55 protein-coding genes (1 of these 55 cut by a window edge) are annotated in these 55483 nt (G+C 66.6%); 20 read left to right on the top strand and 35 right to left on the bottom strand.

Features of this window, described 5'->3' with window-relative positions; genetic code table 11:
• The 17 genes from ligM to NYR58_RS10605 all read left to right on the top strand — a co-directional run.
• On the top strand, positions 1-25 hold the 3' portion of the coding sequence (ligM, locus tag NYR58_RS10685) for a vanillate/3-O-methylgallate O-demethylase (RefSeq protein ID WP_261520639.1). The gene continues 1388 nt to the left of window position 1, outside the view; the window shows 25 of its 1413 coding nt (coding positions 1389-1413); the start codon falls outside the window, past its left edge; it ends in the stop codon at positions 23-25.
• 246 nt (positions 26-271) lie between these two features.
• Positions 272-1273 (top strand): TRAP transporter substrate-binding protein, encoded by a 1002-nt coding sequence (locus NYR58_RS10680; RefSeq protein WP_261520637.1) that lies wholly within the window; start codon positions 272-274, stop codon positions 1271-1273.
• Between the two features lie 6 nt (positions 1274-1279).
• On the top strand, positions 1280-1783 hold the full coding sequence (locus NYR58_RS10675; protein ID WP_261520636.1) for a TRAP transporter small permease: 504 nt from the start codon (positions 1280-1282) through the stop codon (positions 1781-1783).
• Positions 1780-3084 (top strand): TRAP transporter large permease, encoded by a 1305-nt coding sequence (locus tag NYR58_RS10670; protein WP_261520634.1) that lies wholly within the window; start codon positions 1780-1782, stop codon positions 3082-3084. Before NYR58_RS10675 ends, NYR58_RS10670 begins: the two co-directional genes overlap by 4 nt.
• A gap of 27 nt (positions 3085-3111) precedes the next feature.
• On the top strand, positions 3112-4080 hold the full coding sequence (locus NYR58_RS10665) for a catechol 2,3-dioxygenase (protein ID WP_378074595.1): 969 nt from the start codon (positions 3112-3114) through the stop codon (positions 4078-4080).
• A gap of 9 nt (positions 4081-4089) precedes the next feature.
• A complete protein-coding gene (locus tag NYR58_RS10660) occupies positions 4090-4818 on the top strand; it encodes a PIG-L deacetylase family protein (RefSeq protein WP_261520631.1) in 729 nt (242 codons plus the stop codon).
• On the top strand, positions 4818-5489 hold the full coding sequence (locus tag NYR58_RS10655; protein ID WP_261520630.1) for a 4-carboxy-4-hydroxy-2-oxoadipate aldolase/oxaloacetate decarboxylase: 672 nt from the start codon (positions 4818-4820) through the stop codon (positions 5487-5489). Before NYR58_RS10660 ends, NYR58_RS10655 begins: the two co-directional genes overlap by 1 nt.
• Positions 5482-6537, top strand: a complete 1056-nt coding sequence (locus tag NYR58_RS10650; protein WP_261520629.1) for a 4-oxalomesaconate tautomerase — start codon at positions 5482-5484, stop codon at positions 6535-6537. The genes NYR58_RS10655 and NYR58_RS10650 overlap by 8 nt, the downstream gene beginning before the upstream one ends.
• Positions 6538-6720: 183 nt before the next feature.
• The gene (locus NYR58_RS10645; protein ID WP_261520628.1) at positions 6721-7653 is read left to right on the top strand and encodes an NAD(P)-dependent oxidoreductase; all 933 of its coding nucleotides are present in this window, start codon (positions 6721-6723) and stop codon (positions 7651-7653) included.
• Positions 7650-9026, top strand: coding sequence for an aminomethyl transferase family protein (locus NYR58_RS10640; protein ID WP_261520627.1), 1377 nt, complete (start codon positions 7650-7652; stop codon positions 9024-9026). The genes NYR58_RS10645 and NYR58_RS10640 overlap by 4 nt, the downstream gene beginning before the upstream one ends.
• Before the next feature lie 269 nt (positions 9027-9295).
• Complete coding sequence (locus tag NYR58_RS10635; protein WP_261520626.1) at positions 9296-10225, top strand: methylenetetrahydrofolate reductase; 930 nt, start codon at positions 9296-9298, stop codon at positions 10223-10225.
• 33 nt (positions 10226-10258) lie between these two features.
• The gene (locus tag NYR58_RS10630; RefSeq protein WP_261520624.1) at positions 10259-11500 is read left to right on the top strand and encodes a LysR family transcriptional regulator; all 1242 of its coding nucleotides are present in this window, start codon (positions 10259-10261) and stop codon (positions 11498-11500) included.
• Positions 11501-11733: 233 nt separating this feature from the next.
• Entirely contained in the window at positions 11734-12555 is an 822-nt protein-coding gene (phnC, locus tag NYR58_RS10625; RefSeq protein WP_261520623.1) for a phosphonate ABC transporter ATP-binding protein, read from the top strand.
• A 53-nt stretch (positions 12556-12608) separates the two neighbouring features.
• Positions 12609-13526 (top strand): phosphonate ABC transporter substrate-binding protein, encoded by a 918-nt coding sequence (gene phnD, locus NYR58_RS10620; RefSeq protein ID WP_261520622.1) that lies wholly within the window; start codon positions 12609-12611, stop codon positions 13524-13526.
• 79 nt (positions 13527-13605) lie between these two features.
• On the top strand, positions 13606-14526 hold the full coding sequence (gene phnE / locus NYR58_RS10615) for a phosphonate ABC transporter, permease protein PhnE (protein ID WP_261520619.1): 921 nt from the start codon (positions 13606-13608) through the stop codon (positions 14524-14526).
• A 1-nt stretch (position 14527) separates the two neighbouring features.
• On the top strand, positions 14528-15388 hold the full coding sequence (phnE, locus tag NYR58_RS10610; RefSeq protein WP_261520618.1) for a phosphonate ABC transporter, permease protein PhnE: 861 nt from the start codon (positions 14528-14530) through the stop codon (positions 15386-15388).
• A complete protein-coding gene (locus NYR58_RS10605) occupies positions 15385-16026 on the top strand; it encodes a DapH/DapD/GlmU-related protein (RefSeq protein ID WP_261520614.1) in 642 nt (213 codons plus the stop codon). Before phnE (NYR58_RS10610) ends, NYR58_RS10605 begins: the two co-directional genes overlap by 4 nt.
• Before the next feature lie 162 nt (positions 16027-16188).
• On the opposite strand, the gene NYR58_RS10600 is transcribed toward NYR58_RS10605, so the two are convergent.
• From NYR58_RS10600 to phnG, 7 genes are read right to left on the bottom strand one after another with little or no spacing between them, the layout of a single operon-like run.
• Positions 16189-17337, bottom strand: a complete 1149-nt coding sequence (locus tag NYR58_RS10600) for an alpha-D-ribose 1-methylphosphonate 5-triphosphate diphosphatase (RefSeq protein WP_261520613.1) — start codon at positions 17335-17337, stop codon at positions 16189-16191.
• Positions 17334-18029, bottom strand: coding sequence for a phosphonate C-P lyase system protein PhnL (gene phnL, locus NYR58_RS10595; protein ID WP_261520611.1), 696 nt, complete (start codon positions 18027-18029; stop codon positions 17334-17336). The genes NYR58_RS10600 and phnL overlap by 4 nt, the downstream gene beginning before the upstream one ends.
• A gap of 2 nt (positions 18030-18031) precedes the next feature.
• Positions 18032-18841 (bottom strand): phosphonate C-P lyase system protein PhnK, encoded by an 810-nt coding sequence (gene phnK / locus NYR58_RS10590; protein WP_261520610.1) that lies wholly within the window; start codon positions 18839-18841, stop codon positions 18032-18034.
• Entirely contained in the window at positions 18828-19766 is a 939-nt protein-coding gene (locus tag NYR58_RS10585) for an alpha-D-ribose 1-methylphosphonate 5-phosphate C-P-lyase PhnJ (RefSeq protein WP_261520609.1), read from the bottom strand. The genes phnK and NYR58_RS10585 overlap by 14 nt, the downstream gene beginning before the upstream one ends.
• Entirely contained in the window at positions 19766-20866 is a 1101-nt protein-coding gene (locus tag NYR58_RS10580; protein WP_261520608.1) for a carbon-phosphorus lyase complex subunit PhnI, read from the bottom strand. Before NYR58_RS10580 ends, NYR58_RS10585 begins: the two co-directional genes overlap by 1 nt.
• A gap of 3 nt (positions 20867-20869) precedes the next feature.
• Positions 20870-21484, bottom strand: coding sequence for a phosphonate C-P lyase system protein PhnH (phnH, locus tag NYR58_RS10575; RefSeq protein WP_261520607.1), 615 nt, complete (start codon positions 21482-21484; stop codon positions 20870-20872).
• A complete protein-coding gene (phnG, locus tag NYR58_RS10570; protein WP_261520605.1) occupies positions 21481-21954 on the bottom strand; it encodes a phosphonate C-P lyase system protein PhnG in 474 nt (157 codons plus the stop codon). Before phnG ends, phnH begins: the two co-directional genes overlap by 4 nt.
• 137 nt (positions 21955-22091) lie before the next feature.
• Between phnG and phnF the strand changes: the two genes are divergently transcribed.
• Positions 22092-22820: a phosphonate metabolism transcriptional regulator PhnF gene (gene phnF, locus NYR58_RS10565; protein WP_261520602.1), complete on the top strand. Its 729-nt coding sequence runs from the start codon at positions 22092-22094 to the stop codon at positions 22818-22820.
• Positions 22821-23038: 218 nt separating this feature from the next.
• On the opposite strand, the gene NYR58_RS10560 is transcribed toward phnF, so the two are convergent.
• From NYR58_RS10560 to NYR58_RS10550, 3 genes are read right to left on the bottom strand one after another with little or no spacing between them, the layout of a single operon-like run.
• Positions 23039-24799, bottom strand: a complete 1761-nt coding sequence (locus NYR58_RS10560; protein ID WP_261520600.1) for a hypothetical protein — start codon at positions 24797-24799, stop codon at positions 23039-23041.
• Complete coding sequence (locus NYR58_RS10555) at positions 24796-25443, bottom strand: GNAT family N-acetyltransferase (protein WP_261520599.1); 648 nt, start codon at positions 25441-25443, stop codon at positions 24796-24798. Before NYR58_RS10555 ends, NYR58_RS10560 begins: the two co-directional genes overlap by 4 nt.
• Before the next feature lie 17 nt (positions 25444-25460).
• Positions 25461-26405: a homocysteine S-methyltransferase family protein gene (locus tag NYR58_RS10550; protein ID WP_261520598.1), complete on the bottom strand. Its 945-nt coding sequence runs from the start codon at positions 26403-26405 to the stop codon at positions 25461-25463.
• Positions 26406-26555: 150 nt separating this feature from the next.
• Between NYR58_RS10550 and NYR58_RS10545 the strand changes: the two genes are divergently transcribed.
• Positions 26556-28364 carry a tetratricopeptide repeat protein gene (locus tag NYR58_RS10545; protein WP_261520597.1) on the top strand — a complete coding sequence of 603 codons (1809 nt, stop codon included), beginning with the start codon at positions 26556-26558 and terminating at the stop codon, positions 28362-28364.
• 21 nt (positions 28365-28385) lie between these two features.
• On the opposite strand, the gene NYR58_RS10540 is transcribed toward NYR58_RS10545, so the two are convergent.
• The 9 genes from NYR58_RS10540 to NYR58_RS10500 all read right to left on the bottom strand — a co-directional run bounded on the left by NYR58_RS10540 (position 28386) and on the right by NYR58_RS10500 (position 37908).
• Positions 28386-29480, bottom strand: coding sequence for an ABC transporter ATP-binding protein (locus tag NYR58_RS10540; protein WP_261520596.1), 1095 nt, complete (start codon positions 29478-29480; stop codon positions 28386-28388).
• 1 nt (position 29481) lies between these two features.
• On the bottom strand, positions 29482-30267 hold the full coding sequence (locus NYR58_RS10535) for an ABC transporter permease (protein WP_261520595.1): 786 nt from the start codon (positions 30265-30267) through the stop codon (positions 29482-29484).
• Positions 30264-31247 (bottom strand): ABC transporter permease, encoded by a 984-nt coding sequence (locus NYR58_RS10530; RefSeq protein ID WP_261520594.1) that lies wholly within the window; start codon positions 31245-31247, stop codon positions 30264-30266. The genes NYR58_RS10535 and NYR58_RS10530 overlap by 4 nt, the downstream gene beginning before the upstream one ends.
• A 137-nt stretch (positions 31248-31384) precedes the next feature.
• The gene (locus tag NYR58_RS10525) at positions 31385-32494 is read right to left on the bottom strand and encodes an ABC transporter substrate-binding protein (protein WP_261520593.1); all 1110 of its coding nucleotides are present in this window, start codon (positions 32492-32494) and stop codon (positions 31385-31387) included.
• A gap of 106 nt (positions 32495-32600) precedes the next feature.
• The gene (locus tag NYR58_RS10520; RefSeq protein ID WP_261520592.1) at positions 32601-33701 is read right to left on the bottom strand and encodes an NAD/NADP octopine/nopaline dehydrogenase family protein; all 1101 of its coding nucleotides are present in this window, start codon (positions 33699-33701) and stop codon (positions 32601-32603) included.
• A gap of 26 nt (positions 33702-33727) precedes the next feature.
• On the bottom strand, positions 33728-34315 hold the full coding sequence (locus tag NYR58_RS10515; protein ID WP_261520591.1) for a peroxidase-related enzyme: 588 nt from the start codon (positions 34313-34315) through the stop codon (positions 33728-33730).
• On the bottom strand, positions 34312-34806 hold the full coding sequence (locus tag NYR58_RS10510; protein WP_261520589.1) for a CMD domain-containing protein: 495 nt from the start codon (positions 34804-34806) through the stop codon (positions 34312-34314). The genes NYR58_RS10515 and NYR58_RS10510 overlap by 4 nt, the downstream gene beginning before the upstream one ends.
• Positions 34803-36299, bottom strand: coding sequence for an NAD(P)-binding domain-containing protein (locus NYR58_RS10505; protein ID WP_261520588.1), 1497 nt, complete (start codon positions 36297-36299; stop codon positions 34803-34805). Before NYR58_RS10505 ends, NYR58_RS10510 begins: the two co-directional genes overlap by 4 nt.
• A 139-nt stretch (positions 36300-36438) precedes the next feature.
• Positions 36439-37908 carry an aminotransferase class V-fold PLP-dependent enzyme gene (locus NYR58_RS10500; protein ID WP_261520586.1) on the bottom strand — a complete coding sequence of 490 codons (1470 nt, stop codon included), beginning with the start codon at positions 37906-37908 and terminating at the stop codon, positions 36439-36441.
• Positions 37909-38025: 117 nt separating this feature from the next.
• On the opposite strand from NYR58_RS10500, the gene NYR58_RS10495 reads away from it, so the two are divergent.
• Positions 38026-38490 carry an Lrp/AsnC family transcriptional regulator gene (locus NYR58_RS10495; protein ID WP_261520584.1) on the top strand — a complete coding sequence of 155 codons (465 nt, stop codon included), beginning with the start codon at positions 38026-38028 and terminating at the stop codon, positions 38488-38490.
• Positions 38491-38503: 13 nt separating this feature from the next.
• Here NYR58_RS10495 and NYR58_RS10490 read toward each other — a convergent pair whose 3' ends face one another.
• From NYR58_RS10490 to NYR58_RS10415, 16 genes are all read right to left on the bottom strand, one after another.
• Positions 38504-39301: an ABC transporter ATP-binding protein gene (locus NYR58_RS10490; RefSeq protein WP_261520583.1), complete on the bottom strand. Its 798-nt coding sequence runs from the start codon at positions 39299-39301 to the stop codon at positions 38504-38506.
• 10 nt (positions 39302-39311) lie between these two features.
• Positions 39312-40238, bottom strand: a complete 927-nt coding sequence (locus NYR58_RS10485; protein ID WP_261520581.1) for an ABC transporter permease — start codon at positions 40236-40238, stop codon at positions 39312-39314.
• Positions 40201-41187: an ABC transporter substrate-binding protein gene (locus NYR58_RS10480; RefSeq protein ID WP_261520580.1), complete on the bottom strand. Its 987-nt coding sequence runs from the start codon at positions 41185-41187 to the stop codon at positions 40201-40203. The genes NYR58_RS10485 and NYR58_RS10480 overlap by 38 nt, the downstream gene beginning before the upstream one ends.
• A 182-nt stretch (positions 41188-41369) precedes the next feature.
• Positions 41370-42317 (bottom strand): LysR family transcriptional regulator, encoded by a 948-nt coding sequence (locus tag NYR58_RS10475; RefSeq protein WP_261520579.1) that lies wholly within the window; start codon positions 42315-42317, stop codon positions 41370-41372.
• Between the two features lie 29 nt (positions 42318-42346).
• On the bottom strand, positions 42347-43843 hold the full coding sequence (locus tag NYR58_RS10470; protein ID WP_378074591.1) for an aldehyde dehydrogenase: 1497 nt from the start codon (positions 43841-43843) through the stop codon (positions 42347-42349).
• Positions 43844-43852: 9 nt separating this feature from the next.
• A complete protein-coding gene (locus tag NYR58_RS10465) occupies positions 43853-44527 on the bottom strand; it encodes a DUF1028 domain-containing protein (protein WP_261520578.1) in 675 nt (224 codons plus the stop codon).
• A 3-nt stretch (positions 44528-44530) separates the two neighbouring features.
• Positions 44531-44950 carry a RidA family protein gene (locus NYR58_RS10460; RefSeq protein WP_261520575.1) on the bottom strand — a complete coding sequence of 140 codons (420 nt, stop codon included), beginning with the start codon at positions 44948-44950 and terminating at the stop codon, positions 44531-44533.
• A 109-nt stretch (positions 44951-45059) separates the two neighbouring features.
• Complete coding sequence (locus tag NYR58_RS10455) at positions 45060-46331, bottom strand: flavin-containing monooxygenase (RefSeq protein WP_261520573.1); 1272 nt, start codon at positions 46329-46331, stop codon at positions 45060-45062.
• A 219-nt stretch (positions 46332-46550) separates the two neighbouring features.
• Positions 46551-47720: an acetylornithine deacetylase gene (gene argE, locus NYR58_RS10450; RefSeq protein ID WP_261520572.1), complete on the bottom strand. Its 1170-nt coding sequence runs from the start codon at positions 47718-47720 to the stop codon at positions 46551-46553.
• 13 nt (positions 47721-47733) lie between these two features.
• Positions 47734-48102 (bottom strand): cupin domain-containing protein, encoded by a 369-nt coding sequence (locus NYR58_RS10445; RefSeq protein ID WP_261520571.1) that lies wholly within the window; start codon positions 48100-48102, stop codon positions 47734-47736.
• 14 nt (positions 48103-48116) lie between these two features.
• Positions 48117-50231, bottom strand: coding sequence for an oxidoreductase (locus NYR58_RS10440; protein ID WP_261520570.1), 2115 nt, complete (start codon positions 50229-50231; stop codon positions 48117-48119).
• Between the two features lie 104 nt (positions 50232-50335).
• The gene (locus tag NYR58_RS10435; protein WP_261520568.1) at positions 50336-51892 is read right to left on the bottom strand and encodes a tryptophan halogenase family protein; all 1557 of its coding nucleotides are present in this window, start codon (positions 51890-51892) and stop codon (positions 50336-50338) included.
• A 54-nt stretch (positions 51893-51946) separates the two neighbouring features.
• Complete coding sequence (locus tag NYR58_RS10430) at positions 51947-52507, bottom strand: invasion associated locus B family protein (RefSeq protein ID WP_261520567.1); 561 nt, start codon at positions 52505-52507, stop codon at positions 51947-51949.
• A 63-nt stretch (positions 52508-52570) separates the two neighbouring features.
• A complete protein-coding gene (locus NYR58_RS10425) occupies positions 52571-53155 on the bottom strand; it encodes a hypothetical protein (RefSeq protein WP_261520566.1) in 585 nt (194 codons plus the stop codon).
• Positions 53156-53286: 131 nt separating this feature from the next.
• Positions 53287-53703 carry an invasion associated locus B family protein gene (locus NYR58_RS10420; protein WP_315903333.1) on the bottom strand — a complete coding sequence of 139 codons (417 nt, stop codon included), beginning with the start codon at positions 53701-53703 and terminating at the stop codon, positions 53287-53289.
• A gap of 170 nt (positions 53704-53873) precedes the next feature.
• The coding region (locus NYR58_RS10415; protein ID WP_261520564.1) for a YadA-like family protein at positions 53874-55483 on the bottom strand (1610 nt) is incomplete at its 5' end.

The raw sequence follows: 55483 nt of genomic DNA, 5'->3' as shown, positions 1-55483 counted from the left end.
CTGGCGCACCAGGCAGCACGGCTGACAGAGGCCCGCCGCCTCACGGCGGGCAGAACAGCGCACCATATATACCCATTCCTTCTTCTGAAGGAGCCCGTATCTTTTGCGTGAAGGGGCATGAAGGTATTTTTCTCATCACGTCTATAGGTAAATCTTATGGTCTGAATGCAGAACCAATTCGCTCCTCGCGCTGCGATGCACTAGTCTTCCCGTCCGGCCCTTGGGCCTATCGGTATCGGGGCCGGCAAGAAGCAATGAGGGAGGAGCAGCGATGTTGAACACACCCCTATCCGGCGCCGTGACGCGCCTTGCCGCCGCCGGGCTTGCCACCGTGCTGACTACGGGTCCGCTGGTGGCAGAGACCCTGAAGCTGGCGCATTTCGTCTCGCCCACCCATGTCGTCAATTCCTCGGTGGTCGATCCGCTGGTCAAGGGCGTGGCCGAGGATACCGACGGCGCCCTGACCATCGAGGTCTATCCGGGCGGCGAGCTCGGTGCCGGGCCGATGGAGCAGTATGTGCGGGCACTGCAGGGCGTGGCGGACATCACATGGGGCCTGCAGGGATACACCTCCTCGCAGTTTCCCAAGACCATGATCGTGGAGATGCCAGGTGCGATCCCCGAGGGCATGAGCGGCTATGAGATGCTTTGGAATGCCTACGAGACGCATCTGAAGGACGAATATCCGGGCACCAAGCCGCTCGCCCTTTGGGTTTCCGAGCCGAATATCATCATCACCAAGGGCCGCGAGATCCGCACGCCCGCCGACATCAAGGGCCTGAAGATCCGCGTGTCGGGCGCCATCGCCGGCGCGGTGGTCGAGGCGCTGGGCGCCACGCCGGTGCAGATGCCGGCGGGGGAGATCTACAACTCGCTGCAGACCGGGCTGATCGACGGGCTGATCACCGGCGCCAGTGCGGTCGCCGATTTCAAGCTCGACGAGGTGGCCGACAGCTACACCATCGGGCCGCCGCTCGGCCACATCTCTTTCTATCTCGTGATGAACCAGGCGCGATACGACGCCTTGCCCGAGGAGTTCCGGTCGGCGATCGACGCGCACAGCGGCATCGGCCTGTCGAGGAGCGGGGAGGAGGCGTGGAATGCGCGCGCCACCGAGACGGTAGAGAAGCTGCGCGAGACCGGCGACAACACGGTCATCGAGTTGACGGAGGAGGAGGTCCAGGCATTCGCCGAGCTGACCCTTCCGGTCACCGACCGGCTCATTGCCGAGATGGGCGCCGAAGAGGTGCTGGCTGCCATGCGCGGAGAGTAGTGCGCCATGCTCGCGAGGCTGCGCTGGCTTGCCGACAGGCTGATCGGACTGGCCGCCACCATCGGCGCGCTGGGGCTTGTCGTCGAGGTCGCGGTGATCCTGGCAGACGTCACCGGCCGTTATTTCGGACGGCCGCTGGCGGGCGCACGCGACGTTTCTGAAATGGCCATGGTCGTCCTCGTCTTCGGCGCCATGGCGCTGTGCGACCGGCTGGGCGGCCACATCGCCGTGGACATCTTCGAGACGCGCTTTCCCCTCTGGCTCAGGCGGGCCGGCGATGTCGCCAGCGCCATTCTCGGCATGTGCCTCTTCCTGGGCATTGCCTGGACCGTCTACGAGTCCTCGAAGCTGTCGCAGTTGCTCAACCTGTCGACCAACGTCATCAACCTTCCCAAGGTCTACTTCCAGTGGGCGTTGTCCGGGTTCAGCGTCATCGCTGCCCTCGGCATGGCGCTGCGCGCCGTGGAACTGCTGGTGGCCGGGCGTGACATTCGCGAGGAACCCGCATGAGCCCCATGGCAATCGGCGGGCTGGGCATGCTCGTCCTGCTCGCGCTGCTCATGCTGCGCGTGCCGGTGGCCTTTGCGATGTTTGCGGTCGGCTTCGTCGGTATCGCCATCCTCAATGGCCTGCCGGCGGCCATGAGCCTGCTCGCATCGGAGACCTTCACCCTTTCCTCCTCGGCGGAGCTGGTGGTGGTGCCACTGTTCATCCTGATGGGCAATGTCGCCTCTGCGACGGGCATGAGCAGCCGGCTCTACGACGCGGCCTATGCCGTCATCGGCCCGATCCGCGGCGGGCTGGCCTCGGCTACGGTCATCGGCTGTGGCGGCTTCGCCGCGCTTTCCGGCTCCTCGGTCGCCTCGGCGCTCACCATGGGCAAGGTCTCGCTGGCCGAGATGAAGCGCTTCGGCTACGATCCGCGCCTGTCCACCGGCGCCGTCGCGGCGGGCGGCACGCTCGGCATCCTGATCCCGCCATCCACGGGCTTCGTCATCTATGCCATCCTGACCGACCAGTCGATCGGGCGTCTCTTCCTTGCGGGGGTCCTGCCGGGCCTGCTGCTGCTCAGCCTGTTCGTGCTTCTCATCAGCTTCCTGTGCTGGCTGCGCCCGCAGCTCGGCCCGGCTGGCCCGCGCACGTCGCTCCGGGCCAAATTCGCGGCGCTGGCAGGGGCAGCGCCGGTGCTGGGCGTCATCCTGCTCACCATCGGCGGCATCTATGGCGGCATCTTCTCGCCCGTCGAGGCGGCTGCCGTCGGCGCCGGGCTGATGATCTTCCTGGGGGCGCTGATGCGAAGGCTCACCGCCGCGCTCCTGTGGCAGGCGCTCAAGGACTCCGTGGTCACGACGGCGACCGTCATGCTGATCCTGATCGCCGCGCACCTGCTCAACCCCTTTCTGGCGCTCAGCCAGATTCCGCAGGCCGTCGGAGCGCTGCTGACGGGCCTGGAGATCTCCAACCTGTCGATTCTGGCAATCATCCTCGCCAGCTATCTCTTCCTCGGCTGCTTCATCGAGGGGTTTGCGATGCTGGTGCTGACGATGCCGATCTTCTTTCCGCTCGTCACGTCGCTTGGCTTCGACCCGATCTGGTTCGGCGTGCTCGTGGTCGTGACGCTGGAGATGGGGCTCATCTCGCCGCCGGTGGGCGTCAATGTCTTCATCGTGAAGCTGGTGGCACAGGACGTTCCGCTCGCCAAGATCTTCCAGGGCGTGCTGCCCTTCTGGGGAGCCATGCTGGTGGCGCTCATCCTGCTCGTCAGCTTTCCGCAAATCGCCCTCTTCCTGCCCGACACGATGATCCGCTGAGGCGAGGCATTGCAAAGGAGAATGAAAGTGAAGGAACCCTGCTTCGATGTCGCGCATCTCGGCCATGTCGAGCTCCTGACGAACCGCTTCGAGGAAAGCCTCGACTTCTTCGTGCGCGTCTACGGGCTCACAGAAAGCGGGCGCGACGAAAACTCCGTCTATCTGCGCGCCTGGGACGACTACGAATTCCATACGCTGAAGCTGACGCGCTCGCAGACGACCGGCATGGGGCACTGCGCATACCGTACCTCGTCGCAGGCCGCGCTCGATCGGCGCGTGAAGGTGATCGAGGAGATGGGGCTCGGCATCGGCTGGACGGATGGCGATCTCGGCCACGGGCCGTCCTATCGCTTCAGGAGCCCGGACGGACACGTCTTCGAGCTCTATTGGGAGACGAGAAAATATGTCGCGCCGGAAGGCGAGAAGCCAGCGCTCAAGAACATCGCCCAGCGCTTTCACGGGCGCGGAGCGGCGCCGCGACGGATCGACCACTTCAACCTGCTGGCCTCGGACGTGTCGAAGATGCGCGACTTCATGGTCGAAGCCCTGGGCAGCCGCGTCACCGAGATGATCCGGCTCGACAACGGGCGCCTTGGCGGCTGCTGGTTCACCGTCAACAACAAGGGCTATGACATGGCCTGCACGGAGGACCATTCCGGCGCCCGAGGCCGCTTCCATCACGTCACCTACGCCGCCGATCACCGCGACGAGATTCTGCGGGCGGCCGACATCTTCCTCGAAAACGGAGTCTTCATCGAGACCGGCCCCCACAAGCACGCCATTCAGGGCACGTTCTTCCTCTATGTCTACGAACCGGCCGGGAACCGGGTGGAGGTCGCCAATGCCGGGGCGCGGCTGGTGCTCGATCCCGACTGGCAACCCGTCGTCTGGACGGAGGCCGAACGCAGACGCGGCCAGGCCTGGGGGCTGAAGACCATCGAATCCTTCCACACACACGGCACACCGCCGATCGAGACCCCGGCGGGAAAGGACTAGGAGCTTGACATGAGAAATACTGCATTGGTCGTGAGCGCCCATTCGGCGGATTTTGTTTGGCGTTGCGGGGGTGCGATCGCGCTTCATGGGCGTCGCGGTTTTGATGTGACGATTGTTTGCCTTTCGTATGGGGAGCGTGGAGAGAGCGCGCGCCTTTGGAAGGAGGAGGGGATGACGCTGGATCGCGTGAAGGCGTCGCGTCGTCGGGAGGCGGAGAAGGCGGCGGCGGCGCTTGCGGCGCACGACATTCGGTTTTTCGACCTTGGCGACTATCCGCTGGAGCTGGATCGGGAGGCGAAGTACCGGCTTGTCGAGGTGATCCGCCAGGTGCAGCCTGCCTTCATGCTTTCGCACTCGCTGGAGGACCCCTACAACACCGACCACCCCTATGCGACGCGGGTGGCGCTGGAGTGCCGGATGATCGCCCAGGCCTGGGGTCACAATCCGGGCGAGACGGTTCTGGGGGCGCCGCAGCTTTACCTCTTCGAGCCGCACCAGAGCGAGCAATGCGGCTGGAAGCCGGACACCCTGCTCGACATCACCGAGGTGTGGGAGCAGAAGCGTGCGGCCATTGAGTGCATGGAGGGCCAGCAGCACCTTTGGGACTACTACACCCGCGTGGCGGAGAACCGGGCCAACCAGTTCCGCCGCAATTCCGGCGGCCAGGCGGGGGGACGGGAGGCGCGCTATGCGGAGGCCTTCCAGGCGGTGTTTCCCAGAACGGTGGATGGGCTGTGATGGGCGTGGTGGTGCAGAAGATCGCGCGCGCCGACCCGCAAGTGGTGGCGGGCCTGGGCGAATGCGGGGTGGCCACGGTGCACGAGGCGCAGGGGCGCAAGGGGCTTCTTGCCGCCCACATGCGGCCGATCTTCGCCGGCGCGCGGCTGGCCGGCTCGGCGGTCACCATCTCCGCGCCGCCGGGCGACAACTGGATGCTGCATGTGGCCATCGAGCAGGTGCGGCCGGGCGACGTGCTGGTGCTGGCGCCCACCAGCCCCTGCCAGGACGGCTATTTCGGGGACCTGCTGGCCACCTCGGCCATGGCGCGCGGCTGCCGCGGCCTCGTCATCGAGGCGGGGGTGCGCGACGTGGCCGCGCTGACGCGGATGGGCTTTCCCGTCTGGGCAAAGGCGATCTTCGCGCAGGGCACGGTGAAGGAGACCTTGGGCTCGGTCAATGTGCCGGTGGTGTGCGCCGGCGCGCTCGTCCATCCGGGCGACGTCATCGTCGCCGACGACGACGGCGTGTGCGTGGTGCCCCGCCAGGACGCCGAAACCGTGCTCGATGCCGCCCGACGCCGAAACGCCGCAGAAGAGCAAAAACGCCAAAGGCTCGCAAACGGCGAACTCGGCCTCGACATCTACGACATGCGACAGAAACTCAAAAACAAAGGCCTCACATATGTCTGAAAAAATCCCGGCCTTCTGGATGCGGGGCGGCACCTCAAAGGGCGGCTATTTCCTGGCTTCGGACCTGCCCTCCGACCCGGCAGCGCGCGATGCGCTTCTGCTGCGCATCATGGGCTCACCCGATCCGCGCCAGATCGATGGTCTTGGCGGGGCCGACCCGCTCACCTCCAAGGTGGCAGTGGTCAGGCCCTCGCGACGCCCCGGCGTGGACGTGGACTACCTCTTCCTGCAGGTCTTCGTCGATCAGGCCATCGTCACCGACGCGCAGAACTGTGGCAATATCCTGGCCGGCGTCGGCCCCTTCGCCATCGAGCGCGGCCTCGTGGAGGCGCGGGAGGGGACCACGGACGTGCGCATCCACATGGAGAACACGGGCCAGACGGCGGTGGCGACGGTCTGCACGCCGGGCCGCCGGGTCACCTATGAAGGGGCAGCCCGCATCGACGGCGTGCCGGGCACGGCCGCTCCCATCCCCATCGCGTTCGAGGACACCGCCGGCTCCTCCTGCGGCGCGCTCCTGCCCACCGGCAACGCGGTGGACGTGATCGACGGGGTGGAGGCCACCCTGATCGACAACGGCATGCCCTGCGTTATCCTGCGCGCGGCCGACCTCGGCATAACCGGCGAGGAGACGCGGGAGGCGCTGGATGCCGACGAAGGCCTGCGCGGCAGGCTGGAGGCGATCCGCCTCAAGGCCGGGCCGATGATGAATCTCGGCGACGTTTCGCGCAAGTCGGTACCAAAGATGACGATGATCGCCCCACCACGCCATGGCGGTGCCATCGCCACGCGCACCTTCATCCCGCATCGCTGTCACGCCTCGATCGGCGTGCTCGGTGCGGTCAGCGTGGCGACCGCCTGCCTTATCGAAGGCAGTCCCGCCGCGGCCATGGCCAGCACCGGTCAGGGCCGCGAACGCACCCTCTCCATCGAGCATCCCAGCGGCGAGATGACGGTGATTGCCACGCTCGACGCGCAGGGCGCCATCAAGCGCGCCGCCGTCCTGCGCACCGCACGAAAGCTGTTCGAGGGGCATGTCTTCGCCTGAGAGCATGACGAACCGCGTCCTCCCCCTCCGCTGTACGAACCGGCCAGGCGTTGCCGCGGTGCATCCGGTCGAGGACGACCGCACGGGCGGTGTCCTGCGGTGCTGCGCCCTCCCGGCGGGCCGTCCAGCCCGTGGGGAATGCCGTGCACAGGCCAATCGCCGCAGGAGAATGGTGTTTTCCCGATGAACGTCCTTCCTTCGCAAAAACCGCAGAGCATCGCCTTCCTTGGCTTCGGAGAGGCTGCGCGCGCCTTTCAGGAAAGCCTCGCCACGCACGATCCAGCCCTTTCCTTCCGTGCCTATGACATTCTGCTCGACGAGCCCGGCAGCGCCGGCGAGATGCGCTCGGCGATGCACCGGCGCGGGGTCGAGGTGGCCGAGAATCCGGCGGCGCTGGCAAAGGCGGATTGGATCATCAGCGCGGTAACGGCGGACCAGAGCCTGGCAGCGGTGCAGCGGCTTGCCCCGTACCTGCGCCCAGCGCGGCTGCTCATCGACGTCAACTCGGTCTCGCCGGGGCGCAAGCGCGCGGCAGCGGCGCTCGTCGAGGCGCAGGGGGCGCACTATCTCGACATGGCGATCATGGCGCCGGTGCACCCGCGCAAGCATCGCACGCCCGTGCTCATCGCCGGCCCTGCGGCAGAACGGCTCGTCCCGGCGCTCGACAATCTCGGCTTCAGCCACGAGGTGGCGGGGGCGGAGACCGGGGCGGCGACGGCCGTCAAGATGGCACGCTCGCTGTTCGTGAAGGGGCTGGAGGCGATCACCATCGAGGCACTTCTGGCTGCCGAAGCGTCGGGTTGCCTTGAAAGCGTGACGCACTCGCTGGCGCGCGATTTCGCGGGCCTCGGCTGGCCAGACTTCGCGGCCTACGAGTTCGAGCGCGCACTGCGCCACGGGCGGCGGCGCGCTGCGGAAATGCGCGAGTGTGCCGCCACAGTGCGCGAACTGGGCCTGCACGGCAGGCTCGCTGAGGAAATCGCCGAGGTGGAGGAGCGGATGGGCCGCGCACAGGTGCCGCCGCCGCGGGCGCAGGCGCTTGCCGAGGATCTCGGCGCCGTGCTGCGCGCACGGCTGGCGCAGCGGGAACCAGGAAACGGAGGAGGTTCGCAATGAGCTACAGCTCGCTCGAAGAGAAGCTGCAGGCACTCGGCAACCCGGCACTGATGCTGCAGAACGCGCCAGCGGGGCGCTATGTCTATCCCATTGCGCCCGAGTTCACCAACTGGATCGAGGAGCAGCGTGCCTGGCGCGAGACGGCCGTGCTCTTCGACCAGTCCTTTCACATGACGGATCTGTACGTAAAAGGGCCGGATGTGGTGCGCCTGCTGTCGCATCTTGGCATCAACAGCTTCCAGAATTTCGGCCGCAACAAGGCCAAGCAGTTCGTCTGCTGCAATCATGACGGCTATGTTATCGGCGATGTGATCCTGTTCGGCCTGGAAGACGACCTGGTCAGCCTTGTCGGCCGCCCGCCCGTGCCAAACTGGGTGCAGTTCCATGCCGAGACCGGCGGCTACGATGTGACCGTGGAGCGCGACGAGCGCACCGCCGACGAGCCTGGCAAGCCCCGCAAGACCTACCGCTACGAGGTTCAGGGGCCGAATGCGATGAAGATACTGGAAGCGGTGAACGAGGGCGGGCCGCTGACCACCCGGTTCTTCCACATGGGCGAGATCACGATTGCCGGCTGCCGGGCGCGCACGCTGGCCCACGGCATGGGTGGCGCGCCAGGGCTGGAGTTGTGGGGACCGGCCGAGGAGGGGCCGAAGGTCAAGGCCGCCCTCATCGAGGCGGGCCAGGAACACGGCCTGCGGCAGGCCGGCGCCCGGGCCTACTCGACAGTGGCCATGGAGTCGGGTTGGATCCCCTCCCCTCTGCCGGCCATCTATACGGGCGAGAAGATGAGACCCTATCGCGAATGGCTGCCGGCAACCAGCTTCGAGGCCGTGTGTTCCATTGGCGGCAGCTTCCAGTCCGAGAACGTGGAAGACTATTACCTGACGCCGTGGGACCTAGACTATGGCCGAATGATCCGCTTCGACCACGATTTCATCGGCCGCGAGGCGCTGGAGAGAATGGCCGGCGGGCCGCATCGCCGCAAGGTCACCCTCGTGTGGGACAAGCAGGACGTGCTGAAGGTTTATGCCGGGCTGATGGAGGAGGGCGAGATGATGCCCAAGCTGATGGAGATGCCCGCCGCCCACTACGCCGCCCACCCCTATGACAGGGTGGTGCGCGACGGACGCACCGTGGGCATCTCGACCTATCCTGTATACACCGCCAACGAACGCGCCTGGATTTCGCTTGCCACGGTCGAGGAGAAGCTTTCGCAGCCCGGAACACATCTCACCGTGATCTGGGGAGAGGCGGAGGGTGGCACCCGCAAGCCCGCCGTCGAACGGCACCGGCAGACGGAGATCGGCGCCACCGTGCATCCCTGGCCCATTCACGAGGCTTCGCGCCGCACCTACCGCGCGCGGAAGTAACAAAGCCGGGGGGCGGCCGGCGCCGGCGGGATCGCAGCGCGAAAGCCCGCCGGCGCCGGTCATGTGCCGCCTCCTGCCCGGCACCCCTTTACCCTGCAAGCCATCCTCTCGCCGCCCTGCAGCAGCGGGGACGCTGGTGGCGCGCCGATCCTTCCAGGCCCCCTCCCCGCACGGTCTTCGCCGGTGGGGCGCAGCCTTTCGTCGGCAAGTGGGTTTTCCGTCACGTGCTCATAATGTATACATTAATGAATGCAAGGAGGAGAACCACCGTGACCCTGCTGAACTTCCCGAACCGACGTGCCGGCAACGAAAACCCCATCCATTCCGGGCTTTGCGAGCTTCTTTCCGGATATTCGATCGAGGTCGTACCCCGCACTGCCGCAAAGGTGAAGTCCTTTTCTACCCTGCTTCCCAGAGGCACTCTCGTATACATAGCGCATATTGAGGGCACGCCGATCGACGCGATGGTGACGACAGCGCGACGGCTGGCAGAAGAGGGCTTCGCGGTCATGCCGCATTTCCCGGCCCGCCTCATCGAGGACCGGCGCATGCTGGAAACCTGGATCGGCCGCTACAGGGAGGAGGCCGGCGTCGAAAGGGCGCTGGTGCTGGCGGGCGGCAGAAGGCGCCCGGTGGGTGCGTTCGACAGCTCGATGGCGCTTCTGGAGACCGGGCTGTTCGACAGGTTCGGCTTCTCCCACCTGCATGTGGCCGGCCATCCTGAAGGCAGCCGTGACATCGACCCCGACGGCTCGACCCGGCGGGCCGACGAGGCACTGCGCTGGAAACAGCACTTTGCGCAGCGGCACAGCGACGCCAGGATGGCCATCGTCACGCAGTTTCTCTTCGATGCCGCACCGCTGATCGCCTGGAGCGAGAGGCTCGCGCGCATGGGGATCACCCTGCCCATCCACGTGGGCGTTGCGGGCCCGGCCAAGCTGCAGACGCTTATGAAATACGCCCTGGCCTGTGGCGTGGGGCCGTCGCTTAGGGTACTTCAGAAGCGGGCCATGGATGTCCGCAAACTGATGCTTCCCTATGAACCGACCGTCATGCTTTCCGAGCTTGCAGCATACCGGGCCACCCGGCCGGACAGCCTTTTCGAGCAGGTTCACATCTTCCCCCTCGGGGGTGTGCGCGCGGCGGCGGAATGGGCCAATGCCTACGCCGCGCGCCAGCGCGAACCGGGTGCCGCATAGGCGCATGCGCCGGCGGCGGCGGGAGGTGGCGCGGTGAGCTATCCCAATCTGCGCCACATAAGGCTGTTCTGTGCCTGCGTTCAGCTCGGCTCGATGAGCCGCGCTGCCGAGCAGATCGGCGTCACGCAACCGGCAGCCTCGCAGGGGCTTGCGCGGATGGAGGCCATCTTCGGCGCACCGCTCATCGACACGAGGAGCGGCACTGCCCGCGCCACGCCCGAAGGCCGGATCGTGCATGCCCGTGCCCAGCGGGCGCTGGAGCTGATCCGCACGGGAGTTGCGCGCCTGCGCGGCCCGGGAGGCGGACAGGCGGCGGAGACGCGGCTGACCCTGCCGCATCTGCGCGCTCTCGCCGCCTTTGCCGAAGGCGGCAGCTTCAGCGCGGCTGCCCGCATCCTCAGGCAATCCGAACCTGCCGTGCACCGTACGGCGCGCGATGCCGAAGCCACCTTGCGCACACCGCTCTTCGAGGGTTCGGGCCGGGCCATCCGGCTTTCCAGTGCCGGGCTTTCAGCGGCGCGCTGGTCACGCCTGGCACTCAACGAACTGGACAACGCCGCAGCCGAGATCCGCGAGCTGCGCGGCCGCTTCGAGGGCCATGTGGCGCTCGGCACCCTGCCGCTGGCGCGTACCGGCATCGTGCCACGGGCGATCACGGCCGTCGGTGCGCGCCACGCACTCGCCAGTTTCTCGATCGCCGAGGGCCGCTACGAGGCGCTGCTGCGCGACCTGGAGATGGGTCGCATCGACATTCTGGTGGGGGCGCTGCGCCCCCATCTGGCATCGAGCACGCTGGAACAGGAGGAGCTGTTCACCTATCGCCTGTCGGTGGTGGCGCGGGCCGGCCACCCGCTCGCCGGGCGCCGCAATCTGGATGTTTCCGACCTTGCGGAGTACCCGTGGGTCATGGCGCGGGAGGGCACGCCCTCGCGCGCGGTCTTCACCGCGCTTGCCAGCCGCTTTCCACCGGGAAAGCCCGCCTTGCGCAGCGTGGAGACAGGTTCCCTCGGCGTGGCGCGCGGCATCCTGATGGAATCGGATCATCTGGCGCTCTTCTCCCCCCTCCAGATCGACTATGAGATGCAGGCCGGCTTCCTCTCGCCGCTCGACTTCGAGGTGGACGATCCGGGCCTCGCGATCGGCATCACCACCCGCAAGCGCTGGCTTCCGACCGCCCTGCAGCGCGAGTTTATCGACACCCTGCGCACGGTGGCGCGGGCGGCCGCACACCCGCAGACCCCCCAAGGGCCTGCCAACACCACCCCAGACCTCTGACGACCGCGCGCCTTCGCCACGCCCTCCTCACGCCCGCTCGACGACCGCAACGAACGCATAGACAAATATAGTATTTGTCTAGTTTTTACTTCTGAAAATCACCGCATAGAGTGAAATAATGGTGTCACACAAGCAGTGTATTATTCGTATCACTGCCAGTGATAACTATAAATATAAAAAATGAGAATAATAAACTCCGAAGAATGAAGATAGACGCACCGGGAGAGATGTCTATGCTTGAGATACGGGGGATAACGAAGAAGTTCGGCGACATATTGGCGGTCGATGACGTCTCTCTTCGCATTGAGCCGGGGCAGATGGTGGGCATCATCGGCCGCTCTGGGGCCGGCAAGTCCACCCTGCTGCGCCTCATCAACCGGCTGATCGACCCCTCGGCGGGCAAGATCAGCTTCTGCGGCTGCGAGATCACCCATCTGAGGGGCCGCGAGCTGCGCCTGTGGCGCGCTTCCTGCGCCATGATCTTCCAGCAATTCAACCTCGTGGAGCGCATGGATGTGCTGACCAACGTCCTGATCGGGCGGGTTGCCCATCAGGGGTTCCTGTCGTCCATGGTGCTTCATTTCAGCGAGCTGGACCGAGCGCGCGCCGTTCGCGCACTCGAACGGGTCGATCTCCTCCCCCAGGCCCTGCAGCGGGCGGGCACGCTCTCCGGCGGCCAGCAGCAACGCGTGGCCATTGCCAAGGCACTGGTGCAGAACCCGAAGATTCTCCTGGCGGACGAGCCCATCGCCTCGCTCGATCCGGCCAATGCCGCGCGGGTGATGGAAACGCTCAAGGCGATCAACCGGGAGGACGGGATCACCGTTCTGGTCAACCTGCACACACTCGACACAGCCCGCTCCTATTGCGAGCGCATCGTGGCCATGCGTGAAGGCAAGGTCCATTTCGACGGGGCTGCCGAAGAACTCACCCAAGCGCGGGTACGCGAGATCTACGGCACGGATGGCCTTGAGGCCGAGGTGGATGAACGCGTCACCTCCACCGCCATCCCCCTCAGCCGCCCGCGGCAACCGGCCCGCACCGAGGCGGCCTGAGCGCACTCGTCCCGTTTCAAGTGCCCGGTCCGGGCCGAACACAGGAGAGAGAGATGAAACGCAAACACATTGCCATCGCCGCTGGTCTTGTGGCTGGTCTTGCCTGCACGGGCGCGGTCGCGCAGGAATGGAAGGAAAGCTACAAGGTTCTGCGGTTCGGCGTGCTGTCGGGCGAGAACGAGAAGGACCGCATCGCGCGCTACACCGCGTTCGAGACCTATCTGGAGAAGGAGCTCGGCGTGGAGATCGAGATCTTCACCGCAGGCTCCTATGACGGCGTCATTCAGGCGCTGGCGGCCGACCAGATCGAATTCGCCTTCCTCGGCTCCTCCTCTTATGCCGCCGCCTATACGGAGACGAATGGCGGTGTCGTGCCGCTCGTCACGAAGCAACAGCAGGACGGCTCCACCGGCTACTACTCGATCATCGTGGTGCGCTGCGATTCCGGTTACGAAACGCTCGACGACCTCCGGGGCAAGGTGCTCGCCTTCGCCGATCCCGACTCTACCTCCGGCTATGCGGTGCCGTTCTTCAACCTTGTCAAGCAGGGCTATGATCCGCAGACCCACTTCAGCGCCGTACCCTTCTCCGGCGCCCATGAAAGCGGCGTTCTGGGGGTGGTCAACGGGCAATACGACGCCGCCGCCACCTATCAGAACAACGAGGTCAACGGCATTCCCCAGCGCATGGTGGCCAAGGGCATGATCGAGGAGGGTGCCGTCTGCCCCATCTGGCAGTCGCCGGAGATCACCTCCGGCCCCTTCACCGCGCGGGCCAACCTGCCCGAGGCGCTGATCGAGGATATGAAGAAGGCGGTGCTTGCCGTGCCGGAGAAGGACCCGGAAGCCTTCCGCCAGATGGATGGCGGCGAGACGTCGACCGGCAGAGGCTATGTCGAGGTGGACCATCCGCGCTACGAATGGATCATCGAGATGCGCGACTGGCTGAAGCAGCAGCGCCGTTCGGGCTGAGCCGTTTCGGCCACCGATGGCTGCCGGGCAGCGGCCTGGCGGCCATCTTCCAAGCGCACTGCCCCAGTCGAGCGATGCCATGTCGAGCACCGACATATCCCCAGCCAGCCATCAGTTCGAGGCCGACTATGCCGCCCACCGCCGCCGCGCGCGCCGCGTGCAGGCAGTCTCGGTGCTTGCCTTCGCCGTCGCCTTCCTGGCAACGGCCCGTATGGGCGGCTTCTTCGACGTGAGCGAGGTGACGCTGCCCTCCGGCGAGCGCGTGACCGCCTGGCGCCTGTGGGCCGGCCTGCCGCGCCTCGGCGAATATCTGTACAAAACGCTGCCCGTGCTGCGCTGGGACAGCCTGGGCACCGATCTGGCCGACTGGTTCTGGCGCTGGCAGACCTGGCTGCGGCTGCTTCTCGAAACCATCCTCATTGCCTACATGGCCACGGCTCTGGGCGTCGTCGGGGCCTTCATCCTCAGCTTTCCCGCCTCACGCAACCTGGCGCCCAGCCGTCTGGTGCTCAATCTTACGCGGCGCTATCTGGAAATCGTGCGCACAGTGCCGGAGCTGGTGTGGGCGCTCATCTTCGTCTTCTGCTTCGGCGTGGGGCCGCTTGCCGGCGTTCTGGCCATCGGCCTGCACACCACCGGCGCGCTCGGCAAGCTCTACTCGGAGGCCAACGAGAACATCGACATGCGCCCCGTGGAGGGCGTGAAGGCCAGCGGTGGCGACTGGTTCCGGCAGATCCGCTACGGCGTGGTGCCGCAGGTCATTCCCAATGTCATCAGCTACACGCTGCTGCGTTTCGAGATCAATGTGCGCGCCTCCTCCATCATCGGTTTCGTCGGCGCCGGCGGGCTGGGCCAGGAGATCCGGGTGGCCATGTCCCTGCAGGAATACACCGATCTCTCGGCGCTCTTCCTCATCATCTTCGCCACGGTCATCGTCATGGATTTTCTGAGCGAGAAGCTGCGCCACCGTATCATCGGCATCAGCGGAAAGGGCCTGTGACATGGGCCGGACGCACGAGGCTATCATCGCCCGGGCGCGCAGTCAGGTTCCGGCAGCCTTCGCCACGCCACCCGGCGTGCGCATCAGGCGCGGCGGGCTGATCCTGCTTCTGGCGGGTCTCACGGGCTGGTGCCTGTTCGCCTTCGACTTCTCGCCAGGGCGCATCGTCGAGGGGCTTGCCCGGCTCGGACGCATTCTCGCCTTCATGTTCCCGCCGCATCTGTGGCAGAGCTGGCAGGAGTGGGCGGAAATCCTCAAAGGTCTCGGCGAGACCGTTTCCATGGCCTTCCTGGGCACGGTGCTGGGCGCGACGGTGGCCCTTCCGCTGGCATTTCTAGGTGCCAGGAACATCATGCCCTTCGGCTGGCTGCGGCATGGCGTGCGCCGCGGCTTCGACGCGTTGCGGGCGGTGGAGCAGATCATCCTGGCGCTGATCTTCATCCGCGCATTCGGACTGGGGCCGCTTGCGGGCATCCTTGCCATCGCCGTCTCGGAGGTCGGCACCTGCGCGAAGCTTTTCTCCGAGGCCATCGAGAACACATCGAAGAAGCCGGTGGAGGGCGTGCGCGCCTCCGGCAGCGGGCCGCTGCAGACTATCCGCTACGCGATCATGCCGCAGGCCATGCCAGTGATCCTGTCGATCATTCTCTACAATTTCGAATCGAATACCCGTTCCGGCACCATCCTCGGCATCGTCGGGGCGGGTGGCATCGGCTTTCTGCTGGCCGACCGCATCAACGCCTATCGCTGGCCGGAAGCCTGGTCCATCATCATTCTCATCATCCTCACCGTCTACGTGATCGACGGCATATCCGCGCGGCTGCGCATGAGGATCATCGGCAGGATGGAGAACGTGCAGTGAGCAGGACCGTGAACGGCAGCCCGGAAGCAACGGCGAGGCTGGGCGAAAGTCCGAGCATCCACGAAAGCGCCCACGTCATCGACTGCACGCTCGGCGCATGGACGGAGGTGGGCGCCGGCACCACGATGCTGCACTCCTCGATGGGCGACTATTCCTACATCGTCGAGGACTGCCACGTTGTGTGGACCAGCATCGGCAAGTTCTGCTCCATCGCCCGGGGCGCGCGCATCAATCCGGGCAATCACCCCACCTGGCGGGCCAGCCAGCACCACTGGACCTACCGCGCCGCCGCCTATGGCCTGGGCGAGGACGATGCCGCCTTCTTCGACTGGCGCCGCGACCACCGGGTGACCATCGGCCACGATGTGTGGATCGGCCATGGCGTCACCATCCTTCCGGGCGTCACCATCGGCACGGGTGCTGTGGTCGGCGCCGGCGCCGTCGTCTCGCGGGACGTGGCCAACTACACGATCGTCGCCGGCGTGCCGGCGCGGCCGATCCGCCGGCGCTTCACGCAGTCCCAGGAGCAGGCGCTGCTCGACATCGCCTATTGGGACTGGCCGCGCGACAGGCTGGCGGCGGCTCTTTGCGATTTCAGGACGCTCGACGTGGCGGCGTTCATCGAGAAATATCGCTAGACGGTTCGTCGTTTCATTGAAACGCCGATCCGGTCCATCTATTTGTTTTCGCTGCATTTGTGCGGCGCCAGATGATTCCATCTGGTTGCAAAATGCCCCAGGGCCGCAGCCATAACCGTGGCTCCGGGCACAGCGGGTGCGGCGCTCAGGCCCGAAACAGCATCAGTGCACGCGCCGGCCACCGCGCCACACCGAGCGGACGACGGGAAAGCCGCCGACCAGACGCACCTGCACGAGATCGGCCCTCAGCCCGGCCAGGATCCGTCCCCTGTCTTCGAGGCCGCAAGCGCGGGCCGGCGCCTGCGTGACCATCCGCACCGCCTGCGGCAGGCTGATGCCCGGCACCCGACCCGAGGCAAGCAGGAACACGCAGTCGAGCAGCGAACGCGGCACATAGTCGGAGGCGAGAATGTCAACCAGCCCTTCGGCCAGAAGATCGCGCACGGCGACATTGCCCGATTGCGATCCCCCGCGCAGCATGTTGGGCGCGCCGGCCACGATGCGCATGCCCGCCGCCCGCGCTTCGCGCGCCGCCTCCAGGCTGACCGGAAACTCGGCCACGCCGACTCCTTCCCTCAGCGCCAGGTGAATGTGCGCGCGCGTCGCATCGTCATGGCTGAACAGCGGCAGCCTGCGGCCTTGCGCAAGAGCCACCACGGCGCGGCGCACCTCTGGCGAGGCGGCCTCCAGCTCTTCGACCAGCGCCTGCGTCTCGCGCTCCACGACGGCGCGGGCCTTGCCGGTTTCCGCCATGCGGCGCAGCACATAGTTGTTCAGGTCGCGGCTCTGGCGCTTGCCCGGCACATGCTCCATGACCGAGACCACGCGCACGATGTCGCGCCCGACATTGGCGCCGAGCAGGGCCGGCGTTTCCGGGTCGGTGATCTCGCAGCGCAGATGCACCAGATGCTCGGCCCTGAGCATGGCGTTGGCGCCGGCCACCTCCAGCGCGTCGAGCATCGGCGCCAGGACCTCGCGGCGTTCGGGATTGCGCACCGTCGCCCCGACGCACAGCGAATCGAACACCGTCGTGACGCCGCCGCCAATGACCTGCGCATCGTGCGCCATGACCGCCCGCATTACGTCCCAGCGCACATGGGCGCGCGGGAAGACGTGCTTTTCCAGGTGATCGGTATGCACGTCGATCAGGCCGGGGAGGAGATAGTCGCCTTCGAGGTCGATGGCGCCGGGCACGTTCGTGCGGCCCTCGTCCACGCTGCGGATGCAGCCGGCGGCGACCTGCACCGCGCCGGCGATCACCGCATGGTCGAGCACGATCCGCCCGCCGGCCAGAACCATCTCCCCGTTCACGCCGCGTTTCTCCGAAAGCTTGCGACCTCGAACAGCCGGTCCGCCACCTGGCCGCGCACCTGCTCGTCGTGGAAGATACCGACGACAGCCGCGCCGCGCGCCTTGGCCTGGAGGATAAGCTCCACCACCACCTGCCGGTTCGCGGCATCGAGGGAGGCCGTGGGCTCGTCGAGTAGCAGGATCGGATAGTCGAGCACGAAGCCGCGGGCGACGTTCACCCGCTGCTGCTCGCCGCCGGAGAAGGTGGCCGGCGCCAGGCTCCAGAGCCTTTCTGGAATGTTGAGCCGGGCAAGCAGGGCGCGCGCCCGCGCCTCGGCATCCGGCAGGCCGGCCGTCCTTGCGGGCTCGGCCACCACATCCAGCGCCGGCACGCGCGGAATGACGCGCAGGAACTGGCTTACATAGCCCACGCTGCGGCGCCGCACCTCCACGATCTCGCGCGGTTCGGCGCGTGTGAGGTCGACATGGCGGCCGTCGTGCAGCACCCGCACATGGCCGGCGGAGGGCTTGTAATTGGCGTAGAGCGCGCGCAGCAGCGTCGACTTGCCGGCGCCGGAAGGCCCGTGCAGGCACACGCATTCCCCGCCCCTCACCTCAAGGTCGAGCCCCTCGAAGACGGCAATGCGCGCGCCGCCTTGGGTGTGCAGCACGAATTCCTTGGAAAGGCCGGAAACGGCAATGAGCGCTGTCATGGCTAGACCTGCAGAACCGAGGAGACGAGAAGCTGGGTGTAGGGGTGGTGCGGATCGTCCAGAACCTGGTCCGTCAGCCCCTCTTCCACCACCCGGCCGCGGCGCATGACCATCAGCCGGTCGGCAAGAAGGCGCACCACCGCCAGGTCGTGCGTCACGACGACGGCGGCGATGCCCATCTCGCGCACCAGCCCGCGCAGCAGATCGAGCAGACGCGCCTGCACCGAGACGTCGAGGCCGCCCGTCGGTTCGTCCATGAAGACCAGTCGCGGCCGCGTCACCAGGTTGCGCGCGATCTGCAGGCGCTGCTGCATGCCGCCAGAGAAGTGCTTCGGCCGGTCGTCGATGCGCCCGCCGTCGAGTTCGACCCTGGACAGCCAGTCGAGCGCCTCGCCGCGGATGGCCCCATAGTGGCGGGCACCGACGGCCATCAGCCGCTCGCCGACATTGCCGCCGGCCGAGACATCCATGCGCAGGCCGTCGCGCGGGTTCTGGTGCACGAGGCCCCAGTCCGTACGCATCAGCCGGCGCCGCTGCGGCTCGGGGAGGCAGAAGACATCGCGCAGTCCCTCGCCACCGACATCGTATTCCACCGTGCCGGCATCCGGTTCGAGCTGCGCGCACAGCAGGTTGAGGAGCGTCGACTTGCCGGAGCCCGACTCGCCGACGATGCCGATCACCTCGCCCGGATAAAGCGTGAAGGAGACATCCACGCATCCCACCGTCTCGCCATAGGATTTCGACAGGCCGCAGACCCGCAGCAGCGGGCGCACAGCGGCCCGTGGCGCGGTGACCGCCTCAAGCGCGCTCATGGCTGTCCTCCTGCTTGCCGGCGGAGGGGGCCAGGGCGCGCGCGACGGAGCCCTCCGCCATGGCGCCCGAATGGCCCGCCGCGCGCCGCGTGGCGCAATAGTGGGTGTCGGAGCAGACGAACATGCGCCCGCCGCTATCGTCCAGCACCACCTCGTCGAGATAGCTTTCGCGCGACCCGCACAGCGCGCAGGCATGCGGCCAGCGCTGCACCTCGAAGGGATGATCCTCGAAATCGAGGCTCTCGACGCGCGTATAGGGCGGAATGGCGTAGATGCGCTTCTCCCGCCCGGCGCCGAACAGCTGGATGGCCGGGTTGTTCCGCATCTTCGGATTGTCGAACTTGGGAATCGGCGTGGGCGACATCAGGTAACGGCCATTGACCATCACCGGATAGCTGTAGGTGGTGGCGATGTGGCCGAAGCGGGCAATATCCTCGTAGAGGCGCACATGCATCAGGCCGTATTCGCCGAAGCCGTGCATCTTGCGCGTCTCCGTCTCGCGCGGCTCCAGCTTGCGCAGGGGTTCGGGCTGCGGCACCTGATAGACGAGAATCTGCCCCTCCCTGAGCGGCACCTCGGGAATGCGGTGGCGGGTCTGGATGATGTCAGCCTGTTCGGTCGCCTCCGTGGTGTTCACGCCCGTCACGCGCTGGAAGAAGCGGCGGATGGAGACCGCGTTGGTGGTGTCGTCCGCCCCCTGGTCGATCACCTTCAGCGTGTCGGAAGGGCCGATGACGCTTGCCGTCACCTGCATGCCGCCGGTGCCCCAGCCGTAGGCGAGCGGCATCTCGCGGCCGCCGAAGGGCACCTGATAGCCGGGCACGGCCAGCGCCTTGAGAAGGGCGCGGCGGATCATGCGCTTGGTCTGCTCGTCGAGATAGGCGAAATTATAGGCCTCGTCCCAGGCCGGGCGTGCGGCGCTCATCACTCGGCTGCCTCCTTCCTGTGGCGTTCTTCATGCTCGCGCCGCAGCTTGCGGATCAGGTTCAGTTCGGCCTGGAAATCGACATAGTGCGGCAGCTTCAGATGCGAGACGAAGCCCGATGCCTCCACATTGTCGGCGTGGTAGAGCACGAACTCCTCGTCCTGCGCGGGATAGGCCGCCGTCTCGCCGAGCTCGCGCGCCCTCAGCGCCCGGTCGACCAGCGCCATGGCCATCACCTTGCGCTCGTTGTGGCCGAAGGCGAGGCCATAGCCGCGGGTGAACTGCGGCGGGGTGTCCTTCGAGCCCGTGAACTGGTTGATCATCTGGCACTCGGTGACCACCACATCGCCGATGTCGATGGCAAAACCCAGCTCCTCCGGCACGATCTCGACGCTCACCTCGCCCATGCGGATCTCGCCCGCAAAGGGATGGTTGCCACCATAGCCGCGCTGCACCGAGTAGCCGAGCGCCAGGAGGAAGCCCTCGTCGCCGCGCGCCAGGTTCTGCAGTCGCTGGTCGCGCCCGGCGGGAAAGGACATGGGCTCGCGCGTCAGGTCGAACACGGCTGCTTCCTGTCCATCGGTGTGCTCCCTCTCGACGAGCCCCTCCTCGTCCAGAATCTCGGCCACCCGCGGCATGTGCGGGTCCAGCGGCTCCTCCGCCTCCGCCGCCTCCGGCGTGCCGACGCCCGTCTCGGCGGCCAGCGCGAAATCGAGCAGGCGATGCGTATAATCATAGGTGGGACCGAGAACCTGCCCGCCGGGAATGTCCTTGTAGGCGGCGGAGATGCGCCGGCGAACCAGCATCCTGGCCGTGTCCACCGGCTGCGCATTGGCAAAGCGGGGCAATGTGGTGCGATAGGCGCGCAGGAGGAAGATCGCCTCCACCAGGTCGCCCTGCGCCTGCTTGATTGCCAGCGCGGCAAGCCCCCGGTCGTAGATGGAGCCTTCGGCCATCACCCGGTCCACGGCAAGCCCGAGCTGCTCGGCGATCTGCTCAGCGGAGATCTCCGGCACGTCGGGGTTGCCGCGCCGGGTCTCGGCGATCAGCCTGTGGGAATTGAGAATGGCTTTCTCGCCGCCCTTGACCGCGACATACATGGCTCAGCCCTCCGCCTCGATGCCGCGCGGCAGGCCGATCAGCGCCTGCCCGGCGGTGAAGATGATGTCGACGCCGAGCGGATAGAGCGCATGATTGTCCGCCCATTGCGTCCAGAACCCCTCCGGCAGCCCGGCGATGGAGACGGCGCGCGCTCCGTCGATCCCCGGCCCGCGCCATGTCACCGCCGGTCCCGCGGCGAGCGAAGGCACCTGCACGATGAGGGTGGCGGAGCGGTCTGGATAGCGGTCCTCTCCGATGGCGAAGCGGTCGAGCGGGGGCATCTGCATGGCATCGGCAATCAGCGCGAAACGCGCCCTGCCCTCCTCCGCCACCAGCGGCGCGCCAGTGTGAAAACGCAGATAGTCCGGCACGCCCCCGGCCGCCGCCGCCGCATCGAGCCATACCGGCGTCTCGAAGTCGAACAGCGTCAACGCCACGGCAGCACTTGCCGGGCCGAGGGGGTGCGGCGGGTCGAGCCGCGTGCTCAGCATTCCGGGGCGCCCGGCATAGGCAAGCGCGTTGAGCAGAGTGCGAAAGGTTGTCTGCGCCTCGAAGACGGGATCGGCAAAGCCGGGCTTCAGGCCCGCCGCCTCCATGGTGGTGGCGTGCTCGCTCATTGCGGATTGTCTCCCCTTACCAGGGTGAAGAAATCGACCTTGGTGGCCGCCGCCTTGCGGCTGACGCGCCGGCGCTGCTCGGCCACCCGCCGGGCGATCGGGGCGATCACCGTCTCCTGTAGTCGGGCGGCCTCGCCACCCTGCATCAACGCGTCGAACAGGGCGGCCAGTTCCGCCTTGCGCTTGTCGCGGCCCGCTGCATAGCAGTGGCCCACGCGCCCGTCCTCAAGCCGCACCGTGCAGCGCGTCACCGTCATTTCGCCGAAGTTGAAGGGGCTGCCGGTGCCGCCGGCCCGGCCACGCACCATCACCAGCCCGATCTCGGGCTGCCGTAGGAACGCATAGGGAGGGCGGGCTCCGAGCCCCTGCCATGCCGCCTCCAGTTCGTGCCTGGTGGCGCGGGCGAGAACGGCCATCCAGCGCGCCCGCTCGGCATTCGGATCGGCTGGCCCCTTGGGTTGCGCGGTCATCGTGTCAACCTATTCATATAAACGTCTAGACCTTTTTTGCCGCAGAGCTTATAGTCTGCTGCCGAACGCGTTCCTTATGCCTTCGCTTCGTGACGCGGATGTGACGGACAGGCAGCCCCGGCCGCAGGAGCAGTGAGATGACAGCACGCCCCGAAGGTTCACCCCTCTGGCGGTTCATTGCCGATTCCGTCGGCCGCGAAATCGCGCAGCGGGTCTATGCGCCGGGCGACCGGCTGCCCACGGAGACGGAACTTGCGCAACGTTTCGGCGTCAACCGCCACACGGTGCGCCGCGCCGTCGCCTCGCTGCAGGACCAGGGGTTGGTTCGCATCGAGCAGGGGCGCGGCACCTTCGTTCAGGAGGATGTGGTCGACTATCCCTTGAGTCGGCGCACGCGCTTTTCCGAGATCGTCCAGCGCCAGGCGAAGAGTCCTTCCGGCCACTGCCTGCGCATCGCCACGGTGCCCGCCGACGCGCAGATGGCCGAGGCGCTCTCCCTCGCGCCGGGTGCGCCGGTGGCACTGATCGAGACGGTGGGCATGGTCGACGACCATCCCGTCAGCCTCGCCGCCCACCACTTCCCGCTCGAACGCTTTCCCCACCTTTTCGAGGCCTACGAGGCGGAGCGCAAGATCACGCCGATGTTCCGCCGGTTGGGCGTGGAGGACTATTTGCGCAGGTCCACCAAGATCACCGCCCGCATGCCCGATGCCTATGAGGTGCGCCACCTGCGGCTGGCCCGCACGGCACCGGTGCTGTGCCTGGAAGCGGTGAATGTGGACGGAAAGGGCATGCCCATCGAATACGGGCTGACGCGCTTTGCCGCCAGCCGGGTGCAGGTCCTCGTCGACACACTGCCGGCCTGAGCGCTGAAGGCGCCCAGGCCGGTTTGCGCGGGCGGCAGGCGCCCGGCGCCGCGGATTGCCATTGCCTGTGCGGCTCCGGGTCCTAGACCGGCTCATCGTTTCAATGAAACGCTGATCCGGTCCATCTATTTGTTTTTGCCGCATTTGTGCGACGCCAGATGGAATCATCTGGCTGCAAAATGCTGTAGTGTGTTGCGGCGTGCAAGCCGCCTCCCGCCCTAGAGACGATCGAGCGCTAGCAGGCTCTCATCGCCGAGCCAGGCTTCCTCGAAGGCCTGTCTGGCCAGCGGCGCTGCCTCGGGACGCGCGGCGGTGTAGGCCCTCCAAAGCCCCCACAGCGCCCAGCCATTGCGGGGAAGCTGCTCCAGTGCCTGCTCGAAGGCGGCGATGGCCTCGAGCCCGCGTCCCTGCTGGAGAAGCACGGCGCCGAGCGTCTGGCGCACCGGGTAGTACCAGTACGGCGGTTCCATGTAGGGTATCCCGTCCTCGAGCGCGATCGCTTCGCGCAGATGGTGCTCGGCGGCGGCAAGGTCTCCCCGCGCCTGCTCGATCCGGGCCTCGACCACATGCTTGGCAATGGCCAGAACGTCGCGCGCCGGCAGGTACTGTGCCTCCAGGTCGCTCATGTCGGCCTCCGCGATCAGCCGCTCGATGGCCTCGACCTCGCCGGCGGCATGTTCGAGCTCGCCCCGTCGGGCGAAGGCGACGCCGCGCGCATAGTGCCAGAAGCCCCTGACGAAGGGGAAACGCCCGCCCGGGTCGTCGATGGCCAGGATGGTCTCGGCATCGCTGAACTGCGCATGGGCGGTGTAGGGCGCGGTCTTGATGGCCTGCACCCACGCCAAATCCTGCGAGACGCGATCGGAGGTGATGTCGGCCAGCTTCCCGGCGGCCGAAATCACATCCTCCTTCACACCCGCCATCTGGGCCGAAACCATGAGATAGTGGACATTGTGCGGGTAGTAGGCGAAGCGATAGAGGTCGCTGGCCGCTTCTCCCGCCTGTTCGAGAAACGCCTCGTCGGCGGCGATGGCCTCGCGGTTGACCACGATGGAATCGTGGAAACGGCCGATCCGGGCGTAGATGTGCGCTGGCATGTGAACCAGATGGCCCGCCGCCGGCGCCGCGCCGCGAAGACGATCGGCCACCGCCTCTGCCATGCCGGGCTGCGCCGACGCCTCCATCGCATGGATGTAGAGATGGGCCGCGCCGGCGTGTTCCGGGTCGAGCGCCAGCGCCTTTTCCAGCGTTGCCACGATGGCCGCGCCATGGCCATTCGGCGTCTTGCCGTCCGCCTCCCAGTAGTCCCACGGCTGCAGGTTCATGAGCGCGTCCGCATAAAGGGTGAGAACGTTCGCATCGTCGGGATAGGCCTGCGCGACAGCGTGCATCGCCTCCGCCCAGGCCTGGTCGAGGGCGCTGCGGTCATCCGTCGCCTCGGCGGCATAGCGCTCGGCCAGGGCGTCGATCAGTGCCCGTTCCTTTGCCGAGACCCCCGCCTTCAGCGCCGCCGCGCGGCGGATCGCCTCGTGGGCCGGGCGCACGGCTTCGGCGCGCATCGCATCGTTGATGTTGGGGCCCAGCACGAAAGCCTCGCCCCAGAAGCACATGGCGCAATCGGGATCGAGCCGCTGGGCTTCACGGAAGGAACGCCGCGCCTCGGCATGGTTGAAGGCCCAGGCCAGCCGCCAGCCCTGGTCGAAATAGGCTTGCGCCTGCCGGCTCGCCGTCGTGACCGGCAGCGACAGGGTGCCCAGCCCCTCATAGAGCGGCGGCCTGCCCCGTGCCGCGTCGACGGCCAGCGTGGTGGCGTGGTCGAGGCCGGGCCGGAACAGCTCCTTGCCGCGCTCGTCATCGCCATGGGCCATTGCGCCCGTGGCCAGCAGGGTCCCCGCCAGCAGCGCGGCGGCCAGGCGGCCGGCACGCCTTCCATGGCGGCTGCCTGCCTTCTTTCGGCTTTCGATGTTTTCATCCGTCATGTCTTTTCCTTTCCTTTCCCGTTCGGCGAACCGTTTGCCGGTCCGCAAATGTCGCGCACCAGGAGAAGCGCATCTCCCTGTGCGTAGTGCAGCGTGGGGTGGGGGACGACCGCCCGCCGGGCGATCTCGCGGAAGCCGCGCCTGCGATAGAAGGACAGCGCGCCCTCATTGCGCTCGAAGCAGATGAGCGACACGCGCGGCAGGGCCCGGGCAAGCGCCAGCGCCTCGGCGCAATCCATCAGCGCGCTGCCCACCCCCTGCGAGCGGTAGCGGGCATAGACGGCGAGCCCGGAGATATAGAGCGAACCGGGATCCTCGAGCTTCGCATAGGGCCTGAGAACCGGATCCTCCTCCACCTCCCCCGCCGGGCGGGCGGACATGGGGAAGGCATGGACCATGCCGGCGATCCTGCCGTCCAGCGTGGCCAGCAGGCAGTTCTCGTAGGAGAAGTCGACACCCGTGCGGGCATAGCGCGCCGCGCCCACATCCTCCAGCGACTGTCCGGGCCCGGCCATGCGCCCCCAGATATAGGCGGCCAGTCCGTCCGAGGAGATCAGGAACAGACGGGCGATCTCGCCCGCCTCCTCCCGCCGTGCCCAGCGGATGTCGAGGGCGGTGCCGTCCGGCCTTTTCACGCAGGACATTTTCCCGTTTCCGCTTTTCACGCCGCTGCCTTGCAGGCGTGGCAGATCTGCTCGATGTGCCGGTGATCGGTGCCGCAGCACCCGCCGAGCACGTTGATGTGCGGGAAGCGGGCGCGCAGCGCGCGATAATCGGCCCCCAGCGCGACCGGATCGCCGTCGTCGAGCTCCTCCGCCTCGTCCAGCTCGGCATGGCTGAGTCTGGAGGCGTTGCAGCGCAGCCCCTTCAGCCGCTGGATCCATGCCTCGCTTTCGAGCACGCCCTCGAAATGCGAAGGGTGGGCGCAGTTGATCATGTAGTAGGCCGGCCCCTTGCCCGTGGCTTCGTCCACGGCACCGATGGCCTCCTTCAGGCTCTGCCCGGTGGGCAGGTTGCCGTCCGTCTCCACGGTGAAGGAGATGACCACCGGCATGCCCTCCGCCTGGGCGGCGCGCGTGATACCGATGGCCTCGGGCACGTTGGTCATGGTTATGGCCGTGACCAGATCGGCTTCGGTTTCGGCAAAGATGCGTGCCTGGCGGCTGTGGTAGTCCTGCGCCTCCTCGGCGCTCATCACCCGGCCGGGATCGTAGCCGTCTCCGCGCGGGCCAATGCAGCCGCTGATCACCATGGGCGAGCGGGCGGTCTCGAACTCCTCGCGCAGCGCATGCATGAGGCCGATGGCCCTGCGGTTGACGTCGTCGAGCTGTGCCGGCGAATAGCCGAGTTTTTCGCCCCAGTCGGGGCTCGACCGCCAGGTGGCGCTTTCCAGGATGAAGCCCATGCCGTTGTCGCGGGCGATCCTGGCATGGCGCGTGAAATAGCGGCGCAGAGCCTCGGTGCCCTCGGCATCCCTCAGAAGGTGGAAAGCGGCAAAATGGGGCAACTCCTGCCCGTCATGGAAAATGAGCGTGGTTTCGATGCCCGCATCGGTGAGAAAGACACCGCCGTCAAGTTGCGGTAGTCTGTGTCTGTACTTGGCCATTTTGCGTCTCCTCTGCTATGAAGCAGGCAGGCCGCTGGCGGGAAGCGAAACGTTCGGAAAAAGCCCGCGCAACCGGCTGCCCTTCACGCTTCGAGGCGTAAGGAGACGCCTCACGATGTGAGGCGGGAGGTTTTTGCTTAGGAAAAGGCGATGCGCAGCTCCGGGCCGGTGATTGCCGTTCTGCCGTTCAAGGTCGATGCCGGAACGCAGGCCGACGGCATCATCGCACATGGCATCGTGGAGGATCTGTCGGGCGAGCTTTCACGCTTCCCCGCGCTTGAGGTCATCGCGCCCATGTCGGGCCTTGCGGTGGGCGACCTCGCCGAGACCGAGGCCGCCGGGCGGCTCGGCGCAACGCATGTGCTGCGCGGGCGCCTCGGCGTGGATGGCGAGCGGCTGCGCCTGTCCGCCACCCTGGTGGACGGACACAGCGGCGCGCAGCTGTGGAACGAGCGCATGGAGGCGACGGGCGGCGCTGTCTTCGACCTGCAGGAGGAGCTGGTGGCGCGCGTGGCGGCGACGCTCTCTGCACGGCTGGAGGGCGACCTGCTGCGCCGGGCGCGCGCCAAGCCCACCGAGTCGCTGACCGCCTACGAATTGACGCTCAGGGGGCTGGCGATGCTGCGCCAGGGCACCTTCGAGGCCGATGAGGCGGCGCGCGCGCTGTTCGCCCGTGCATTGGAGATCGACCCCCACTATGCGCGCGCCCATGGCGGGCTGTCCCTCTCGTGGTTCAACGAATGGAGCTGCCAGTTCTGGGACCGCTTCGAGGAGAACGGCAGGCTCGCCTTCGAACACGCGCACCGTGCGCTCGAGCTCGACGACAGCGATGCAATGCTGCATCTGATCATCGGGCGGATCCTGCTCTACCGGCGCGAGTTCGAGCGCGCGGCCTGGTATCTCGACCGCGCGCTGGCGCTGTGCCCGAACGATGCGGAGCTTCTGATCCAGCTCGTCCTGTCGGAGGTCTATCTCGGGCGGGCGGAGACGGCCATCGCGCATGCGCAGAAGGCCATGCGCCTCAACCCCTACCATCCCAACCACTATTTCGCCTATGCCGCCTTCCCGCACTTCGTGCGCCGCGATTTCGCAAGGGCGCTGGAAACCGCCGACAAGGCGGCGGGCGTGCCCATCATCGACATCCCTGCCTACTCGGCCATCGCCTGCGCCCATACCGGCCGCTGGGATGAGGCGCGCCATCTCTTCGCGCTCTTCAACGAGGAATTCCGCAAGCGGATCACCCGTGGCCGCGCACCCGCCCCCGGCGAAGGCTGCCGCTGGGTGCTCGACGTCAACCCGTTCCGCCGCCAGCAGGACATCGACCTTGTCGTCGAGGGCTTCCGCATGCTGGGCGATGAAGGGGTCGTCTCCGCCCCGGGCGCGACCGTGCATGCGGCGCCCGCCGCAGCGGCGGATGCCTCGCCCGCAGCACAGGTGCTGCGGCGCGACGGCCATGGCTGGAGGGTCTGCTTTGGCGGCGAGTGGAAGACCATCGCCGACCTGAAGGGAGTTCGGGACATACTGCGTCTTCTGGCGCGGCCCGGAGAGGCCTTTCACTGCCTCGATCTGGCCGCGAGGCAGGAGGGTGCGTCCACGGGTGAGGCCGTGCTTGACGAGCGCGCGCGCCATGCCGTCAAGACGCGCATACGCGACCTGCAGGAGGAGCTGGCGGAGGCGGAGGAGAGGAACGATACAGGCCGCGCGGAAACGCTGCGCGCGGAGCTGGACCGTCTCGTCGAGGAACTTTCAAGAGCGCTGGGGCTCGGAGGGCGGGGGCGCCGGATGGGCGACCTCGCCGAACGGGCGCGCTCGGCTGTCACCTGGCGCATTCGCCATGCCATCCGCATCATCGCTAAGGCACATCCCAGCCTCGGCCGCCACCTTGCCAACTCGATCAGGACAGGCACCTTCTGCAGCTACCAGCCGGAAAGGCCGTGCCGCTGGGAGATCGTCGAATGAGCGGCCGACGCGAAGGCGCTCTCAGGCACCGTCCTTGAGGACGTTGAGCCGCTTCTCGTCCCAGCTGATCCAGAGCTGCTCCTGCGACAGGCTCTCCCGGTCCGCCCCATCGACATAGGCCTTGATGAGCGCGTCGTCGCGCTCGCCGACGCGGATGTCGAGCGCCGTTCGGCTGCCCTTGAAGAGCCGGCTGACGATGCGCCCGGGGATTGCGTTGGCGGCGGCTGGCCGTTCGGCATGGCATTGCACGCTCTCCAGTCGCAGCGAGGCCATCACCGGCTCGCCGGGCGCCGGGCGATGGCCGGTGGCGCAGCCGCGCAGCTCCATGCCGTTCCAGTCGATGACGATGGCATCGGCATCCGCGCCGCGCACGGTGCCGCGCAGCAGATTCGTCTCGCCGATGAACTCGGCCACGAAACGGCTGACGGGGCGGAAGTAGAGATCCTCCGGCGTGCCCGCCTGCTCCACCCTGCCGGCATTCATCACCACGATGCGGTCGGACATGGTCAGCGCCTCGTCCTGATCGTGGGTGACGAAGAAGAAGGTCTTGCCGGTGCGCTTCTGGATCTCCTTCAGCTCCACCTGCACCTGCGCACGCAGCTTGGCGTCGAGCGCACCCAGCGGCTCGTCGAGCAGCAGAAGCTTGGGATCGGGCGCCAGCGCACGGGCCAGGGCCACGCGCTGGCGCTGGCCGCCGGAAAGCTGCTCGGGCGTGCGGTCACCGAAGCCTGAAAGCTGCAGAAAGTCGAGCAGCTCGCCGGTGCGCCGGTCGATCTCGGCGCGCGTCTTTCCCTTCAGCTCCAGCCCGAAGGCGATGTTCTGGCTCACCGTCATGTGCGGAAACAGCGCATAGTCCTGGAAGACCATGTTCACGTCCCGCCGGTTGGGCGGGCGCCCGGTCACGTCCTCCCCGGCCAGCACGATGCGCCCTTCGTCCGGCGTCTCGAAGCCGCCCAGCATGCGCAGCGTCGTCGACTTGCCGCAGCCGGAAGGGCCCAGAAAGGTGACGAACTCGCCGGCCATGATCTCCATGTCCAGCCGGTCCACGGCAACCGTCTTTCCGAAACGCTTGGTAATCTTGTCGAGGTGAACGATGGTATCCCTTTGGCCGGTCATGTCAGACACCCTTGTTGAGCCGCCGCATGGAACGCTCGGCCCATAGGCCCAGCACCGCGGTCAGGATGAGAACGATGGTGGAGATGGCATTGATCTCCGGCGACATGCCCGAGCGCAGCATGGCGAAGATGAGGACCGGCAGTGTCGGCTGGTAGCCGCCGAGGAAGAAGGCGCGCACGAAGTCGTCGAAGGACAACAGCATGCAGAAGATGCCCGCGCCGATGAGCGCCGGTTTCAGATAGGGCAGCGTGACGCGGAAGAAGGCGACAAGGGCGTCGGCCCCGAGGTCGCGCGCCGCCTCCACATGGCTCCTGGGCTGCGTGGAAAGCCGCGCCATGACCACCAGCGCCACGAAGGGCACGTTGTGCACCGTGTGGCCCAGAATGATGGCCAGCATGCCGGGCTCGATGGAAAGGAGCCGCGCGAAGATGCGCAGCGAGATGGCCGAGATGATGCCGGGAATCACCGCCGGCAGACAGGTAAGCGCGAAGACGATCAGCTTGCCGCGGAACCTGGCTGGCCCCAGGAAGACGGCGACCCAGGTGCCGATGACCAGCGACAGCAGCGTCGAGGAGATGGCGATCGCCATGGAATAGGCGAAGACGGTGAGCACCTGCGCATTCTGGAAGACGCCGAGATACCATTCCGTCGTCCAGGCATTGATGGGAAAGCCGATGAAGCGCGAATCCTTGAAGCCCATCATCACCATGAGGACAAGCGGCACGAACAGATAGACCACGAACGCCCAGTAGAGGACCGACATCAGGATGCGGGTGTGCCGGGTCATTGCATCATTCCCTTTCCGTCGCGGCCCATCAGCTTCAGGAACAGGCCGGTAATGGCGAGCGTGGCAATCAGCATGATCGAGGAGAAGGCGGCGCCCGTCGGCCACTCGTCGCCGGCGACATGGAAGAAGCCCGCGATGGTCTCGGCAAAGACGGTGGTGTTCGGCCCCCCGAGAAGCACCGGGGTGGCGTAGTAGCCGGTGGATATGAGAAAGACCAGGGTGCAGCCGGAGGCGATGCCCTCTCTGGAAAGCGGCAGCGTGATGCGCCAGAACCGCGTCCAGGCGCCGGCGCCGAGATCGGCAGCCGCCTCCAGATAGTTGCGCGGGATCTTCTCCAGCGCCGAGTAGAGCGGCAGAAGCATGTAGAGCGCGGTGAGGTAGATGATGCCCATGCCGAGCGAGAAGCTGGTGTACATGAAAGGGACCGGCCGCTCGATGAGCCCCAGCCACTTGAGGATGAGGTTCACCGCGCCATTGTTGCCGAGCAGGATCATGATCGCATAGGTGCGCACGATCTCGCCCACCCAGAAGGGAATGAGCAGGAGAAGCAGGAGCAGGAGCTGGTTCCTGCGGCTGACATGCTTGGCCAGGAAATAGGCCACCGGATAGGTGATGAGCAGCGTCGACAGGGTGAGCACCGTGGCAAAGGCCAGTGTGCGGAAGAAGGGGATGATGAAGATTCGCTCGCGGAAGAAAATCGCCCAGTTGTCGAGCGTGAATTGCGGCTCCTGGCCGACCGAGGGCGGATAGGAGTCGAGGAAGCTGATCCAGAACATCTGCAGGATCGGCCCGAGATGGGCGAAGAAGACCCAGAAGAGCGGGAAGCTCGCCAACAGCACGAACTGCCGGCGCGGCGTCTTGAACAGCGTCTCGGTAACCGTCCCGTAAAGGCCGTTGGTCATGAGCGCGCCCCAGAGGCTGCGCTTGCCGGCGCTGCGTGCCGTGCCGAACTTGGCCTTGTCTGCATCCACGTGGGTCATGTCCTGCCGATCATCCGTCTGCCGCGCCATGCCTCATGGCCACTGGCCGGCCCCTGAAACTGCCAGAATGGAAATCCGGCGCCTGCGCCCGGAGCCCCGGGCGCAGGACAAGCGGACGCTGCCGCTGGCCTCGCCGGTCAGGCCGCCTTGATCTCCTCGACCGCCGGATCGACGAGCTTGTACTTCATCTCGTTCGCCTCGGCGCGGAAGAACTGCAGGCCCTGCAGCTCCTCCTCGGTGAAGGAGGCCGCCTTGCGCTCCAGCTCCGTCAGGTGCTGATCGGCACCCTTGAAGGTGGAGATGAAGCCGGAGGAACGGGTCATCTCCGCGCCCACCTCCGCATTCGCCAGCAGCGCGTCGAGCAGCATGTAGGCGTTGTCGGGATTGGGGCCGTTGTTGGTGACGTTGAAGGTATAGACGAAGCCGTAGCTGCCCTCTCTGGGAATCGTCATGTCCACGGGGAAGCCGTCCATGATGAGCCGGGAGATCGGCCCGTTCCAGGCATGGGCCAGCACCACGTCCTGATTCACGAACATCTGCTGGATCTCGGCACCCGAGTCGTAGAACTTCCGCACCATAGACTTGTGCTCGATCAGGAAGTCGCGCACCTCCTTGACGATCGCCGCAGCCTTCTCTGGATCGTCCATATAGGCGATCATGTTTCCGTCATAGCCCTTGTAGAGCATCATGACGGACATCATGTCCTGGATGATGTAGGCGGTCTGACCCTCGTATTTCGGGTCGAACATCACATCCCAGCTCTTGACTTCGTCCTCGCCCACGACCTCGGTGTTGTAGGCCATCACCTCGGCGCCGGAGAGGATGGGCGCGCCCCATTTGTTGCCGTTGATGGTGGCCCAGTCGCTCTCCGAGTAGACGGGGTTGATGTTGCCCCAGTTCTTCAGGCGATCCGTATCGAGCGGCGCGAGGAGCTGCGAATCGATGAACTGCAGGAAGCGGTGGCCGGCAACGGTGACGATGTCGGCGGTCGGATTGGGCGCCTCGGCGGCGAGCAGGTTGAACTGCTTGCCCTGATCGTCGACCAGGCGGATGTTGACCTGGATGCCCGTCTCCTTTTCGAACTCCGCCTTGAAGTCGTCCGGGATGAAGTTGGCGTAGGTCCACACGTTCACGGCGCCGGAGGCGCGCGCGGCGGTGGAACGCAGATAGGCCGGCAAGGCGAGCGCTGCAGCGCCGGCGGCCCCCGTCTTGATGAAACCTCTGCGGCTGGTGGTGAGCTTGCTCATGACAAGATTCCCTCTTCTGGTTGGTGTCGGTTCTCCCACGGCGTCATCCGTGCTTTTGTGACAGGGCTCTTTCCGGCCCCTTTCATCGCATTCCCGACGGCGCGTGTCATGGGGCCGAAGCCTTCTGCCCCGCCGGCGCAAAGCCTGTCCGCGACAGCGCCTGAAGCTCGGACAGCGTCATCCCGTCGAGCGCCAGGGCGTCCAGAAGGCTGTTCTCCTTCGCGAAGTCGCGGCCGTAAAGGGCGGAAAAGAGGTCCACCCCGGCGCGGTGCAGTCTCGCTTCGCGGCCGGTCATCTCGCCGAGCTTCACCGTCACGAGCAGGCCATAGGGCACATCCTCGGTCACGTAGCGGCTGTCGGCGGTCGCCGGTCCCGTGCCGCCGCGGCCCTGCCGGTGCATCTCCTGGTTCATGTTGGACACGGTGTCCTGGGGCACATGGAAGGACAGGTGGAAATGCTCGAAGATGGTGCGCACGGACAGGCCCAGTGCCTCGGCTATGGCCAGGCGCTCGCGGTCGAGCGCTTCGAGAAGCCGCCCGACATTGGGCGTAACGTTGTAGCCCTGGCTCCAGGTCTCGCCATGCTCCATGCGGGTCATGTTGCACAGGGCGATGCCCATGTGGTTCTGCGGGTTCAGATTGCTGAGCGAGATGGCCAGCAGGCCCTCGCGCTGCACGAAGCGGTCGCCGAACAGGCGCCGGCACAGATCCAGCCCCTCGCCGGCACGCGCCTCGGGCAGGGTGCACATGTCGATCTTGCTGCGCACGGTGTTGACATTCACCGCGACATGGCTCGGCTGCCGCCCCGTCACCGCCGTCGTGCCCCAGGCGACGATGGGCGTGGCAACGCCGCGACCGGCGAGCAGACGCGAGAGATAGAGCGCGCCGAAGGAAGCGTGGGAGGAGATGATGACGGGCTGGTCGGAGCGGATGTGCGGCGCGATGGCGTCGAACACCGCCTTGTGCCCATAGCCGGGAACGGCAACCAGCAGAACGTCGGCCGCCTGCACCAGTGCTTCGGCGCTCTCGGCAACGTCCGGGCGGAACGCGCCTTCCACGGCGCCGGTGGCCGTCAGCGGCTCGCCCGCCGCCAGCCGCCGGGTGCGCGCGCCCGAGGGGGACCACAGCATGGGCCTGTGGCCTGCCGCTTCCAGAAAGGCCGCCGTGCCGAAGGCAATGGCGCCGGCGCCCGCTATTCCCACTTTCAACTGAGCCCCCGCCAATCCGCCGTCTCCTATTCAGGGTCTTCCCTGGCGACCGGGTCGCCCAGCACATGCATCAGCCGGTTCGCCCATCCGAAAAGCGCTGCCGACAGGATGAGATCGAGGATCTCGCCATCGTCCAACCCGGCATCGCGCAGGGCCTGCATGTCCGCCTCATCCGCCTCGCTCGGCGCCTTCGACAGCTTCACCGCGAAACGGAAGATGGCAGCCTGCCGCGCGTCGAGCCTTGCCGCCTCGCCGTCGCGGAAGATGCGCTCCATCACGCGCTCGTCCTTGGTGAGCTGGTTGAAGCGGCTGGCGTGCACCGCCGCGCAGTAGACGCAGCGATTGACCACCGAGGCGCCGACCGCCCCCAGCTCCCGCTCGGCCCGGCTCAGTCCGCCGCGATTATACATGATCGCGTTGAAGAGCGGGGTGCGAACCTTCAGCGTCTCGACGTCATTGGCGAGCACCAGCACGTAGTCCGACACCTTGGTGTTGGACGGCGTGACCTTCAACGCGTCGAGCTGCTCGGGCGTGGCCTCGGCCAGATCGACCGGCCTGACGCGCGGCCGCCAATCGGGAATCTGCGTGGTGAATGCATGGATGATGCCGCTCATGCGCTCGCCCTCATCAGTCTCAGTCCTGCGATGACGCGGATCTGATAGGCCAGAAACGCGTTGAGCTCGGCCAGGCGCACGATGTCTGGATCGGACAGCCCCGCCGCCTGCAGCGCCTCGATGTCCGCCGCCACCGTGTCGCGCGGCCTCATGGAAACCAGGTCCGTAAAGGCGAGGATGGCGGCGATGCGCCCCGCATCATCCCCCTTGAAGGCAGGGTCGGCCACCGCCACCTCCGCCTCGCTGCCTTCCGCCTCCGCCATGAGGGCCAGATAGTGGGCGGCGAGCGCCTCTTCGCCATTCAAGCGGGCGACGCGCGCGGCAAGAGCCGCGCGCAGGGCGTGGGACAGGCCCCCGGGATCGGCGGGCTTGAGCGCGGCATCATGGGTGGCCTCGGTCATCGCCATCACGTCGGCGCGGCCCTGCAGCGCCGCGCCCAACGGCCCCGAAGGGGCGATGCCGGCCAGCCGTTCCACGATGTTCTCGCTCATTTCGCGTTCAAGCTCCCGTTGGTGAGGGCGGGCGCGGACGGCACCTGCGCCTCGTCCTCGATGTCGGATTCCGTCCACTCGTCGCCCAGAAGCTCGGGCTTGGCATAGTCGAGCATGCCCTGCCAATGGGTTTCAACGTCCTCGCGGTAGAGCGTGGCGGCAATCTCGCGCGCCAGCCACGAAGCGCCTTCGCTGATGCCGGGAATGTCGCCGGAAACCTTGCCGAGGCTCGCCGAGGCCCCGTAGTTGAAGCAATAGACGTTGGAAAGCCACGGCGCACGCCCGGGCGTGCGCTCCTGAAACGTGAAATCGGGGTTGAGATAGGGAAAATTGCCCAGGTCGCGGTTCTCCTCGCCGGGCGGCGGGGTATAGCGGTCGCGCCACAGCAGGATCTCGCCAGCCGCATCGCCAAGCTCGGTGCGCGCCGCAGGCTCCACCGTGAAGCCCGTGCCGAGAATGACGAAATCCGTGCGCAGCCGCTTGCCCGCCGTGGTTTCGATCCTCACCTCGCCATCCTCGAAGGCCATCCGGCGGATGCCCTGGCCGAAATGGAAATAGGCATTGCGGTGGCGGCTGACACGCAGTGTGGAGCCGCGCGGCGCCGGCGTCTGGGTAGCGAAGGAATATTGCATGAAGCGCCAGCGCCACTCGTCGGGCAGGCGCGCATAGCCGGCGGTGAAACCGAAGGAGCCGATGCCCATCATCTTGTTGATGGTCGGCATTTCCTTGCGGCGGATGAGATGGCGCACCTCCCTGGCACCCGCCTCCAGCGCCTCGGCGGCATTGTCGACGGCGGAAGCGCCCACCCCGATGACGGCGACGCGCTTGCCCTTCAGCACCGCAAAGTCGATGTCGTCGGAAGAATGCGCCCAGACATGGCGCGGCAGCCCCTCCACGAATCCCGGAATGTTGGGCTGGCCCAGCCCGTCGCGCCCGGTGGCCATGACGAACTTGCGGGTCAGGATCGAGCTTTCCCTGGCGCCGCAGCCGGCGAGCGCGAGCCGCAGATAGGGGCCCTCGGGCCGCACCTGCCTGACCTCGACCTCGTTCTCGACCGGGATGTCGAGCACCTTGCGATACCAGACGAGATATTCCATCCACATGGGCCGCGGGATCTTGTCCAGCGCCTCCCATGCCGCCTCGCCATAGAGCGCGGTGAACCAGGCGCGGAAGGTGAGCGAGGCATGGCCATAGGCAGGCCCGGTGAGCTGCTTGGGCGAGCGCAGCGTCTCCATGCGCGCATAGGTCAGCCACGGCCCTTCGCGGCCGACGGGGCTGCGGTCGAGAATGCGCATGTTGCGCATGCCGCCGCTCCACAGGGCGAAATAGGCGAGAAGCCCCACCATGCCGCCGCCGATGATGACGACGTCATGGACATGCTCGCCCTCATGCTCGCGCGGCGGCACCCAGTTTGCCGGCGGCAGGCAGAGATAGGCCAGATCCTGCCGGACACGCTCTTCCAGTTCGGCAAGCCGCCGGCGGCCCGTCTCCATATCTATCTTCCCGGATATATGCATCTGCGTCTATCTTCGCCTTCTAGCCCGTCCTGAAAAGGAATTTCCAACCCTTTCTGCCGCCCTCCCTCACATTATCCTTCTCATCCGCCCGCCTCGCGGTGGTGTGGCCTGCCTTTCAGCCGGCCATTCGCCTGCCCGGCCCTTGGGCCGAGGCTTCGTGTTTAAACCGTGCCGTCGCCGCGTCAAAGGTGTAGGCATCGCAATGGTGTTCCGCCTCGCGCGCCAGGCGGTCCACGGCGGCGATCACCCTTTGCGCCTTATCGTCGCTCATCAGATAGCTCAGATTGAGCCGCACCCAACCCGGCTTCTCGATCTCGCGGCCGGCGCGGATTGCCGCCAGCAGGGCGTTTGAACGCCCCTCCCCGATGTCCAGCAGGCGATGGGCGTAGGGTCCGGCGCAGGCGCAGCCGCCGCGGGCCTGGATTCCTTCCATGTCGCTCAGCATGCGGGTGAAGAGCTGGTGGTGCAGGTGCGTGCCGTCGGTCCGCCGCACGCGGAAGGAAAAGATCGGCAGCGCCGGCGCGTGACGGTTTCCCAGAAGCTCGATATGCGGGTTGTGCGCCCACACCGAGAGCGCCCGCGCGCGAAGCTCGCCATTGCGCCGGTCGATGAAGTCCTGGCCCAGCGCTTCCTTCACGAGAAGCACCAGCGCGGCGCGGATGTCGCCCAGGACGTTGGGCGTTCCCGCTTCCTCCCGCGCCGACAGCGAGCGCGTGTAGTCGTGCGTCCACGGGGAAACGAAGGTGACGGTGCCGCCTCCGGGCATGGTGGGCCGGCGGGCGCGCGCGATGGCATCGCGCATCACCAGCACGCCGGAGGCGCCCGGCCCGCCGGGAAACTTGTGCGGCGAGAAGACGATGGCATCCTTCGCGCAGTCCATGCCCGGGCGCATGTCCATCGCCAGATAGGGCGCGCCGCCGGCATAGTCCCAGATGGCGAGCGCGCCGTGGGCCCTCAGCAGCCGCGTGACGCGATCGGTGTCGGTCAGGATGCCCGTCACGTTCGAGGCGGCGGAAAAGGCGCCCACCTTCAACCCCGCATCGGCGTGACGCGCGAGCGCATCGGCCAGCGCATCGAGATCGGGGCCGCCCTCCGCGGCTTCCGGTATCTCCACGACCTCCGCGCCGCTTTCGCGCCACGGCAGGATGTTGGAATGGTGCTCGTAGGGTCCGGTGAAGACCACGGGGCGCCGGCCGGCAGCCGCAAGCTCGGGAAGCTCCAGCAGCCGCACCAGCCTGTTGATGCCGGCGGTAGCACCCGAGCCCGTGAAGACGACGCTGGTCCCGGCGTCCGCGTTCACCAGGCGGTGGATGGCGCGACGCGCCTCCTCGCGCAGGCGCGTCGAGAAGGCGCCGCAATAGGATGCCTCAGTGTGGCTGTTGGCATAGTAGGGCAGAACCTCGTCGCGCACGAAATCCTCGATCTGGGCGAGCGCGCGGCCCGAGGCCACATAGTCGGCATAGATGAGAGGCTTGGGGCCGAACGGACCCTCGATGTGCGCGCTTTCGCCGATCAGCCCGGCGCGCAGACGGGCCGGCAGATCGTCGCCCCGCAGATTCTCGACAAAACGCTCAAGCCCCGACATGCTCCCCCTTTCCGCATGGCCTGCCGTGGTCGGCTTGCTGAAAGTCTTGCACGATGCGGAGCGATCATTTTCACAAATGACATTGCAGAATGAACGGATTTTCGATCATATGATCGCATGAAGGGCAAGGAAGTAGATCAGATTGACAGACGCATCCTGCGCGCGCTGCAACGCGACGCCGGCCTCTCCCAGCGCGACCTGGCGGAGAAGGTGGGCCTGTCGCAGAATGCCTGCTGGCGCCGGCTGCGGGCGCTGGAAGATCACGGCATCATCCGCGGGCGCACGCTGCAGCTCGACCGCGGCAAGCTCGGCCTCGGGCTCGTCGTCTTCGTGCTGGTCAAGACACGCCACCACTCGGCGGCCTGGTTGCAGACCTTCCGCCAGCACGTTTCCGGCATTCCCGAGGTGGTGGACTTCTTCCGCATCGGCGGCGATTACGACTACATGCTGCGCATCGTCACCACCGACATGGCCAGCTACGACTCGGTCTATCAGCGCCTCATCCAGAAGGTGGAGCTGGAATCGGTGACCTCCTATTTCGCCATGGAGGCGATAGAGGAGCGCCGCCCGCTGCCCATCTGACGGCCGTGTGCCGTCAGCGAGCGTCGCCGTCGCCCCTCAGGAGCTCCAGGATCTCGCGCTTCATGGCGATGAAGGCGGGCTCCATGACGAGGTCCATCGCGCGCGGCCGCTCGAAATCGACGGAAATCTCCTTGCGGATGAGGCCCGGCCGTCCCGACATGACGAACACGCGATCGGCCAGCAGGATCGCTTCGTCAATGTCGTGGGTGACGAACAGCACCGTCTTCTTCTGGTGGTCCCAGACGCGCAGCAGAAGCTGCTGCATGGCATGGCGCGTCTGGCTGTCGAGGGCGCCGAAGGGCTCGTCCATCAACAAGACGTCGGGGTCGTTGGCCAGTGCGCGCGCGATGGCGACACGCTGTTTCATGCCACCCGAGAGCTGCGCGGGGTAGTGGTCGCGAAAGGCCGTAAGCCCCACCTCCTCCAGATAGTGATCGACGATGCGCCGCCGCTCGGCTGCCGCGATGCCCTTGCGCTTCGGCCCGTATTCGACGTTCTGCGCCACTGTCAGCCAGGGAAACAGCGTGTAGGCCTGGAACACCATGCCGCGATCGGCGCCCGGCTCGCTGACCGCGCGCCCGGCGACGCGGATGGTGCCGCCGGTGCGCTCCTGCAAGCCGGCGATCAGGTAAAGCAGGCTGGACTTGCCGCACCCCGAAGGCCCGACGATGACGCAGAATTCCTTGGGCCTGACGGCGAGCGACAGGTCGCTCAGCGCCAGCACCGCATTCTGGCCGCGGCCGTAGCGCAGGCTCACATCCTCCACGGCGATGTCGGAATCGGGGGTGGCGACGGACGGGGTGTTCTGCATCGACACTGCCTCAGCTCGCCCATGGTGCCGCGAGGCGGCGCAGCACGCGGAATGACTGGTCGGTCAACAGGCCCAGAACGCCGATCATGGCGATGGCCATGAAGATTACGTCCACCTGGAAGCCGCGCATCGCCTTCAGCGAGATGTAGCCGAGGCCGGAGCGTGCCGCCACCAGCTCGGCGACCACGAGATAGGTCCAGGCCCAGCCCATCGTCACGCGCAGGATGTCGAGCACGTTGGGCAGGGTGGCGGGAAAGACGATGTGGCGCACGGTTTCCACGCGCCGCGTGCCCAGCGTATAGGCGGCGTTGACCAGGTCGCGCGGCACCGAGCGCGCAGCGTCGGCGATCATCACGAGCTGCTGGAAAAAGATGCCGAAGATGATGACGGCCACGCGCTGCTCGATGCCGATGCCGATCCAGAGGATGAACAGAGGCACGAAGGACGTGACCGGCAGGTAGCGGATGAAATTGACCAGTGGATCGAGGAATGCCTGGACGATGCGGTAGGTGCCCATGGTCAGCCCCAGTGGAACGGCGACCAGGGAGGAAACGACGAAACCAATCAGCACAACCTTCACGCTGGCCAGCGTGTGCTCCCACAGCTCGCCGCTTTGCGCGAGGGCCACGGTCGTCTCGACCACCTGTGACGGCTTGGGCAGGAAGATCGGCTCGACGAGCCCGTTGTGGGTGACGGCGATCCAGATGCCGAGGATGGCAACCCATATGGCGATGCCGAGCGCCGCTGCCAGGGCCGGCGGGATGGGGCCGAAGGGGGTAAAGAGGGTTCTTGTGAGGGACTTCTGTCTCACATGGTTCTCCGTCAGGGCCGGCCTGGCCTGCGGCGTGGCGGCTGCGCGCGCGTCGGGCCGACCCTGGCCGTCCTTGCCGTGGCCCCGCTCACTCTTCGAGGAAGGAAGCGTCGACGAGATCGTCATAGCCAAGCTCCATCTGCAGCTTGCCGAAGCTGCCCCAAATCTCGTTGCCGAGCTTGATGAGCTTTCCGGCCTCACCCTCGTCGCCACCGGCGAAGAATGCCGCGTTGCGCTCCCTGCCGTAGAAGTTCACGCCGGCGGCAGAGGCTGCGAACTCATCGGGATCGGAGAGCCATCCGCCCACGCCGGCGGCCATCACCTCATAGGCTTTCTGCGGGTTTTCACGGATGAGGTCGTTGGCCTTGTTGAGCCCCTTGACAAGCGCCTTCACATCGTCTGGCTGGCTTGCGATGACACCGCATTCCAGGGCCACGACATCGACAATGACGCCCGGCGTCTGCGAGGAGTCGACCAGCACCCTACCCTTGTTGGCTTTTCTGGCGAAGGTGAGATGCGGCTCCCAGGTGACGGCAACGGGAATGCGCCCGGCCATGAAGGCGGCGGCTGCATCGTCCGCCGTCATGTTGGTGATCTCCACATCCGCCTCCGTCATGCCGTTCTCTTTCAACAGCACGTTGAACCAGAACTGCGAGACGGAGCCCTCGTTGAGCCCCACCTCCATGCCCTTCAGGTCGACAAAGGAATCGAGATCCTCGGGCACCAGAACCCCATCGCCGCCATGGCTGTCGTCGAGCGCGTAGACGGATTTGAAGCAGAAGTCCTCCGAGCGGTACTTCATGATCTCGTCGACGGTCGAGGCCGTGCCCTGCAGCTCGCCCGCCGCCATCGCGGCCATGTAAAGCGCCGCCTCCTCGATGATCTCAAGCTCCACATCGAGCCCGTTCTCCTCGAAATAGCCCATGTCGCGGGCCAGGAAAAGCGGGCCGTAGCCGACCCATGTGGTCATGCCGAGCTTGAGCGTGCCGGCCTCAGCCACGGGCAGCGCGGCAAGTGCCATCCCCGCCGCCAGCGCGGTGGTGCGCAGACAGGATGCAATCCTGAAACTCATCATCGTTCCCCTTCTTGTTCGCTTGCCGGCGCGCGGCGCCGGAGCTCCGCCCCGCTGCCACGCCAGGCCAGCACGACCGCAGGGTTGGGGAAAGGAAAGCACGGTTCATTCGTCACAAAAACAATCATTTTTAATCGTTCTGCTTAGGCAAAAGCTAAGCAGTCGCCCTGCCGCGGCACGGCTGCTCACCGTCTCTTCTTCTGTTCCAGGGCCGGGGCGACCATGCCGGGAATATATGCCTCGGAGATGAAGGAGCGGGCATGGTTCATGAAGGCGTTGAGAAGCTGCGAACGGCGCGCCTCGCGCAGGGTGACGAGACCGATCGTCATCGGCCGGTGCTCGCCGGAAAGCCGCACGCGCACCACGCGCCGCCCGTCCAGCGCCACGTCGGAGCGCGGCGTGACATTGGCAAGCGTGTAGCCATAGCCGTTGGCGACCATGGTGCGGATCAGGTCGGGCTGTTCGAGGCGGAAGGCGATGTTGGGCTGCAGCCCCTCCCTCATGAACAGCGCCATGAAATACTCGCGACTCAAGGGCAGATCGAGCAGGATGAGCGGATGCTCGGCCAGCTCTGACAAGGAAATGGCGGGCTCACGGGCCAGCGCATGGCCCTCGCCCACGAGGGCGTGCACGGCAAGGCTCACCAAGGGCGTGAACTCTATGTCCTGCGGGATCTGCAGGTCGTAGGAAATCGCCACGTCGATCATCGCGCGGCGCAGGCCGAACAGCAAAGTCTCCTGATGGTCGGCATGCGGGCGCACCCTGGTCTTCGGAAAGGCCGACATGAAGGAGATGGCAAGCTCCGGCAGGATCATCGGCGCAAGAGTGGTCAGGCAGCCGACATTGAGCTGCCCGCGCACCTCGCCGCTGGCTTCGGACGCCACGGCGTAGAGCGATTCCGCCTGCTCGACGAGGCGTTTGGCCTCCATCAGAAGCAGCCGGCCCACTGGCGTGAGCGAGAGGCCCTGGGCATGATGACGGATGAAGAGCTGGACGTCGAGTTCCTGCTCGAGCTGCGAAATCGCCGTGGAGATGGAGGGCTGCGAGATGTTGATGCGCTCGGACGCCTGAGTGATGCTGCCGGTCTCGCCGGCCGCGATGAAATATTCAAGCTGTCTGAGCGTGAAGCGCATGCCCTGTCTCCGGTTGCGGAATCAGGACATCAGTATTTGATCCAGGTCGTTTTCAGTCCACTGAATTTCTCCAATGCGTGGAGCGAGAGATCCCGGCCGAAGCCGGACTGCTTGAACCCGCCGAACGGCGTCATGGGGGAGAGCGCGTCCACCGTGTTGACCGAGACGGTGCCGACGCGCAGCCGCTCCGAAAGCCGGTGGGCACGCGACAGGCTGGAGGTCCACAGGGAGGCGGCCAGCCCATAGGGCGTGTCGTTGGCCAGCGCCACCGCCTCTTCCTCCGTCTCAAAGGTGGAGACAGCCAGCACCGGGCCGAAGATCTCCTCGCGGGCCAGCCGGTCGTCGGCCGCCACATCGGCGAAGATGGTGGGCTCCACGAAGCAGCCCTTCCCGTCCACCGTCGCGCGGTTGCCGCCCGTCACCAGGCGGGCGGTGCTCCTGCCCGCCTCGATGAAGGAAAGGATGCGCCGCGTCTGGGCCTCGTCAACGATCGCCCCCATGGTGGAGGCCGGGTCGAGAGGATTGCCGGGGCGATAGCGCGCCGCCCGCTCTGCCAGTTTTTCAAGGAAGGTCCCGGCGATCGGCTTTTCCACATAGAGCCTGGAGTTGGCCGAGCAGACCTCCCCCTGGTTGAAGAAGATGCCGAAGGCGGCCATGTCGGCGGCAGCATCGAGGTCGGCGCAGTCGGCGAAGACGAGGTTGGGGCTCTTGCCGCCGCATTCGAGCCACACCTGCTTCATGTTCGACTGGCCGGCATAGGTGAGGAAATGCTTGCCCACCTCCGTGGAGCCGGTGAAGGCGATGCAGTCCACGTCCGGGTGCAGCCCCAGCGCCCTGCCCGCCACTTCGCCGAATCCCGGCACGACGTTCAGCACACCTTCCGGCAGGCCGGCCTCCAGGGCCAGCTCGGCAAGGCGCAGGGCCGAAAGCGGTGACTGCTCGGCCGGCTTCAGCACCACGGAGTTGCCCATGGCCAGCGCCGGTGCGCACTTCCACGTCGCCATGTCGAGGGGGAAGTTCCACGGCACCACCGCCCCCACCACGCCGAGCGGCGCACGCCGCACCAGTGCCAAGTCGCCGGGGCCGGTAGGCGCCACCTCGTCATAGAGCTTGTCGATGGCCTCGCCATACCACTGGAAGATCGCCGCCGCGCCAGGCACGTCCACCGTCGCGGCATCCATCACCAGCTTGCCCATGTCGAGGCTGTCGAGCAGGGCCAGCTCGGTGAGATTTGCACGGATGAGCTCGGCAAGACGCAGAAGTACCGCCTTGCGCTCAGCCGGCGGCCTTGCCGCCCAGCGCCCATCCTCGAAGGCCGCCCGCGCCGATGTCACCGCACGGTCCACATCCTCGGCGCCGCAGGCGGCAACCTTCGTCAGCAGGTCGCCCGTGGCAGGATTGATGCAGTCGAAGGTGGCGCCGGAAAGCGCCGGCACGGGCCGGCCGTCGATAAAGGCATCGCTGCGCGGGCGGATGCGACCCGCCTCTCCGCTCCAGTCGTGTCTGGCAAGTTCGGCCACGGTCATCCTCCTCCCTCAAAGATCGCCCGGCACGCCGTAGCTGGGTGCTGCGGCGGGGTTGAGCGCGCGTTTCACATAATCGTCGACCTGCGGCTTGTAGCGGGTCCAAAGATCGTTCAGCGCGCCGATGGGATCCTCCTCGTGCCAGTCGACGCGCAGGTCGACCACGGGCCAGCTCACCCGATCGACGATCACCATGCCGGCCGAATGCACCGGCCCGGCCTCTCCGCCGGCAGCCAGCGCCGCCTCCATGGCGGCAAGCAGCCGGTCGCCCAGCTCGCCCCGCGCCGCCTCGAAGGCGCGCACCATCGCCGCCGGAACGGTCTCGTTCGACAGCAGATTGCCGGCGGCGACGCAATTGTCGCCTTCGCACGTGCCATGGGTGCCAAGCGCGCCTTCGCCCGAAAAGACGGCGGTACCGCCCGCCCGGTCGACGATGGCAAGCTGCCGGTAGGCCGCGAAGGAATAGCCGTCGAGAAGGGCCGCCAGCGTCTCCCTCGCCGTGCGCCCCTCGGCCAGAAGCGCAAGCCCTTTGTGGCCGAGTGCGGGATCGGTGACGTTCTGGCTGGCGACGACGCCGGCCCCCGCCCGGGCATGGGCGCAGCGCGCGGCCACGGCGGGCGAGGAGGAGGAAATGGCAATGCCCATCCGGCCGCTTTGTGTGCAACGCGCGGAAATGGAAAAGGTCATGGCTCAACCTTCCTCGGGAATGACGGCGATGGCGTCGATCTCCACCAGCCATTCGGGTCGCGCAAGGGCCGAGACGACGATGCCGGTCGAAACGGGAAAGACGCCTTTCAGCCATTTTCCGACCACGCGATAGACGGCCTCGCGGTAGCGCGGATCGACGATGTAGATCGTGATCTTGGTGATGTGGGAGAGCTGCGAGCCCGCCTCTTCCAGAAGCATCTTGATGTTGGCCATGGCCTTCTCCGCCTGACCGGCGGCATCGCCGATGGCGACGCTTTCGCTCGTATCGAGGTCCTGGCCGATCTGCCCACGTACGAAGACCATGGTACCCCTGGCGACCACGGTCTGGCACAGGTCGTTGTCGAGGTTCTGCTCGGGATAGGTATCCTTCGTGTTGAAGGGGCGGATGCGGGTGTGGGTCATCGGGCTTTCCTCGTTCCCGTTGTTGCAGGAGGCAGGGCCCCGCGCGCGGGCCTTGACGTCTTCAGCGGGCGCTGCGCCGGCCGCGCGCGCCCCGCGCGTCCCTCGCCGGTCATGCGTCCTCCGTCTCGCGTTGCGTGTCGGACGCATAGGCCAGGTAGCCGCGCTGCTTGGAAATGTGGTCGGCCACATATTTGGCGTCGTGCCACACCCCCCAGATGAAGGAGGAGCCGCGGCCCGACTGCCACGGCAACCCGAGGAAATAGACCCCTGGCTGCGAGGAAACGCCCCGGTGGTGGCGGGGTGCGCCTTTCTCGTCGAAAGCATCGACCTTCAGCCAGCCATAGTCGAGCGCAAAGCCCGTTGCCCAGATGATCGCGGCGATGCCGGCTTCCTTCAGATCCAGCGCCAGGATCGGGTCGGTCACACAGTCCGGGTCGGGCGGGATACGCCGGGCCTCTGGCTCCTCCGGCAGATCGAGGCCGTTGCTCGCGACATAGGCATCAGCCTCGTCGAGCAGCGAAAGATAGTTGGCATCGCCCTTTGCGAGATTGTCCCTCAGGTCGGGCGCGAAGGTCATGACGCCCCGACCGAACCCTTCCGCCCTGCCCAGCAGCGTCATACCCCTTTGGGCCAACCGCCGGAAATCGACAGTATCGCCCCCATGGGCGCCGCTGACCGCGATCGTGACGTGCTCGGCTCCAGGCATCGGCCCGGCGTCCCACTTGTTGAGAACCCCGAGCCACCAGACGAAATCGCGGCCGCGATAGCGGCGCGGCGGCCGCTCGTGCGGGCCAACGGAAAGATGGACGCGCCGGCCCGCACGCAGCAGTTCGTCCGCGATCTGCACGCCGGACGAGCCGGCGCCGACCACCAGAATTGTCCCCTGCGGCAGTTGCGCGGGATTGCGGTAGGCACTCGAATGAAGCTGCAGGACACCGGCATCCTCCGGCACGATGGGAGGGATGACCGGGCGCTGAAAGGGGCCGGTGGCCGCGACCACATATTCAGCTTCGAGCTGGCCCTGCGAGGTCTCGACGCGAAAGCCGGAGCGGCCCGCAATCCTGCGCACCTCCCGTACTTCGACACCGCAGCGGATCGGGGCGCCGATCTTCTCGGCATAGGCGGCGAAGTAGTCGGCGACCTTGTCCTTGGGCACGAAGGCATCGGGGTCGATGCCGGAAAATTCCATCCCAGGGAAGCGGTCGTGCCAGGCCGGGCCATTGGCAACGAGCGAGTCCCAGCGCGCCGTGCGCCAGCGTTCGGCAATGCGGTGCCGCTCGAGAACGAGGTGCGGCACGCCGCATCTTTTCAGGTGCTCGCTCATCGCCACGCCGGCCTGGCCGCCGCCGACGACAAGCACCTCTGTTTTCTCGACTGACATCTGGCGTTCCCTCTCTGGCATTGCGATTTGCGGTTCCTCACGGGCGATGGAGCCGCTGGAGTCGACCCCGATCGCTCCGGCGCGGGCCGCCGGTCGCCGGGCTCCCGCAAGTGCCGGCAGAACCCTGCCCGCCCCGCTGGCCGCCATTGTTGGCAGCACCCGCAGCTTCCGGAAATTATTTCTTTCGGAAAGTTCGCTTCGGCTTTCTTGAAACAGCGATCAGCCGAGATCCTGCACCAGCCGGCTCAGCATGGCGCGGCACGCCTCGATCTGCTGCCGCGAAACATATTCGTCGGCCTTGTGCCCCTGGTCCATGGAACCGGGACCGCAGACCACCACCGGAACCGCCAGCGCCTCGGCGAACAGCCCGCCTTCCGTGCCGAATGCGAGCTTGCGTTCGCCCGGCCTGCCGCTCAAGGCGGCGGCGCGCTCGACCACCTGCCGGTGCGCACCGCCCTCCAGGCCCGGATAGGCGTTGACCACCTCGATGCGGATGCCGCTTGCGGGAAAGCGTTGGCGGCCGGCAGCGCCGATCCGCTCCGCCTCTGCGGACAGCCGCTCCATCAGCCTGCCCGGATCGTCCGCCGTCACATTGCGGATCTCGAAGTCGACCACGCAGCGCTCGGGCACGATGTTGAGCGCCGTCCCGCCGGCGATCACGCCGGCATGAAGCGTCGTATAGGGGATGTCATAGGCCGCGTCACGCGCCCCGCCTTGCGCGATCTCCTCCTGAAGGGCGCGAAGCGCCGCGACGAAATCGCAGGCGAGGTGAATGGCGTTGAGTCCCGTGGGCGCCAGCGCGGAATGGGCCGCACAGCCGCTGCAGGTGGCACGGGCGGCGAGCTTTCCCTTGTGGCCCGTGGCCACGGTCATCCCGGTCGGCTCTCCCACCAGCACCCAATCCGGCTTCAGCCCCGCACGGGCCAGTGCCTCCAGCATGGGGCGTACGCCCACACAGCCGATCTCCTCGTCATAGGACAGCGCCAGATGGAGAGGCCGGCGCAGTCGGCGCCGGCCGGCGGAAAGCATCGCCTCGATGGCGCAGGCGACGAAGCCCTTCATGTCCGCGGTTCCCCGGCCATAAAGCCGGCCCTGTCGCTCCCTCAGGCGGAAGGGGTCGCTCGACCAGCTCTGCCCGTCGACCGGCACCACGTCGGTGTGCCCCGAAAGCACAACGCCGCCGGGGCCGTCCGGCCCCACCGTCGCAAAGAGCGAGGCGCGGTCGCCCTCCTTGGCCGGGTAGAGCGTGTAAGCGATGCCTGCCTCGTCGAGAAGTGCCGCCACATGGCGGATGAGGGCCATGTTGCCGTCACGGCTGACCGAGGCGAAGCCGATCAGCCGATCCAGAATGGCAAGCGCATCGCCGCCGTCCCGCCCGACGCCGCTCATCGTCCACCGGCCTTCAGATGTCGGCCGTGGTGGCCAGGTAGCTCTTGGCGATCTTTGCGGAGCGGATGTCCCAGACGACCGCCGTGCCCTTTGCGATAATCCAGGAATCGCCGGGGCCGTAGAGCTCCGTGCGGCCGCTCGCCTCATCGGTGATCGCCAGCTCGCCGTCGAGCAGCGTGGCATGCTCGTGGAATGGATAGACAACGCGGTACTTTCCCTTCGTCGCGCTGTAGAGCCCGCCGAAGACCGGCGCATCGAGGGCGCCGAACAGCAGCTTGCCGGCGACCTTGATCGGTCCTTCGAGCGTCGTCGCGCCAATGTCCTCCGGCGATCCCCAGTCCTCGAGAGCGGGGCGGTCCATGGTCAGGGTGAAAGGCAGCATGGGTGTGGTCCTTCTCATTGGTCGAGCGGCAGCAGCTCGGTGATCTCGCGCCGGAAGGGCAGCGCCCCCTCCGGCAGGGGCTTGGTGTCCAACTCCTCGGCATAGCGCCTGCCGGCATAGGTGGCGTGGGCGATGGTGGCGGGCGCCTGCGCGTCGCCGATGACGCTGACGCTCTCGATGCCGGCATCGGCCCATTCCTCCCGCCGCTCCTTGAGGGCCAGAAAGAGCGCCTCATTGGGCAGCCGGGCAGTAACGAGCAGCACCGCGTCAGCGGCGAGGCGCTCCCGCCGGCCGGTAAAGACGCAGGAAACGATGGCCTCTCCCTCGTCCACCGCATCGAGCGCAGTGAAGGGGCGGATCGTCACCCCCTTCTCGAGCAGCCGCTTCTGGATGAAGTGCTGCTCCATCGTGTTGCGCGTCCAGGTCGATGCCTCTGAGGCGGGGGTGACATAGACGGTCTCGCAGCCGCGCTCGGCCATCACCTCGGCCATGACGCCGCCCATATAGTAGTGGTCGTCGTCGAAGACGACGACGCGCCCGCCTTCGGGCCCCTTCCCCTCCATGACATCACTTGGAGAGAAGATGCGCGCGCCCTCAGCCATCGAGATCGGCATGGTGTGGAGATGGCCCACGCCGTCGGCCCGCCAGGTGGCGCCCGTGGCGATGGCGACGCGCGGAATGCCGAAGGAAAGGATGTCGTCGGCCGTCAGCCGGCTGTCGAAATAGGTCTCCACATTGGGAAGCTGCTGAAGCTGCATCCTGCGATAGTCGACCACACGCACCCAGGCGGACAGGCCAGGCAGCCGCGCCTCCTTGAGTACGCGGCCACCCAGTTCCGTGCCGGCCTCGGCGAGCGTCACGTCGTAGCCGCGTTTGCCGAGCGCCTGTGCAGCCTCCAGGCCGGCAGGCCCTGCCCCGACGACGAGCACCGGCTTGTCGCTTGCCTTGCGGCGGATCTTCTCCGGGTGCCAGCCCTTGCGCCATTCCTCGGCCATGGTCGGGTTCTGCGTGCAGCGGATGGGCGACATGGTGAAATCGCCGGAGACGCAGATGTTGCAGCCGATGCATTCGCGGATGTCGTCGAAGCGACCTTCCTCGATCTTCCTGGGCAGGAAGGGGTCGGCGATGGAAGGGCGCGCGGCGCCGATCATGTCCATGATGCCTTTGTTGACGAGGCTGACCATGCGGTCGACGGAGGTGTATCGCCCCACCCCCACCACCGGCCTGGAGGTGAGCCGCCGGACCCCGGCGATAAAGGGCTCCTGCGCCCCCTCTTCGGCAAAGCGGGAGGTGCGGCTGTCGTTCTCCCATCCGGCGAGCGTCACATCCCACAGGTCCGGCAGATCGGCCATCAGGCCGATCATGTCCTCCACCTCTTCCTTGTAGAGGCCGCCCTCGCCCAGAAGCTCGTCGACGGAGATGCGCACCGGCACGGCGCAGGTGTCGCCCACGGCTTCCTTCGTCTCCTCGGTGATCTCGCGCAGCAGCCGCACCCGGTTCTCGATCGGGCCTCCATATTCGTCCGTCCGCTGGTTGTAGCGGCGCGACAGGAAGTGATGCAGAAAGCCCAGCGCGTGGGCGGCGTAGACATAGATGAGGTCGAAGCCGGCGCGCCTCGCCCGCTTCACCGCCGCCAGGTGCCATTTGCGGATGTTGCGGATGTCCTCCCCGTCCATGCGCCGCGCCTGCACCGGATCGTAGGTGAAGGTGGCAACCGGCAGATGGGCAGGGCCCATCGGCACCTCCCGCGAATAGAGGTTTGGCCCGTTCATGCCGTTATAGGCCAGTTCGATGCCGGCCAGGCTGCCATGCTCGTGGATCTTGTCGGCCATGCGTGCAAGTGCCGGGATGTCGCGGTCGTCCCACAGGCGCAGCTCGATGAAAGGTGTGATCTCCGACGTGTGATGAAACTCCACCTGTTCGGTGCAGACCACGGCCCAGCCGCCCTCCGCCTTCACGCCGCGCATATGGGCGAGCGCCGTGGGGTCGCGATAGCCCATGCCATTGCAATGCGGCACTTGGTAGAAACGGTTGCGCGCCGTCACCGGGCCAATCTTCACAGGCTCGAAGAGCACGTCGTAGCGCGCCGGTCGCTCGCGCTTCTCTCCCCAGGACACCATGTCTTCCATGCTTGCACCCCATATGAGGCGTGCGAGGAAATCACAGGCACGGCATCAGATAAAGCAAGCAAATTCGCTGCCTTGATTTGGAAAATCAGAAGCAGGAACGCTGCCTATCCCCGGGCGGCACGCGCCGCCATCGCCTGAACCAGGGCACGGTGGTCCGGCAGATCGCCTTTTGCGAAATGTGCGATGCGTTGAATTTCCGCGAATTCCCGCTGCGCCTCGACCACCCGGTCGTAAAGGGTGCGCCTGGCCGACAGGTCGGTACGGAACTCCATGCCGTAGAGAACGTATTGCCAGCTCGACGGCAGGAACATCTCGAAGTCGGCAATGAAGTCCGTGGAATGAGGTGGCCGATGCCGCCACATCGCCAGCTTGTCCCGCAGGCTTGCGGGGATGCTCTCGGGGTCGGCGTTGTCGATCCAGTATTGCGAGTCGCGCCGGCGGGTGAGGCAGTAGTGCATCTTGATGAAATCGAAAATCGTCTCGTAGCGGGCGACGACGACACGGTTGAACACGCGCGCCACAGGCTCGAAGTCTTCGACGACCGCGGGAAACAGATTGGCGAGCAGATAGTTCGCCAGCTCGATGAGGGCGATTCCGGTCGATTCCAACGGCTCCACGAACCCGCCGGCAAGGCCGACGGCCACGCAGTTCCTGCACCATGGTTCCCTGCGGTAGCCGGCCTCGAACTTGATGAGCCTGGCCGGCAGCCCCTCGGCCACGCGTCCGAGATGGTTGCGCAGCACCTCTTCGGCGCGCTCCTCGCTTGTGTGGCGGCTGGAAAACACATAGCCGACGCCGCGACGGTCCTGCAGGCCGATATCCCAGGTCCAGCCCGCCTCGTGAGCGGTGGCGATGGTGTAGGGGGGAATCGGCGCGTCGGCACGCTCGTAGGGCACCTGCATGGCCCAGGCGCGATCGTTGAAGAGGATGTCGCGGGCGCTGTGCCAGGGCACGCCCAGCGCCCGCCCGCACAGGAGGCTTCGGAAACCGCTGCAATCCACATAGAGATCGGCCCGCAGGGGGCCCTTCTCGCGGGTGTGCAGGCAGGCAATCGCCCCGGTCTCGTCGAGCTCGACGCGCTCGATGGTTGCCGCATGGCGCACAACCCCGAGCCTCTTGCAGCCGTGCGCGGCCAGAAGGGCCGCAAAGCGGGCGGCGTCCAGATGATAGGCGTGGTTCAGTGGTGCATGCCAAGGCGCATCGGACAGGCGCTTGGGGCCGCGCCCGGCATCGACCACCTGACTCTGGATCGTCACCGCCTCGGCGAAGGAAAGGCCGATGGGACCGTGGTCAAGCAGCCAGTACGGCAGGAGGTCCGGCTTGCCAGGACTGTGGCTCGGCAGGGCGAAGGGATGGAAATAGTGCCCTCGCTCGCCGCCTCCGGGCGTGCGCACCCAACGGTCGAAGCGGATTCCCTGCTTGAAGGTGGCATTGGCGCCCGCGATGAACTGGTCCTCGTCCAGCCCGATTGTCGCCAGGGTCTGGCGGATCGTCGCGAAAGTGGCCTCGCCAACCCCGACGATGCTGATGTCGGGGGATTCGACAAGCTCGACCTGGATCCCGCCGGGCCGTGCGGCGGCCAGCTGGCTTGCCAGATAGGTGGCGGTGAGCCATCCGGCCGTGCCGCCGCCGACCACGAGAACCTTGCGTACCGGCCGCATGCCGCCCTCCCTCTGCGCAACCCGTTCCTTGAGGATTTCAGGGTGCCGGCTGCTCTATCGGGCAGCCCGGGTCAGTGCCACGGCCCGATCGAGCGCCGCGCTGAACCCCTTGAGCGAAACCTGAAGGTCGACCGGCTGTCCGTTCTGGCTTTCCCTGGCCTGCAGGTGCAGCGTGCTGCCGGCCTTCAGGGCGGCGACCATGTTCTCTCCGAAGCTGACCGGAACCGAGCATCCCACAGGCAGGCAGGTCCTGAAGGCCAGCGGCTGGCTTGGATCGCCGTCATCCACCTTGAGGCTCACGCCATCCGCCAATGAAAGCCCGAACGGCAGGAAGAGGCTGCCGCGAGCGGTTCTGCCGCCTTCCTGCGGGACGAGCTCCACCGAGAGCAGGCGCTGGCTTTGCTGCATCAGCAGTTGCGAGAAGACGCAGACCGGCGCCTTTTCTTCCTCCGGCTGGCCACAGATCACCTGCCAGTCGCCGTGGGTTTCCTGAAGCGAGGAGGCGCCGCCCGGCAAGGCGGAAGCCGCCGGCTGCTGGGCCGCCGCCGAGCCCACTCCCGCCAGCACGGCAAGGCACAGGAGGGCGGGGGAAGTCCATCGACAAAGCTTTTTCATCTCATCCTCGATTGCTGTTTCCCGCGTTCGGGTGCGCGCTCGATTCCTGCCCCCATTGCGGTCTCACTCCGCCTTCTTCAGCCGGGCGACCGAGACGACGATGCACCGTCCGCCGGCCGAGACGAGCAGGGCCTGGCCTGCCTTGCCGCCCAGCTCATACAGCGGCACGTCGGAAAGCGTCTCGCGCAATGTGCTTCCGGCCGGCAGGCTCGCCGCCACCTGCTCGCACGACCGTTCGAAGGGTACAATGCGCACCATGTTGCCTTCGCAGGCTCTTTCGTTGGGCGCGGCGAAGATGATGCCCGCCGCCTGCGTCCTGCTTTGCCCGCCCTCATAGGAAAGGCCGACCAGCGACTGCACCGAGTGAGCGTCGGGCTCGGGGTTCAGCCACTCCGTGTTCATGGCGTATCTGGCGCCGGCCGTCAGCGCCAAGCCGAGATCGGCAAAGACGTTGCGGCAGGTGGAGATGCCAGCCTGTCTGGCCACGGTGTGGAACGGCGTCTGTGCCTCGCCTTCCTCAGCCTTCTGCGCAGGCGTCTCGGCCCTGCCCCATCGGGCTGCGAGCGAGGCCGGATCGACGCCCAGATAAAGGGCTGATCCGACGCCTCCGGCCAGCACGACGATCGCAAGGGCTGCAAGAGCGCCCAATTTCCAGGGCCGCCTTCTGCCTCCGGCATCTTCCGGCCGCGGCGCCGGGTCGGCCGGCGCTGCTTCTGTCTGGCGAGCCATGATACGGTCGCGGATGGACCGCAGCTTCTCCGGTGCGGGACTTTCTTTCATCAATCGATCGCCGACAGCGCGGTGGCAAGCCCCTTGAGGGGTGCTTCGATATGGACACTGGCGCCGGCGGGCGCGGGATAGGCGATATGCACGCTGGCCTCCTTGCCGATCTCTTCACGCAGGATCGGACCGACCGGCACATAGCCCACGCACACGGCCTCGTTGCAGCCTTCGAGGCGGATCTTGACGGGCTTTTCCCTGCCCGGGAAAGAGAGGGAAATCTCGCCGTCCCCTCCCACCTCCGGTGGCGTGCGCAGGATCATGAACGGTCTTCCATCCGCGTCCGCTGCCATGGACCAGCTAAAGACCATCTCCCCGTTATTGTCGACAAACGACTGACTTATATTGCAAATCTTCTGCATTTCCTGAAGGTTTTCGTCGCAGATCAGCTCCCAGTTCTCGAAGGGCTGGATCACACGACGGTATTTTCCAAGCTCTATTCCCTGGGGCACCACCACCTCTGAAGGCTTTATGAAGACATCCCGCCCAGGAGCCTCCTGGCCGGCGGCGGGAAAGCCACCGGCCAGGAGTAGGCAAGCCAATGCCAAGTGGGGGGCGGGAGCTCTGGCTTGCCTAATCATGGTCCTCAGTTCAACGTCACGCTCAGGCCGGCACCAACACCCCAGTGCCCGCCGGCCGTGGTGCCCGTCAGATTGGCGCGCACCCGGCCGTTCTCGCTGGTGTAGCCCGCACCGAAGGCGAAGGCCCCGGCGCTGCGCCAGTAGCCGGCGCCGACCGCCACGCTCAGCTTGCCCGGCGTATCGTCGAAGCGCAGGGACGAGGCTGCAAGACCGATCGCCGCCGCCTGCCTGGCCTCCTTGCGGACCTCACCGTAATTGAGGTTGATCTGGCTCAACCGCTCGTCGGTATAGGCCTTGGCATCGGACAGCGTCTTCTCCGACACCGCGTCCGTGTAGGCATTGGACTGTTCCACCGCCCATGTGGTTCGCGTGTCGGTGTAGCTGTTCGCCTGGTTCAAGGTGTTTTCCATGCCCTCGTCGAGCTGGCGCACATTCACCGCGTCGGTTTGGGCCACGCCGGCGGCCACATTCGCAAGCACCACCGGCGCGTTGGGATCGCCACCCATCAGCGTCACCTTGTTCGCCTTGGTGCCGTCGGTGTTGCGGTCGTACCGAACGGCGAACTCGTTCAGATCGCCCACCCCGCTCTCCAGGTCCTCGATGGCCTGATTGGTGGCGTGGAGCTGGCTGCCGTTCACGGCATCCGTCGAGTCGGCGCTGATGCGGCCGGCCGCGACATTGGTGATGGTGCGCTCGGCGTCCGCGGTGCCGACCGACACGGTGCCGACCGGCGCCGTACCGGCGAAGGCATAGTCCTTGCCGTTGATGGTCGTGCCGGCCGTGCCGACCGCAGCCTCCGTCGTCGAGCCCGCGCCCAGCGCGACGCTGTTGGCCTCGCTGGCCGAAGCGCCCTGGCCGAGGGCGATCGAGCCCGCACCGGCCGCCATGGCTCCGTTGCCCATGGCGACACTGCTTTCGCCATCGGCCACCGCGGCTGGCCCCACCGCCACGCTATCCGTGCCGTTGGCCTGGCTGTCGGCGAGCGAGGAGTTGCCGCGGAAGTACTTGATGCCGGTGCCGTTGTTGATGTTGTTGACGGTGGTGGAGATGCTCGTCAAGCTGCCATCCACCGCCGCGAACGCATCGGATACCGTGCCGTAGCTTCCGCCCTGTACGGTGTAGCTCGGCCCCGCGATGGTGCCATCGGCATTCACGCTGGCGCCGCCGCCCAGATGATCGGCAACGCTCTGCGAGACGCCGTAGAGCTGCCCGCCGTTCACCGCGTCGGTCGAGGCCGCGCTCACCGTGCCCGCGGCAAGGCTCGTCACCTTCGTGCCGTTCATGGCAAGCCCCGTGGCGCTGAACACCTGCCCGCCCGAAAGCGTCACGCTGTCCAGCATGAGGTCCATGGCCGTTGCGATGGTGATGTCCGTACCGCTGCGCGTGATGGCAATGTTCTGGCCATCGAGGAACTGCACCGTGCCTCCCGGCGCGACATTGCTCGCCGCATCGCCATTGGCCTGCAGGTTCCAGCCGGCAGAAGCCGTGGCACCCACCGCCGTCAGCGCGTCCTGCACGTTGGTGTAGGTCGTGCCGTCGACGTCCAGGCCCGCCGTCAGCGTCTGCGTCGCCCCGTCATAGACCGACGTGCCGCCCAGCGCCGTTGCCGCCGAGC

Origin of the sequence: Chelativorans intermedius (assembly GCF_025398255.1) — a bacterium.
Lineage (GTDB): Bacteria > Pseudomonadota > Alphaproteobacteria > Rhizobiales > Rhizobiaceae > Chelativorans > Chelativorans intermedius.
This window is presented reverse-complemented; position numbering and strand designations above follow the sequence as displayed.

What these genes read in the sequence shown, in the direction of transcription:
- NYR58_RS10680 (WP_261520637.1), top strand. Translation starts at nt 272, where the DNA reads ATGTTGAACACACCCCTATCCGGCGCCGTGACGCGCCTTGCCGCCGCC.
- NYR58_RS10675 (WP_261520636.1), top strand. Translation starts at nt 1,280, where the DNA reads ATGCTCGCGAGGCTGCGCTGGCTTGCCGACAGGCTGATCGGACTGGCC.
- NYR58_RS10670 (WP_261520634.1), top strand. Translation starts at nt 1,780, where the DNA reads ATGAGCCCCATGGCAATCGGCGGGCTGGGCATGCTCGTCCTGCTCGCG.
- NYR58_RS10660 (WP_261520631.1), top strand. Translation starts at nt 4,090, where the DNA reads ATGAGAAATACTGCATTGGTCGTGAGCGCCCATTCGGCGGATTTTGTT.
- NYR58_RS10655 (WP_261520630.1), top strand. Translation starts at nt 4,818, where the DNA reads ATGGGCGTGGTGGTGCAGAAGATCGCGCGCGCCGACCCGCAAGTGGTG.
- NYR58_RS10650 (WP_261520629.1), top strand. Translation starts at nt 5,482, where the DNA reads ATGTCTGAAAAAATCCCGGCCTTCTGGATGCGGGGCGGCACCTCAAAG.
- NYR58_RS10645 (WP_261520628.1), top strand. Translation starts at nt 6,721, where the DNA reads ATGAACGTCCTTCCTTCGCAAAAACCGCAGAGCATCGCCTTCCTTGGC.
- NYR58_RS10640 (WP_261520627.1), top strand. Translation starts at nt 7,650, where the DNA reads ATGAGCTACAGCTCGCTCGAAGAGAAGCTGCAGGCACTCGGCAACCCG.
- phnC (WP_261520623.1), top strand. Translation starts at nt 11,734, where the DNA reads ATGCTTGAGATACGGGGGATAACGAAGAAGTTCGGCGACATATTGGCG.
- phnD (WP_261520622.1), top strand. Translation starts at nt 12,609, where the DNA reads ATGAAACGCAAACACATTGCCATCGCCGCTGGTCTTGTGGCTGGTCTT.
- phnE (WP_261520619.1), top strand. Translation starts at nt 13,606, where the DNA reads ATGTCGAGCACCGACATATCCCCAGCCAGCCATCAGTTCGAGGCCGAC.
- phnE (WP_261520618.1), top strand. Translation starts at nt 14,528, where the DNA reads ATGGGCCGGACGCACGAGGCTATCATCGCCCGGGCGCGCAGTCAGGTT.
- phnL (WP_261520611.1), bottom strand. Translation starts at nt 18,029, where the DNA reads ATGACAGCGCTCATTGCCGTTTCCGGCCTTTCCAAGGAATTCGTGCTG.
- phnK (WP_261520610.1), bottom strand. Translation starts at nt 18,841, where the DNA reads ATGAGCGCGCTTGAGGCGGTCACCGCGCCACGGGCCGCTGTGCGCCCG.
- NYR58_RS10585 (WP_261520609.1), bottom strand. Translation starts at nt 19,766, where the DNA reads ATGAGCGCCGCACGCCCGGCCTGGGACGAGGCCTATAATTTCGCCTAT.
- NYR58_RS10580 (WP_261520608.1), bottom strand. Translation starts at nt 20,866, where the DNA reads ATGTATGTCGCGGTCAAGGGCGGCGAGAAAGCCATTCTCAATTCCCAC.
- phnH (WP_261520607.1), bottom strand. Translation starts at nt 21,484, where the DNA reads ATGAGCGAGCACGCCACCACCATGGAGGCGGCGGGCCTGAAGCCCGGC.
- phnG (WP_261520605.1), bottom strand. Translation starts at nt 21,954, where the DNA reads ATGACCGCGCAACCCAAGGGGCCAGCCGATCCGAATGCCGAGCGGGCG.
- phnF (WP_261520602.1), top strand. Translation starts at nt 22,092, where the DNA reads ATGACAGCACGCCCCGAAGGTTCACCCCTCTGGCGGTTCATTGCCGAT.
- NYR58_RS10560 (WP_261520600.1), bottom strand. Translation starts at nt 24,799, where the DNA reads ATGACGGATGAAAACATCGAAAGCCGAAAGAAGGCAGGCAGCCGCCAT.
- NYR58_RS10555 (WP_261520599.1), bottom strand. Translation starts at nt 25,443, where the DNA reads ATGTCCTGCGTGAAAAGGCCGGACGGCACCGCCCTCGACATCCGCTGG.
- NYR58_RS10550 (WP_261520598.1), bottom strand. Translation starts at nt 26,405, where the DNA reads ATGGCCAAGTACAGACACAGACTACCGCAACTTGACGGCGGTGTCTTT.
- NYR58_RS10545 (WP_261520597.1), top strand. Translation starts at nt 26,556, where the DNA reads ATGCGCAGCTCCGGGCCGGTGATTGCCGTTCTGCCGTTCAAGGTCGAT.
- NYR58_RS10540 (WP_261520596.1), bottom strand. Translation starts at nt 29,480, where the DNA reads ATGACCGGCCAAAGGGATACCATCGTTCACCTCGACAAGATTACCAAG.
- NYR58_RS10535 (WP_261520595.1), bottom strand. Translation starts at nt 30,267, where the DNA reads ATGACCCGGCACACCCGCATCCTGATGTCGGTCCTCTACTGGGCGTTC.
- NYR58_RS10530 (WP_261520594.1), bottom strand. Translation starts at nt 31,247, where the DNA reads ATGACCCACGTGGATGCAGACAAGGCCAAGTTCGGCACGGCACGCAGC.
- NYR58_RS10525 (WP_261520593.1), bottom strand. Translation starts at nt 32,494, where the DNA reads ATGAGCAAGCTCACCACCAGCCGCAGAGGTTTCATCAAGACGGGGGCC.
- NYR58_RS10515 (WP_261520591.1), bottom strand. Translation starts at nt 34,315, where the DNA reads ATGAGCGGCATCATCCATGCATTCACCACGCAGATTCCCGATTGGCGG.
- NYR58_RS10510 (WP_261520589.1), bottom strand. Translation starts at nt 34,806, where the DNA reads ATGAGCGAGAACATCGTGGAACGGCTGGCCGGCATCGCCCCTTCGGGG.
- NYR58_RS10505 (WP_261520588.1), bottom strand. Translation starts at nt 36,299, where the DNA reads ATGGAGACGGGCCGCCGGCGGCTTGCCGAACTGGAAGAGCGTGTCCGG.
- NYR58_RS10500 (WP_261520586.1), bottom strand. Translation starts at nt 37,908, where the DNA reads ATGTCGGGGCTTGAGCGTTTTGTCGAGAATCTGCGGGGCGACGATCTG.
- NYR58_RS10495 (WP_261520584.1), top strand. Translation starts at nt 38,026, where the DNA reads ATGAAGGGCAAGGAAGTAGATCAGATTGACAGACGCATCCTGCGCGCG.
- NYR58_RS10490 (WP_261520583.1), bottom strand. Translation starts at nt 39,301, where the DNA reads ATGCAGAACACCCCGTCCGTCGCCACCCCCGATTCCGACATCGCCGTG.
- NYR58_RS10485 (WP_261520581.1), bottom strand. Translation starts at nt 40,238, where the DNA reads ATGACGATCTCGTCGACGCTTCCTTCCTCGAAGAGTGAGCGGGGCCAC.
- NYR58_RS10480 (WP_261520580.1), bottom strand. Translation starts at nt 41,187, where the DNA reads ATGATGAGTTTCAGGATTGCATCCTGTCTGCGCACCACCGCGCTGGCG.
- NYR58_RS10475 (WP_261520579.1), bottom strand. Translation starts at nt 42,317, where the DNA reads ATGCGCTTCACGCTCAGACAGCTTGAATATTTCATCGCGGCCGGCGAG.
- NYR58_RS10470 (WP_378074591.1), bottom strand. Translation starts at nt 43,843, where the DNA reads ATGACCGTGGCCGAACTTGCCAGACACGACTGGAGCGGAGAGGCGGGT.
- NYR58_RS10465 (WP_261520578.1), bottom strand. Translation starts at nt 44,527, where the DNA reads ATGACCTTTTCCATTTCCGCGCGTTGCACACAAAGCGGCCGGATGGGC.
- NYR58_RS10460 (WP_261520575.1), bottom strand. Translation starts at nt 44,950, where the DNA reads ATGACCCACACCCGCATCCGCCCCTTCAACACGAAGGATACCTATCCC.
- NYR58_RS10455 (WP_261520573.1), bottom strand. Translation starts at nt 46,331, where the DNA reads ATGTCAGTCGAGAAAACAGAGGTGCTTGTCGTCGGCGGCGGCCAGGCC.
- argE (WP_261520572.1), bottom strand. Translation starts at nt 47,720, where the DNA reads ATGAGCGGCGTCGGGCGGGACGGCGGCGATGCGCTTGCCATTCTGGAT.
- NYR58_RS10445 (WP_261520571.1), bottom strand. Translation starts at nt 48,102, where the DNA reads ATGCTGCCTTTCACCCTGACCATGGACCGCCCCGCTCTCGAGGACTGG.
- NYR58_RS10440 (WP_261520570.1), bottom strand. Translation starts at nt 50,231, where the DNA reads ATGGAAGACATGGTGTCCTGGGGAGAGAAGCGCGAGCGACCGGCGCGC.
- NYR58_RS10435 (WP_261520568.1), bottom strand. Translation starts at nt 51,892, where the DNA reads ATGCGGCCGGTACGCAAGGTTCTCGTGGTCGGCGGCGGCACGGCCGGA.
- NYR58_RS10430 (WP_261520567.1), bottom strand. Translation starts at nt 52,507, where the DNA reads ATGAAAAAGCTTTGTCGATGGACTTCCCCCGCCCTCCTGTGCCTTGCC.